The organism is Lysinibacillus sp. PWR01 (genome assembly GCF_043359455.1).
Lineage (GTDB): Bacteria > Bacillota > Bacilli > Bacillales_A > Planococcaceae > Lysinibacillus > Lysinibacillus fusiformis_F.
Genome location: NZ_JBHERJ010000053.1, coordinates 1 through 57,671, shown reverse-complemented (window position 1 = coordinate 57,671; position 57,671 = coordinate 1). Strand labels below are relative to the sequence as shown.

General features: G+C 38.5%; 55 protein-coding genes, 1 other RNA gene, 2 pseudogenes, 1 riboswitch and 2 other annotated features (1 of these 61 running past the window's edge). Of the genes and pseudogenes, 8 read left to right on the top strand and 50 right to left on the bottom strand.

Going from position 1 to position 57,671, the window contains the following annotated elements; translation table 11 throughout:
- From ACEVFT_RS10810 to ACEVFT_RS10755, 12 genes are all read right to left on the bottom strand, one after another.
- On the bottom strand, positions 1-1,799 hold the 5' portion of the coding sequence (locus ACEVFT_RS10810; RefSeq protein WP_393949682.1) for a DNA internalization-related competence protein ComEC/Rec2. Its footprint begins 457 nt before the window's first position; the window shows 1,799 of its 2,256 coding nt (coding positions 1-1,799); it begins with the start codon at positions 1,797-1,799; its stop codon lies beyond the left edge, outside the window.
- 14 nt (positions 1,800-1,813) lie between these two features.
- The gene (locus ACEVFT_RS10805; protein WP_205444527.1) at positions 1,814-2,383 is read right to left on the bottom strand and encodes a ComE operon protein 2; all 570 of its coding nucleotides are present in this window, start codon (positions 2,381-2,383) and stop codon (positions 1,814-1,816) included.
- Between the two features lie 106 nt (positions 2,384-2,489).
- The gene (locus ACEVFT_RS10800; RefSeq protein WP_393949680.1) at positions 2,490-3,140 is read right to left on the bottom strand and encodes a helix-hairpin-helix domain-containing protein; all 651 of its coding nucleotides are present in this window, start codon (positions 3,138-3,140) and stop codon (positions 2,490-2,492) included.
- A 252-nt stretch (positions 3,141-3,392) separates the two neighbouring features.
- Positions 3,393-4,130 (bottom strand): class I SAM-dependent DNA methyltransferase, encoded by a 738-nt coding sequence (locus ACEVFT_RS10795; RefSeq protein ID WP_393949679.1) that lies wholly within the window; start codon positions 4,128-4,130, stop codon positions 3,393-3,395.
- Complete coding sequence (rsfS, locus tag ACEVFT_RS10790; protein WP_393949677.1) at positions 4,131-4,475, bottom strand: ribosome silencing factor; 345 nt, start codon at positions 4,473-4,475, stop codon at positions 4,131-4,133.
- A complete protein-coding gene (gene yqeK / locus ACEVFT_RS10785) occupies positions 4,472-5,044 on the bottom strand; it encodes a bis(5'-nucleosyl)-tetraphosphatase (symmetrical) YqeK (RefSeq protein ID WP_393949675.1) in 573 nt (190 codons plus the stop codon). Before yqeK ends, rsfS begins: the two co-directional genes overlap by 4 nt.
- Complete coding sequence (locus ACEVFT_RS10780) at positions 5,013-5,603, bottom strand: nicotinate-nucleotide adenylyltransferase (protein ID WP_342441046.1); 591 nt, start codon at positions 5,601-5,603, stop codon at positions 5,013-5,015. Before ACEVFT_RS10780 ends, yqeK begins: the two co-directional genes overlap by 32 nt.
- A 9-nt stretch (positions 5,604-5,612) precedes the next feature.
- Positions 5,613-5,915: a ribosome assembly RNA-binding protein YhbY gene (yhbY, locus tag ACEVFT_RS10775; RefSeq protein WP_205444536.1), complete on the bottom strand. Its 303-nt coding sequence runs from the start codon at positions 5,913-5,915 to the stop codon at positions 5,613-5,615.
- A 5-nt stretch (positions 5,916-5,920) separates the two neighbouring features.
- On the bottom strand, positions 5,921-6,751 hold the full coding sequence (aroE, locus tag ACEVFT_RS10770; RefSeq protein WP_393949672.1) for a shikimate dehydrogenase: 831 nt from the start codon (positions 6,749-6,751) through the stop codon (positions 5,921-5,923).
- A gap of 33 nt (positions 6,752-6,784) precedes the next feature.
- Positions 6,785-7,888 (bottom strand): ribosome biogenesis GTPase YqeH, encoded by a 1,104-nt coding sequence (yqeH, locus tag ACEVFT_RS10765; RefSeq protein WP_342441048.1) that lies wholly within the window; start codon positions 7,886-7,888, stop codon positions 6,785-6,787.
- The gene (locus tag ACEVFT_RS10760; protein WP_058844216.1) at positions 7,885-8,406 is read right to left on the bottom strand and encodes a YqeG family HAD IIIA-type phosphatase; all 522 of its coding nucleotides are present in this window, start codon (positions 8,404-8,406) and stop codon (positions 7,885-7,887) included. The genes yqeH and ACEVFT_RS10760 overlap by 4 nt, the downstream gene beginning before the upstream one ends.
- 36 nt (positions 8,407-8,442) lie before the next feature.
- Positions 8,443-9,225: a phosphatidylserine decarboxylase gene (locus ACEVFT_RS10755; protein ID WP_342533029.1), complete on the bottom strand. Its 783-nt coding sequence runs from the start codon at positions 9,223-9,225 to the stop codon at positions 8,443-8,445.
- 136 nt (positions 9,226-9,361) lie between these two features.
- Between ACEVFT_RS10755 and pssA the strand changes: the two genes are divergently transcribed.
- On the top strand, positions 9,362-9,862 hold the full coding sequence (pssA, locus tag ACEVFT_RS10750) for a CDP-diacylglycerol--serine O-phosphatidyltransferase (RefSeq protein ID WP_205447010.1): 501 nt from the start codon (positions 9,362-9,364) through the stop codon (positions 9,860-9,862).
- Between the two features lie 86 nt (positions 9,863-9,948).
- Positions 9,949-10,656, top strand: coding sequence for an RNA polymerase sporulation sigma factor SigK (sigK, locus tag ACEVFT_RS10745; protein WP_004226867.1), 708 nt, complete (start codon positions 9,949-9,951; stop codon positions 10,654-10,656).
- Between the two features lie 329 nt (positions 10,657-10,985).
- Here the strand turns inward: sigK and mtnN are convergent, their stop codons facing one another.
- From mtnN to recD2, 22 genes are all read right to left on the bottom strand, one after another.
- Positions 10,986-11,678, bottom strand: coding sequence for a 5'-methylthioadenosine/S-adenosylhomocysteine nucleosidase (gene mtnN, locus ACEVFT_RS10740; RefSeq protein ID WP_342441050.1), 693 nt, complete (start codon positions 11,676-11,678; stop codon positions 10,986-10,988).
- A 59-nt stretch (positions 11,679-11,737) separates the two neighbouring features.
- Positions 11,738-12,397 carry a YrrS family protein gene (locus ACEVFT_RS10735; protein ID WP_342533031.1) on the bottom strand — a complete coding sequence of 220 codons (660 nt, stop codon included), beginning with the start codon at positions 12,395-12,397 and terminating at the stop codon, positions 11,738-11,740.
- A 143-nt stretch (positions 12,398-12,540) separates the two neighbouring features.
- A complete protein-coding gene (gene greA / locus ACEVFT_RS10730; protein WP_004226860.1) occupies positions 12,541-13,029 on the bottom strand; it encodes a transcription elongation factor GreA in 489 nt (162 codons plus the stop codon).
- Between the two features lie 175 nt (positions 13,030-13,204).
- Positions 13,205-13,843 (bottom strand): uridine kinase, encoded by a 639-nt coding sequence (gene udk / locus ACEVFT_RS10725; protein WP_004226858.1) that lies wholly within the window; start codon positions 13,841-13,843, stop codon positions 13,205-13,207.
- Positions 13,843-15,123 carry a peptidase U32 family protein gene (locus ACEVFT_RS10720; RefSeq protein ID WP_205444546.1) on the bottom strand — a complete coding sequence of 427 codons (1,281 nt, stop codon included), beginning with the start codon at positions 15,121-15,123 and terminating at the stop codon, positions 13,843-13,845. Before ACEVFT_RS10720 ends, udk begins: the two co-directional genes overlap by 1 nt.
- Before the next feature lie 13 nt (positions 15,124-15,136).
- Positions 15,137-16,069, bottom strand: coding sequence for a peptidase U32 family protein (locus ACEVFT_RS10715; protein ID WP_342533033.1), 933 nt, complete (start codon positions 16,067-16,069; stop codon positions 15,137-15,139).
- Positions 16,070-16,074: 5 nt separating this feature from the next.
- On the bottom strand, positions 16,075-16,707 hold the full coding sequence (locus tag ACEVFT_RS10710) for an O-methyltransferase (protein ID WP_342441054.1): 633 nt from the start codon (positions 16,705-16,707) through the stop codon (positions 16,075-16,077).
- Between the two features lie 286 nt (positions 16,708-16,993).
- Entirely contained in the window at positions 16,994-18,121 is a 1,128-nt protein-coding gene (gene mltG / locus ACEVFT_RS10705; RefSeq protein ID WP_205444550.1) for an endolytic transglycosylase MltG, read from the bottom strand.
- A gap of 160 nt (positions 18,122-18,281) precedes the next feature.
- Entirely contained in the window at positions 18,282-19,478 is a 1,197-nt protein-coding gene (locus tag ACEVFT_RS10700; protein ID WP_393949665.1) for an acyl-CoA dehydrogenase family protein, read from the bottom strand.
- On the bottom strand, positions 19,475-20,821 hold the full coding sequence (locus tag ACEVFT_RS10695) for an LLM class flavin-dependent oxidoreductase (RefSeq protein ID WP_393949662.1): 1,347 nt from the start codon (positions 20,819-20,821) through the stop codon (positions 19,475-19,477). Before ACEVFT_RS10695 ends, ACEVFT_RS10700 begins: the two co-directional genes overlap by 4 nt.
- A gap of 14 nt (positions 20,822-20,835) precedes the next feature.
- Positions 20,836-21,672: a MetQ/NlpA family ABC transporter substrate-binding protein gene (locus ACEVFT_RS10690; RefSeq protein ID WP_393949660.1), complete on the bottom strand. Its 837-nt coding sequence runs from the start codon at positions 21,670-21,672 to the stop codon at positions 20,836-20,838.
- Positions 21,673-21,686: 14 nt separating this feature from the next.
- A complete protein-coding gene (locus ACEVFT_RS10685) occupies positions 21,687-22,289 on the bottom strand; it encodes a methionine ABC transporter permease (RefSeq protein WP_243456395.1) in 603 nt (200 codons plus the stop codon).
- Complete coding sequence (locus ACEVFT_RS10680) at positions 22,282-23,361, bottom strand: methionine ABC transporter ATP-binding protein (RefSeq protein ID WP_205444559.1); 1,080 nt, start codon at positions 23,359-23,361, stop codon at positions 22,282-22,284. Before ACEVFT_RS10680 ends, ACEVFT_RS10685 begins: the two co-directional genes overlap by 8 nt.
- A 40-nt stretch (positions 23,362-23,401) precedes the next feature.
- The gene (locus ACEVFT_RS10675) at positions 23,402-24,211 is read right to left on the bottom strand and encodes a MetQ/NlpA family ABC transporter substrate-binding protein (RefSeq protein ID WP_393949658.1); all 810 of its coding nucleotides are present in this window, start codon (positions 24,209-24,211) and stop codon (positions 23,402-23,404) included.
- 270 nt (positions 24,212-24,481) lie between these two features.
- Positions 24,482-25,009: a DUF1292 domain-containing protein gene (locus tag ACEVFT_RS10670; protein WP_393949656.1), complete on the bottom strand. Its 528-nt coding sequence runs from the start codon at positions 25,007-25,009 to the stop codon at positions 24,482-24,484.
- Positions 25,010-25,466: 457 nt separating this feature from the next.
- Positions 25,467-25,775 (bottom strand): DUF1292 domain-containing protein, encoded by a 309-nt coding sequence (locus tag ACEVFT_RS10665; protein ID WP_036124332.1) that lies wholly within the window; start codon positions 25,773-25,775, stop codon positions 25,467-25,469.
- A 19-nt stretch (positions 25,776-25,794) separates the two neighbouring features.
- Complete coding sequence (ruvX, locus tag ACEVFT_RS10660) at positions 25,795-26,211, bottom strand: Holliday junction resolvase RuvX (protein WP_016994166.1); 417 nt, start codon at positions 26,209-26,211, stop codon at positions 25,795-25,797.
- Positions 26,212-26,213: 2 nt separating this feature from the next.
- The gene (locus ACEVFT_RS10655) at positions 26,214-26,480 is read right to left on the bottom strand and encodes an IreB family regulatory phosphoprotein (RefSeq protein ID WP_004226839.1); all 267 of its coding nucleotides are present in this window, start codon (positions 26,478-26,480) and stop codon (positions 26,214-26,216) included.
- Between the two features lie 88 nt (positions 26,481-26,568).
- Positions 26,569-29,229 carry an alanine--tRNA ligase gene (gene alaS, locus ACEVFT_RS10650; RefSeq protein WP_393949653.1) on the bottom strand — a complete coding sequence of 887 codons (2,661 nt, stop codon included), beginning with the start codon at positions 29,227-29,229 and terminating at the stop codon, positions 26,569-26,571.
- Positions 29,230-29,317: 88 nt separating this feature from the next.
- Positions 29,318-29,534, bottom strand: a binding site (T-box leader).
- A gap of 68 nt (positions 29,535-29,602) precedes the next feature.
- Positions 29,603-30,568, bottom strand: coding sequence for a magnesium transporter CorA family protein (locus ACEVFT_RS10645; protein WP_393949650.1), 966 nt, complete (start codon positions 30,566-30,568; stop codon positions 29,603-29,605).
- Between the two features lie 246 nt (positions 30,569-30,814).
- A riboswitch (M-box (ykoK) riboswitch) is annotated at positions 30,815-30,980 on the bottom strand.
- A gap of 48 nt (positions 30,981-31,028) precedes the next feature.
- Positions 31,029-32,462, bottom strand: coding sequence for a 4-hydroxyphenylacetate 3-monooxygenase, oxygenase component (gene hpaB, locus ACEVFT_RS10640; protein ID WP_205444568.1), 1,434 nt, complete (start codon positions 32,460-32,462; stop codon positions 31,029-31,031).
- A gap of 138 nt (positions 32,463-32,600) precedes the next feature.
- On the bottom strand, positions 32,601-35,033 hold the full coding sequence (gene recD2, locus ACEVFT_RS10635; RefSeq protein WP_393949647.1) for an SF1B family DNA helicase RecD2: 2,433 nt from the start codon (positions 35,031-35,033) through the stop codon (positions 32,601-32,603).
- Between the two features lie 188 nt (positions 35,034-35,221).
- Between recD2 and hisA the strand changes: the two genes are divergently transcribed.
- The 4 genes from hisA (at position 35,222) to ACEVFT_RS10615 (ending at position 38,019) form a co-directional block, all read left to right on the top strand.
- Complete coding sequence (hisA, locus tag ACEVFT_RS10630) at positions 35,222-35,989, top strand: phosphoribosylformimino-5-aminoimidazole carboxamide ribotide isomerase (protein ID WP_205444571.1); 768 nt, start codon at positions 35,222-35,224, stop codon at positions 35,987-35,989.
- 77 nt (positions 35,990-36,066) lie between these two features.
- On the top strand, positions 36,067-36,273 hold the full coding sequence (locus ACEVFT_RS10625; protein ID WP_393949644.1) for a hypothetical protein: 207 nt from the start codon (positions 36,067-36,069) through the stop codon (positions 36,271-36,273).
- A 455-nt stretch (positions 36,274-36,728) separates the two neighbouring features.
- Positions 36,729-37,280, top strand: coding sequence for a hypothetical protein (locus ACEVFT_RS10620; RefSeq protein ID WP_393949642.1), 552 nt, complete (start codon positions 36,729-36,731; stop codon positions 37,278-37,280).
- A complete protein-coding gene (locus ACEVFT_RS10615) occupies positions 37,270-38,019 on the top strand; it encodes a GTP pyrophosphokinase (RefSeq protein ID WP_393949640.1) in 750 nt (249 codons plus the stop codon). The genes ACEVFT_RS10620 and ACEVFT_RS10615 overlap by 11 nt, the downstream gene beginning before the upstream one ends.
- A gap of 89 nt (positions 38,020-38,108) precedes the next feature.
- On the opposite strand, the gene ACEVFT_RS10610 is transcribed toward ACEVFT_RS10615, so the two are convergent.
- The 5 genes from ACEVFT_RS10610 to cymR all read right to left on the bottom strand — a co-directional run bounded on the left by ACEVFT_RS10610 (position 38,109) and on the right by cymR (position 43,564).
- A complete protein-coding gene (locus ACEVFT_RS10610; RefSeq protein ID WP_342441067.1) occupies positions 38,109-39,548 on the bottom strand; it encodes an MDR family MFS transporter in 1,440 nt (479 codons plus the stop codon).
- A 165-nt stretch (positions 39,549-39,713) separates the two neighbouring features.
- On the bottom strand, positions 39,714-40,373 hold the full coding sequence (locus ACEVFT_RS10605) for a tetratricopeptide repeat protein (protein ID WP_393949638.1): 660 nt from the start codon (positions 40,371-40,373) through the stop codon (positions 39,714-39,716).
- 74 nt (positions 40,374-40,447) lie between these two features.
- Entirely contained in the window at positions 40,448-41,572 is a 1,125-nt protein-coding gene (mnmA, locus tag ACEVFT_RS10600; RefSeq protein ID WP_393949636.1) for a tRNA 2-thiouridine(34) synthase MnmA, read from the bottom strand.
- Between the two features lie 77 nt (positions 41,573-41,649).
- Positions 41,650-42,798 carry a cysteine desulfurase family protein gene (locus tag ACEVFT_RS10595; protein ID WP_205444580.1) on the bottom strand — a complete coding sequence of 383 codons (1,149 nt, stop codon included), beginning with the start codon at positions 42,796-42,798 and terminating at the stop codon, positions 41,650-41,652.
- A gap of 346 nt (positions 42,799-43,144) precedes the next feature.
- On the bottom strand, positions 43,145-43,564 hold the full coding sequence (gene cymR / locus ACEVFT_RS10590) for a cysteine metabolism transcriptional regulator CymR (protein ID WP_004226809.1): 420 nt from the start codon (positions 43,562-43,564) through the stop codon (positions 43,145-43,147).
- Between the two features lie 203 nt (positions 43,565-43,767).
- Between cymR and ACEVFT_RS10585 the strand changes: the two genes are divergently transcribed.
- A complete protein-coding gene (locus ACEVFT_RS10585; RefSeq protein WP_393949632.1) occupies positions 43,768-45,057 on the top strand; it encodes a replication-associated recombination protein A in 1,290 nt (429 codons plus the stop codon).
- Between the two features lie 85 nt (positions 45,058-45,142).
- Here ACEVFT_RS10585 and ACEVFT_RS10580 read toward each other — a convergent pair whose 3' ends face one another.
- The 11 genes and pseudogenes from ACEVFT_RS10580 to hisS all read right to left on the bottom strand — a co-directional run bounded on the left by ACEVFT_RS10580 (position 45,143) and on the right by hisS (position 55,387).
- Positions 45,143-45,859: a hypothetical protein gene (locus ACEVFT_RS10580; protein WP_205444583.1), complete on the bottom strand. Its 717-nt coding sequence runs from the start codon at positions 45,857-45,859 to the stop codon at positions 45,143-45,145.
- A 282-nt stretch (positions 45,860-46,141) separates the two neighbouring features.
- Positions 46,142-46,660, bottom strand: coding sequence for a hypothetical protein (locus tag ACEVFT_RS10575; RefSeq protein ID WP_393949630.1), 519 nt, complete (start codon positions 46,658-46,660; stop codon positions 46,142-46,144).
- A 209-nt stretch (positions 46,661-46,869) separates the two neighbouring features.
- Positions 46,870-47,256, bottom strand: coding sequence for a hypothetical protein (locus ACEVFT_RS10570; protein ID WP_342441071.1), 387 nt, complete (start codon positions 47,254-47,256; stop codon positions 46,870-46,872).
- Between the two features lie 140 nt (positions 47,257-47,396).
- Positions 47,397-48,158, bottom strand: a complete 762-nt coding sequence (locus ACEVFT_RS10565) for a tRNA threonylcarbamoyladenosine dehydratase (protein WP_066036487.1) — start codon at positions 48,156-48,158, stop codon at positions 47,397-47,399.
- Between the two features lie 312 nt (positions 48,159-48,470).
- A pseudogene (locus tag ACEVFT_RS10560) lies at positions 48,471-49,283 on the bottom strand (DUF871 domain-containing protein); the annotation flags it as partial.
- Positions 49,222-49,677 (bottom strand): annotated as a pseudogene (locus tag ACEVFT_RS10555) (PTS transporter subunit EIIC); the annotation flags it as partial. The pseudogenes ACEVFT_RS10560 and ACEVFT_RS10555, both read right to left, overlap by 62 nt.
- A 79-nt stretch (positions 49,678-49,756) precedes the next feature.
- Positions 49,757-50,476, bottom strand: a complete 720-nt coding sequence (locus ACEVFT_RS10550) for a sugar isomerase domain-containing protein (protein ID WP_393949628.1) — start codon at positions 50,474-50,476, stop codon at positions 49,757-49,759.
- A 4-nt stretch (positions 50,477-50,480) separates the two neighbouring features.
- On the bottom strand, positions 50,481-51,203 hold the full coding sequence (locus tag ACEVFT_RS10545) for a GntR family transcriptional regulator (RefSeq protein WP_205444596.1): 723 nt from the start codon (positions 51,201-51,203) through the stop codon (positions 50,481-50,483).
- Between the two features lie 740 nt (positions 51,204-51,943).
- Positions 51,944-52,143: non-coding RNA, 6S RNA (ssrS, locus tag ACEVFT_RS10540), on the bottom strand.
- Positions 52,144-52,282: 139 nt separating this feature from the next.
- The gene (gene aspS / locus ACEVFT_RS10535; RefSeq protein ID WP_393949626.1) at positions 52,283-54,052 is read right to left on the bottom strand and encodes an aspartate--tRNA ligase; all 1,770 of its coding nucleotides are present in this window, start codon (positions 54,050-54,052) and stop codon (positions 52,283-52,285) included.
- A gap of 66 nt (positions 54,053-54,118) precedes the next feature.
- Positions 54,119-55,387 carry a histidine--tRNA ligase gene (hisS, locus tag ACEVFT_RS10530; RefSeq protein ID WP_205444599.1) on the bottom strand — a complete coding sequence of 423 codons (1,269 nt, stop codon included), beginning with the start codon at positions 55,385-55,387 and terminating at the stop codon, positions 54,119-54,121.
- A 253-nt stretch (positions 55,388-55,640) separates the two neighbouring features.
- Positions 55,641-55,883: a binding site (T-box leader), on the bottom strand.
- A gap of 164 nt (positions 55,884-56,047) precedes the next feature.
- On the opposite strand from hisS, the gene ACEVFT_RS10525 reads away from it, so the two are divergent.
- Positions 56,048-57,634 carry an N-acetylmuramoyl-L-alanine amidase family protein gene (locus ACEVFT_RS10525; RefSeq protein WP_393949624.1) on the top strand — a complete coding sequence of 529 codons (1,587 nt, stop codon included), beginning with the start codon at positions 56,048-56,050 and terminating at the stop codon, positions 57,632-57,634.
- Positions 57,635-57,671: the final 37 nt, after the last annotated feature.

Below are 57,671 nucleotides of genomic sequence, written 5' to 3'. Positions count from 1 at the left end.
TTGTTTGCTTCTTGCAATAAATCATTCATTAAAGGCTCATTCAATGTACCAGGTGTAACGTGTATTTCCTTCATGTTAATCTCTTGTAATACTTCCTCTGCTCCTTCAATATGATCTGCGTCCGCATGCGAGGCTATAAAAATATCAATGGTTCGTATGCCCTTACCTTTTAAAAATGGCACGACAACTTGCTTTCCAACCTCATAAGGACGATCTGTTTTCTTCCATGACTCCTGCTCAAAGCGTAATACGCCTCCAGCATCTATAACATAGACTGCCCGCCTAAATGGCAATTCAATGACGATACTGTCTCCTTGTCCTACATTTAAAAAGGTGATCTTCGTTTCGTTATACAACATAGGTGACAGATGAACCCAAATAGCGGGGATGACAAGGACCATAATAGCTTTCCTGAAACGTCTTATTTCCAAGTAGTAGAAGCTTGCTAAAACACTTAACATCGCAACGCAGCTCAGCCAACTAGATGGTTTGCCTGGTGACCATAATTGCCAAGGAAGCGCCTGCATATAAAAGATCATTTCGGTCAGCCAATTACGCAGTGGTTCATAGCCAGCAAATAGCACGTTGGCAAGTGGTAAGGAAAGATAGGATAGCACAAAGGCTACAATGTTAAAGGGTAATATAACAAAGGAAAACAGTGGAACAAAAACAATATTGACAAAAAACGAGGAAATAGATAACTCATAAAAATGATGGAGTAGTAGTGGGTAAACGAGCAGTTGGCACACGAATGTGATAAAAAAAGAACGACTTAGCCAATTCCTCGTCTGCTTGAAAATGATACTGGAATAAATAAGACTAGCAGCTGCTAAATAGGACAGTTGGAAACCAATTTGAAAAATAACACCTGGCTCAAGCAAAACAAAGCCTATAAAGCTAATCGCTAGTGCATCATCCATCGATATAACCCACTTGAAAAAGCGCAATAACATCATCAATTCAACTACAGAAACTGCACGCCATACGGAAGGTGCGCCACCTGCGATCACTCCATAAACGGGTAAGAGGATCAATAGCACTACAGTAGCCATTTCTTTGCGAACGCTTATTCTAAGTAACCCTTCAAAAAATAGCCAAGACACCAGCGCGACATGTAACCCGGAAATCGCAAATAAATGGGTGATACCGAGCTTTTGATAGGCTCGCTGCAGTTCATCCTCCATCTGATCTTGTGCCCCTATTAGAAGTGCTTGCGCCTCTGCTACAAGGGATTCTGGAAAGGTCCTCTCTATATGCTTTTTCATACCGTGTCTTACTTCAGCAAGAAGGGTGAAAAAGGAGGCACGTTTTCCTACATAACGCCAATTTGCGATTTCAACAACGCCTGTTGCTCCTTTGCTCGTTAAATAATTGGACATGGAAAAGGCATAAGCATGCGCAGGAGAAGAGGGTGTCACAAGTTCACCTTTAGCAACATACGTCATTCCCGATAATGAGGTATGTTCATAAAAATTTTTCTCTTGTTCCGAAGAAAACGTATAAACCACGTAAAGCTTTTGGCCATTTGTTGTTGTAGCAAACCCACGGAGTTTTTGCCCGTTTATTTTATAGTCATTTGACCAAGTTAAAGGGAAATTTGACGGTAAAGGGGAAGGTTCCGTCAGTTGATTGATAGAAAGGAAAAAATAAGCTAGTAGACCACTAGTTAGCACAAAAATTGCAAGAAAACGTGACTCACCTTTTATGATGAGCCACAGGGCTAGTAGCAGTAAAAAAATGAGTAGCCATACTGATTTATGTGCCGCAATAGCAGCTACAAGTACAGCAAGTGCTACCATGATCCATCTATGCTTTAAAGCTCGATGCCAAATAATGCACTCACCTTCTGTTCATATGGGAGCAATTTTTCAGCCGATACCCCACTCTCGCGAAGCTCATGCAACATTTCTGTGTACAAGGCTAGCTTGTCATCTCGTAAAAAATCGATTTTACGTTCATCAAAGGGTACATGAACTACTTCCACTCCAGCTTTTGCAAATAGTTCCTGTGCATATGGATTATTTTTATAATCTGTAGCGTAATACACACGTTCTATGCCAGCTTGAATAATGGACTTTGTACATGGTAAGCATGGAAAATGTGTCACATACAAGTCAGCCCCTTTTGTCGGTGTTCCATATTTAGCACATTGCAGTAAGGCGTTCATTTCAGCATGTACGGTACGCACGCAATGGTTATCAACCACATAGCATCCTTTTTCGATACAATGCTCGTCCCCTGTAATGGAACCGTTATAGCCACCTGCAATAATGCGTTTATCACGCACAACCGTTGTTCCTACAGCTAGTCTTGTACATGTACTTCGTAATGCGAGTAAATGGCTTTGTGCCATAAAAAATTGATCCCAAGTAATTCGCTCCATATGACTACCTCCAAAAATTATCTAACAAATTATCTTTCTCTTGCTTTTCTACTATAGTGTAGCCCTTTTAGAAAAGGGGCGTCAATATCACATCCTGTAAAAGCGTTTACTTTACGGTAATCGCATCCTTTAGCTTCTCAAATGTTTTATCACCAATACCACTCACATTTTTTAAGTCATCTATCGTTTGAAAGTGTCCATTTTCCTCTCGATACGTAAGGATACTTTGCGCTTTCGAAGGACCGATGCCTGGCAATGTTGCCAAAGTTGCCACATCAGCTTTATTAATATTAATCTTTTGCTCTTTATTATTACTTTCCATAGGTATCGTTAAAAGAGAAGGGGCTCCTTCTTCTAGCTGTTCGCCCTTGATAGGAATATAGATCACCATCTCATCCTGTACTTTTTGGGCATGATTGATAAGCTGTGTGTCAGCATTCTCTGTATACCCACCAGCAAGCTGTACAACATCTTTTATACGTTGGTCTTGCTGAAGCTCATAAACGCCTGGATACATCACAGCACCCTTTATATCCACAAATATCTGCTGCATCACCGCTTCCTCAGCAGATTCACTCAAATTCTTTTCTTCAATAGGTTGGATTGTCTCGATGAGCTCTTCTTGGGGATGTGAAGAGTCAGAACTCGAAAAATAGAAGTAACAAAGTCCACTGACGACTAGTATGCTGGGGAATAACATACTTTTTTTGTACTTTTGCCATAAAGATTGGAGCACAGTACCATCCTTTCCTTGCAAAAGGTCATCATATGGAGTTACATATATCTTACACTATGATTAGTAGGTTGAAAATGATAAAAAAATTTCAGGCGTTTCTATTTACCTGTTGAAGAGAGCTATCCTCTTACTTTAGCCTTTCTATCCACCTGTTCAGGAGTTCTATCCGCTACTTTAGCTTTTTTATCCGCCTATATAGGAGTTCTATCCGCTACTTCACCCTTTCCATCAAAAAAGCCACACTGCCTCTTACACAGTGTAGCTTCTTTTTCTTTATTTCACCGCACGAATGAAAATGCGTTCACTTTCATCATCAGGTGCCTCATCCGTAAAGTCTGCTGTGATTTCCACATAACTAAAACCGATGGCACGTAACCAAGTCATATACTGCTCGATAGTGAAAGTACGTTGCACGTGCTCCTCATCAAAGCGTTCATATAATTCACTTGACTTCTCTCGCACATAGAAGGTCATTTGATGAATAACCGAATGCTCGAAGTCAGCAGGCTCCGTATGCCATATATAGCTAATATCACCGTCATCATACGTGAACGGACCATCTAAAAAAATCTCATTCATTTTAAATAATGAGTGAACATCAAAAAACAGCTGACCCCCATCACGCAAAGCCGTATAGATACGTTCTAATGTGGTATAGACAGACTGCTCCTCTACTACGTAATTCAAGGAGTCAATTGTGATCGTGACAATATCCATTTCCTCAAACCCGTCTAGTTCGACCATAGACATACAGTATAATGGGGCATGGTAGCCTGCACCAGCAAAGCGTTCTGCTGCAATGGACAGCATCTCTTCTGATAAATCGATTCCACTGACTTGATAGCCAGACTGTGCAAATAACAAGCTAAGTACACCAGTGCCACAACCAATATCTAAAAGTTTTGTGTATTGGTTGCTTGGTGCATGTTGTACAACCCAATCTACATAGAGATTGTAAGGAATATCCGTTTGAAGCTCATCATAGACATGGGCAAAGCGTTCGTAACTCACTTAGGCCTCTGGCATGTCTAGTTGCGGTGCATCGCCCCAAAGACGCTCTAAATTATAATAAGCACGCTCATCCTTATGGAATACATGTGCCACTACATCTCCTAAGTCGACAAGTACCCAACGAGCTCCATCGAAACCTTCGACACGGCGAATTTCATAGCCATCTTTTTCAGCTACATCCTGTAATTCACGCGCAATTGCTTGCACTTGGCGATCTGAGTTACCATGAGCAATGATAAAATAGTCCGCTAAAAGGGAAATTCCTTTCATATTTAAAACGACAATGTCCTCACCATGTTTGTCGTCAATTGCTTTGTACGCTGCTTGTAATAAAGTTGAAGTCATCCTTCACTTTCCTCTCTGTTCATCATATCGTTATAACATTCTATTGATAAAGGATAAATTGGCTGCTTTGTGTCAATTAAAAATGCCAAAGTATGGCGTACACATGCACTCATCGCCTTATCCAAATTTTTTTGCGCTTTTTTGCGTAGACGATCAACACCATCAAATCGACGGTTCGGTTCAATCATATCTGCGACAAAAATGATTTTTTCTAAACGGCTCATACCAGCGCGCCCAGTTGTATGGAAACGAATAGCATTCAACAGCTCTTTGTCTGTGATGGCAAACTCACTTTGTGCTATATATGCACCGACTGGACCATGTAGTAATTCACTGCCCCACCCAATGAGTCTTGCATCTAATTCTTCATCACGAACGATCTTCTCCATCCACTCAATGTCTGCATATTTAGCAATATCGTGGAGGATAGCTGCTGTTTCAGCTTTTTTCACGTCCTCTCCATACTTTTGAGCTAGGTCGATGGCCGTTTCCATCACACCGATTGTATGAATATAACGTTTTTCAGGCATTCTTGGCTTAATCGCCGCTAAATACTGTTCGCGTTCCATAAAGACCTTCCTCTCGTATGAACGTCTCTACCGCTTCTGGTAGTAAAAATGTCACCGTTCCTCCAGTCGCCAGGCGTTCACGAATCAGTGTGGACGATAAATCGATTTGAGGCACTTCCACCATACTTATAGGGTACTCGGTTGTCGCCGCTGTCCCTGGACGCTTTACTCCGACAAACTGAACTAGTTTCACTAAATCATCGATACAATGCCATGTATGTAGCGAATCAATCATATCGCCACCGATGATAAAGTAGAATTTTACATTCGGTTCTCTTCTACACAAGGCAGAAAGTGTCTCATAGGAATAGGATACGCCACCCTTCTCAAGCTCATACGACTCTACTGAAAAATAAGGAAATGGACGAATCGCACGCTTTACCATTTCAAGTCGTTCGACATTACTGGCATCAAAACGTGCATGCTTATGTGGTGGTATGGCATTAGGCATAAAGCGAATTTCATCAAGTTCTAGCGCATGAAATACTTCATTTGCCATCAAAAGATGCCCCATATGTGGTGGATTAAATGTACCTCCTAGTAAACCGACCCTTTTCATCGTCTCACCTTATTTCGTTGCTTTTGGTAATACAATCTTTTTATGATTGCGTGACTCTTTATATAAAACAACTGTTAGGCCGATTAATTGGACAAGCTCCGCATGAGCGCCTGTTGCTAATGCTTCAGCGACTTCATGTTTATCCTCCTCACAGTTATCTAAAATACGTACTTTAATTAACTCACGTACTTCTAATGCCTCACGAATTTGCTTTGTCATTTCATCATTAACGCCGCCTTTTCCTACTTGGAAAATAGGTGTTAAATGGTGTGCTTCTGCACGTAAAAAACGTTTCTGTTTACCTGTTAACATAAAAATTAGTTTCCTCCTAATTGCGCCTTCAGTTGCGCAATCATTGAATTTGTATTTGGATAGTTTCCTAACCAGTGTTCAAAAGCAATGGCTCCTTGATGGACAAACATCCCTAAGCCAGTGACGATCGTTGCCCCTTTTTCTTCAGCCGCTTGTAAAAAAGGCGTCATTAATGGATTATACACAATATCCGCAACAATTGCTCCTTTCATCAGCCGATCTAATGAAAATGGCATCGAAAAATTGCCCGTGGAAAGGCCAGCCGATGTCATTTGCACAATAATGCTGAAATCAGCTAGCGTCTCTTCCGCTTCTTGTAATGAAATGGCACGTCCCATACCCATTTCATCAATAATCGTTTGTGCATTCTCCACCGTACGATTGGCAATGGTTAAATGACAATAGCCTTGTTGCTGCATAGCAAAGGCAATGCCACGAGCAGCACCACCAGCACCAACAAGTAATACAGGCTTGTCTTTATGAGATACTCCAACGGCTTCTTCGAGTGATCGAACAAAACCTATACCATCTGTATTATAGCCTTTCAGCTTTCCTTCTGTTGTTCGTACAACTGTATTCACTGCGCCCATTTTTTGTGCCAGCTCATCTAGCTCATCTAGATATGGAATGATTGCTGTTTTATGAGGTATTGTCACGTTCCAGCCACTTGCACCTAATGTCTTCAAACCAGCAATAGCTGATTCTAATTGGGCCGGCGTGACATGTAAAGGAATATATGTTGCATCAATGGACATGTCCTCGAACCAAGCATTGTGCATGGCAGGTGATTTTGAATGTTCAATTGGATCACCCATAACTGCAAACCACTTCTTCATGTTCTAGTCCCTCTCTCTACTATGTCCTTCCATTTAAATCAGTGAAGGACGAATTGAAACTTGTACACCTTTTGGTGCGTAAGCTGCTACTACTACATTGGCATGCTGAACAGTAATCCAGCCTAGCCCAGAGAATACAATATCTGTTTTCTCTTCTTTGATGGAAAATTCATGACGAACCAATGGCGGCAGCTGGTCGATAAATTCCGCAGTTGGGGGTGCCAATAGTTCTCCTTTATGTTCTTCATATAACGCATCTGCCTTCTCAAGCTTTGTACGATGAATTGGTAAATCATTTGCCACATGGATTGTAAAGGCAGAACGGTCTCCCTGAATAAAATCAAATCTCGCCAATGCACCAATAAACAAGGTTTGCCCAGCATTTTGTTGGTAGACTTTCGGCTTAATTTCTTTTTTCGGCATAATATATTTTAATTCACTTGAATCAATATGATGAGCCATTTGATGGTGATTAATAATACCTGGTGTATCATATAATGCACTACCATCATCTAATGGAATGTCAATCATGTCTAAAGTAGTGCCTGGGAAGTGAGAGGTTGTGATAACTTCACCCTCACCTGTTGCCTGCTTAATAATTCGGTTAATGAACGTAGATTTCCCAACATTTGTACAGCCAACAACATATACATTTTGTCCTTTGCGATACGCATCGATGGCTTCCATTGCTTCTGCCATCCCTTTGCCTTTATGGGCGCTGACTAATAGGACATCGACAGGTTGTAGTCCAAGAGCCTTTGCTTCTCGTTTCAACCAGTTGATAACTTTTTTCGGTTTCACTGATTTTGGTAATAAATCTGCTTTGTTGGCAATCAATAGGACAGGATTCTTCCCTACAAATCGGTGAAGTCCTGGTAGCCAACTTCCATTAAAATCAAATATATCAACAATTTTTACGATTAAGCCTTGCTGTGTACCAAGACCATTTAAAATACGTAAAAAATCGTCATCTGTTAATGATACTGGTTGAATTTCATTGTAATTCTTCAAACGGAAGCAACGTTGGCAAATGACCACATCCTTTTCTAATGATGATGGGGGTGCATACCCAACTGCTGTTTTATCTTCTGTTTGAATTGTTGTACCACAGCCAATACAATTTGGCATTTCAATCATTCTTGTTCCTCCCAAGTTATAATTCCTTTTCGTTTCAAATCATTAAATACGCGACGTTCAATGAAACGATTCAATTTTGTTACAAGCCCATCTGATTGTGCAACAGGCTTCACAAGCACTGTGTGTAAGCCTAAGCGGTTTGCTCCCATTACATCTGTAAGGAGTTGATCTCCTACCATAACCACTTCATTTGGACGCAAGCCTAGTTGAATCAGCGCATTATAAAAAGCATTACGAAGTGGCTTTTTCGCCTTGTGAATATACGGGATACCTAATGGCTCAGCAAAATGCTTCACACGAGCTTCATTGTTATTCGACGCAATAATAACACGAATACCTGATTCTTTCATAATGCGTAACCAAATGATTAGCTCTTCTGTTGCATCTGGACGATCCCATTCAACAAGCGTATTATCTAAATCCGTAATGATTCCTCTAATCCCTAATTCCTGTAACTTTTCCGGCGTAATTTCAAAAATATTCGTCACAAATTCGTTCGGTAATAAAAAATTATACAAAATAGCGACCCCTAATCTTAACGTATTATTCGACCATTATAGCATATTTGCAAAGGCTTCACCCATTCGAATTGGGCTGCCTTTTACAACATTATCCGTAAATTTAATCGTATCCTTTTCAAACAGCATCACTACAGTGGAACCAAATGAGAAATAACCAACTTCCTGCCCCTTACGCCATTTCGTTGTTGTATTGGTAAGCACAATGGAATTCACAAAGGTCGCACCCACTTTGATAAAGGCAACATGCTGATTATTAGCTGTTTTTAGCTCTGTCACTAAACGATAATTATGAGAAATTGGTTTTTTACCGTATGTAAGACCTAGCTGATTCACAGGATAAGATTTCTGACCAAGTGTATATTGTCGCAATACTTCTCCATCTATCGGGCTATGGATACGATGATAATCAGCAGGACTTAAATAAAATACGATATAATGTCCGTCTGCATATTGTGCTGCTCGTTCTGTATTACCAAGTAAATCTTGTAATGCATAGGGTTTGCCCTTCACAAGAAATGTCATATCCCATTCAATACGTCCAAAGGATTCCACTTTGGCATCCACAGGGCTGGCATAAACGGTAGGATTTTGTTCAATAGGTCGAGCCTCTTCTATCAGTTCTCTTGTAAAAAAATCATGTAAACACGAAAATTGTTGTTGTTTTTTTGAAACTTCTTCAAGGTTAATATCGTATAACTTCATGTAGCTTGGAATTATACGTTTACTCCACTTCGCTTTCGCAATTGCCTGCAAAAGATGGGAAGATTGCTTACCATTCGTTAGTTCTATCAAGCGTTGATATAGTTTTTCTTTCATACAGTAAAACCCCTATCCATTAATTTAGACTGTCAATTTTTTCGCATTCGAAGTATAATGGTACAATATCTTAAGTGCAAAGGAGTGATCCCCCTTGTTTTTTTATCACAAGTTGGTGGATACCACGGTTAAGAAAATGAAATCGCACGCAGCTAACTTCATCACAATTAGTAATATGTCCTTTGGAGGCGCGGCTATTATGGCCACTTTACATGAATACTATAGCTATAGTGTCTTGTTTATCTTTTTAGCAGCTCTTCTTGATCGCTACGATGGTAAGGTAGCGAGAGCGCTCGGACAAGTGTCTGAATTAGGTAAACAATTAGATTCTATGAGTGATATTATATCATTTGGTGTGGCGCCTGCATTATTAATGTATGAAGTTGTTCTAGTTGATTTTGGTTTTGTCGGCATGATGATGGCCGTATTATTTATCGTCTGTGGCGCGATGCGTTTAGCTCGCTTCAATATTAGTGAAGCAAACGGTTATTTCACAGGTTTACCAATTACAGCCGCAGGTACGTTCTTAACTTTAACGTATTTCGCAGCTAATACGTTCCATCCGGCATTTTATCTTTTCCTTTTTCCCATTTTAGCTTTACTCATGATTAGTACATTTACGCTAAAAAAAGTGTAACAGCACATTTGCTGTTGCACTTTTTTCATTTCCCACAGTTTTTAAACATATACTGTCGAAAAATGGGGAAAGGATGAAATCATTCAATGAGCGGAATTTTTACATCAATGTTGCAGTTATGGCTTGAAATCCCTGCGTTGCTTGGCTATTTAAAGGGGCAAACATTCCATAAACCCTTTTCAAAAGAAGAGGAAGCTGCTTGTATTGAACGATTTTTAGGTGGCGATGAGCAAGCGCGTCTTGACCTAATAGAACGTAATATGAGGCTTGTCGCGCATGTCGTTAAAAAATTCCATCCAAAACATGAGCAACTCGATGATTATATTTCCATTGGAACAATTGGACTAATGAAAGCCGTTGAGAGCTATACCCCTGACAAAAAAACAAGACTTGCCACATATGCAGCTCGTTGCATTGAAAATGAAATTTTAATGCATTTGCGCACTCAAAAAAAAGTACAGAAAGACGTTTCACTATTTGAGCCGATTGGAACTGATAAAGATGGGAATGCACTGCAAATTCGTGATTTACTTCAGTGTGACGAAGAAAGTGCCACAGAGAAGCTAGAGCATAAAGAGCATGTAGCACAGTTATACCACTATTTGCATATGCTTGATGAACGTGAGCTCGAAATTGTGACACTACGTTATGGGTTAAATCAACAGGATGCACTTACACAAAAGGAAATTGCAGCACGCTTAAATATTTCACGCAGCTATGTATCTCGCATTGAAAAAAGAGCACTCATTAAACTCTATCAACTGTACAAACGAGACCAAAAAACTATCGAGTAATATATTGTAAAATGGCCATAAGAAAAATTCAATCCATCAATGGCGGAGAATGTGCCTATTTCATGGCATATAAAAAGCTCCCCTGCGACATGACTATGTCGCAAAGGAGCTTTCCCGTCATACTAATGTGCTGATTCCGAGAGTTCTGCTGAAATCAACGTACCTATTAAAGTTGTAATAATGACTACACCTACTGTTAAAAATAACATCATGAATGCCTCCCATTCTATTATGAAGAGATTTATTAATGTCAGTGTAGCATTTGTTTTTTGGATTAACTGTGATTTTTCTCACAGGATAAACCACACATTTTGACCATTTTGTGTAGTTTACAGTGAGGCAATTGCTTTTAATACCACTTGTGTTGAATGCTTTGCAGCAACTGGTAAAAACTCATCGAAGCTAATATTCGATTCTTTACCCGCAATATCTGATAATGCACGAATGACTACAAAAGGTGTAGCAAACTGATAACAAACTTGTGCAACTGCAGCCGCTTCCATCTCTACAGCTTTCATTTGAGGGAAATGACGACGAACAGCCTCTACACGTTCAGGATCATTCATAAAAGCATCCCCAGAGCAAATTAAGCCAACGCCATACTGATGCTCTCCAACTGCCTTCACAGCCTCCTCAGCTGCCTTCATCAATTGCTCATCTGATTTATATGCTGCTGGCATACCAGCCATTTGTCCAATTTCATAGCCAAAGATTGTGACATCTACATCATGGTGGCGAACTTCATCAGAAATGACAACAGCGCCTACCTCAAGTGCTTCATCATATCCACCTGCAGAGCCTGTATTAATCACAACATCAGGCTTAAACTCATGTAAAAGGATTGTCGTAGACATAGCAGCATTTACTTTACCGATACCGCTTTTTAATAAGACGACTTCCTTCCCCTCATAAGTTCCTGTTGTATACTCACTACCTGCAATTGTTGTGCTGTGTGCATCGTTTAATGCTGCTCTAAGAAGCTCTACTTCCTCTTCCATTGCGCCGATTACTGCAATTTTCATGTACTGTTACTTCCCTTCTTTATCAACTCTATTAAAAATAATCAAAAGAGTGATTTTCGTCAATAGGCGCCTTCTAATGTATTTAGTTGCTCTAGCTTCACAGGCATCCAACCTTCATTATCAACCCATTCCATGCTTACACGATACATTTGAGATTTATCATTGCTCGAAACAGTAGCAATGGATGAATTAGGACCACCATTGTTTTGCATACGCCAGATAATCATATTGCTTTGGTCGATACCTGTCACAGTTGCTACGGTTGCTACCTTTTCAGCCCAGTCTACTGATTTGTCATTATATGAAGACACATGCTGACCTGTTTGTGTTGTAGGTGTTGGCTGCCAATTTTTATTCGTGATGACCTTTTCAACAATTGGATTATCTGATGTTGATTCTTCTGGTGTGCCTTGTTCTTCCGGAGATGTCTCAGGTTCTGATTCTTGCTCTGAAGGTTTATCTTCTTCTACAGCAAGATCTTTCTCTTCTTCATTCGTCGGTTCTTTCTCTACGTCTTTTTCGGCATCGCCGCTCTGTTCCTCTTGAGCTGGTTCCTCTTTCACTGCTTGATCTGCATCATCTTGCCATTTAAACACATAGGTTGCTGTGATAATAATAAGTACAACCACGACACCAATTAAAACATTCAATAGTTTATCTAGCTTTTTATTACGAGATGGCTGCAAATGACGACCACTTCGAGTTTGTCGTTCACTCATAATGTCTCCCCCTCTCTAGCAAATATTCTATCAAGTTCGACAGCACTTGCAAAATAATTATACTCACTATTTTACTACATAGCTTTCACTCTAAAAATGGTACAAGCAGTCAGCCAAAGGCTAACTGCTTGTACATATACAAATTATTTAATTGAAAGAATTTTCACTTTCATTTCGCCACCAGGTGTTTGAACGACAACCTCTTCACCTTCAGCACGACCAAGTAGACCTTTTGCAATTGGGGATTCATTCGAAATACGGAATTCCATAGGATCTGCCTCAGCAGAACCAACAATTGTATAAGATTCTTCATCTGTTGATGGCTTACCATTAATGATTTCTACAAATGTAACCGTTTTCCCTAGTGATACTACACTGTTATCTGTCTCATCCTCAGAAATAATCACCGCGTTACGAATCATTGATTTTAATGTAGAAATACGACCTTCTAAAAAGGCTTGTTCTTCTTTTGCTGAATCGTACTCAGCGTTTTCAGAAAGATCTCCAAAATCACGTGCTATTTTAATACGTTCAACGATTTCTTTACGTGTTTCAGTTTCTAATTTTACTAATTCTTCTTCTAATTTACGTTTCCCCTCAGCTGTCATAGGGTACTGTTTTTCATTTGCCAAAGTCCTTCACTCCTTGTTTCTTCAATATAAAAACATAAAACTCGACTAAATGCGTAGAAGATGCATTTAATCGAATTTTATTATTTTTAAACGTTTTCAAATTACGCTTTGACCTAATAGTATGCATGCTTTTTCAAAATATGCATGTAAATATTGTCAATACCACTCTATCTTATTACAATACGTTGTCGGTTTCAAGAATAGTTTTAATTTTCGTTACCATTAAATCAATCGCCACCTCATTATCCCCACCTTCAGGAATAATGATATCAGCATAACGTTTGGTTGGTTCAATAAATAAATTATGCATTGGTCGAACTGCCGATAAATACTGCTCGATCACTGAATCCGTTGTACGTCCACGCTCTTTAATATCACGCATGATGCGACGAATAATGCGTAAATCTGAATCTGTATCCACGAATAATTTGATATCCATTAAATCACGTAAATCAGCATCCTCTAGCACTAGAATACCTTCTAGTATAATAACATCTACTGGTTCAACATGGATAACTTCTTCTGCTCGTGTATGCTGGACATAATCATAAACAGGTTTTTCAATTGGTTGACGCACTAACAATTTTTTTATGTGCTCAATTAATAAATCATTATCGAAAGCTAACGGATGATCGTAGTTTGTTCCTAAGCGTTCTTCAAATGTTAAATGACTTTGATCCTTGTAATAAAAATCTTGTTCAATTACCACAACAGAATGCTCACGGAAAACATCATAAATGGCGCGCGTCACACTCGTTTTTCCTGAGCATGAGCCACCTGCGATTCCGATGACAACAGGACGCTTCACTGCCATTAGTTATTCTCCTTTCGCATCATGTTATGCGGTTTCAATAGTGTGTCGCATTTAAATTTAACAATTTGTAGTGGGTGACGAGCTGCATCTAGGCTATTGCCATCCTCATCCCAAATTTCGCCCATTGTTAAACGGAAATTCTCAATTTCAGGACCAAAGAATTCTACTTCGTCACCAGGTTTAAAATAATTACGTTGTTGCATTGTCACTATTTTTGTTTCTGGATCATGATCTAAAATAAGACCAGCAAATTCATAGGTTGTTTTACGTCCATGCACACCAAACATTTGCTCCTCAACGCCAGGTGCATCATGGAAGAATGCTTCAGCCGTATCACGGTTAGCACATTTGTCTAATTCCTCTAGCCATTCCCGTTTAATGTTAAAGTTTTCTGGATCTGCACAATAGGCATCAATTACTTTACGGTACACAGAAACGACTGTCGCTACATAGTGAATGGATTTCATACGACCTTCGACTTTTAACGAGTCGATACCAAGCTCAATCATATGAGGAATCGCTTCAATTAATTTCAAGTCTTTCGGACTCATCGCAAATGGTGCATGACTATCATCGAAAAGTGCTTTTTCTTCACCATCTTCTAGTTCATATAGATCATAGTCCCAGCGGCATGATTGGCAGCATCCCCCTCGGTTTGAGTCACGAGCCGTCATATGATTAGATAGAACGCAACGACCAGAGTAGGCAATACACATTGCGCCATGAACGAAGGCCTCAATTTCAATATCCACCTTTTCCTTCATCAGCTTCATTTCTTCTCCGCCTACTTCACGTGCTAAAACTACACGATGTAAGCCTTCTTCTTTCCAGTACTGAACGGCCTTCCAGTTGGACAGCGATTGCTGTGTGGAAAGGTGAATTTCAAGCTTAGGTGCTGCTGTGCGACATGTTTCGATAATGAGTGGGTCTGCTACAATAATACCCGTTACCCCGACTGATTCAATGTCCTTTAAATAACGTTCTAAGCCATCCATATTTTCATTATGGGCAAAAATATTTGTCGTTACATATATTTTTGCTCCATATCGATTGGCAAATTCTACACCTTCACGCATCTCTTCAATGGAGAAGTTATCCGCATTCGAACGTAGACCAAACTCTCGCCCACCGATAAATACTGCATCTGCTCCGTAATGAACAGCTACTTTTAATTTCTCTAAGCTACCTGCTGGGGCAAGTAACTCTGGTTTTTTAGTAATGACACGTTTACCGTCGACAATCTCACGGATTTTGTCATTTTGCTCTAACGCTAATGCCATGGTATTGCCCCTCCTAGTAAACTGTTTCCTTGAAGATAAAGCCTGTATCTAATGGTCTAATGGCTGGTTGAATATCTTCAATTTTTGCTAATAAATCATCTTTGATCTCTTCATACGCTTCTTCTGACTCGTCAAAATACGTATCGATTGCTTTTCGATAAGCTTCTGTTACCGCTACCACATAGTCTGGAGCTTGAAGAACACCTTCAATTTTCAGAGCATGGATGCCACCTTCAAATAATTCACCAAGCTCATCAATAATACACATATCATTTGGACTGAAAATATGTGTACCGTTTACATCTTCATATATTGGATATTTATTATTTCGTTCATCATCATGTAGGAACATATTACGATTATCTTGGCGATTTTCAATAGCCATTACTTTATCTTGATATAAGAAATAATGGCCGAGTAATGGACGTTTAGATTGGAACATACATGTCATCCCATGTACTTGTACCTCAATCTCCATCTCGGTATTTTCTTTAATTTCTAATACTTCATCAAGAGAAAGCTCACGTGCTAACACGGCACGCGTTGCACCACGTTTCCCCCAGTAATTAGCCGTAAACCAGTTTGTAGCCGTCGTTTCTGGATTCCAATGTAATGGAATCGTAACATCTTGCTCTCGGCGAATAATGAGTACCGCTGGATCACCATAAATTAAACGATCCACCCCGATACGTTGCATTTCTTTTAAATAGTCAGCAAGTGCCTCTAGCTTCTCATTATGGAAAAGTGCATTGACTGCAACATACACCTTTTTACCTGCTGCGTGAATAAGCTTCGTTGCTTCTTCCACTTCTTCAACAGAAAACTCCCCTGCTAGACGTAGACCAAATTGTTGTTCACCTATAACAAAAGCATCTGCTCCAGCTTCTAAAAGTGCTTTTATATGTTCTAATGATTGTGGTGTCACAAGCAATTCTGGTTTTTTCATAGTAGTCACCTCTTCAAACATAGTAATAAACCGTCACCGACTGGTAAAAAAGCACTTGTATAATCTGGGTGCTGCATAATCCAATCCGTGAAGTTTTTTAAATTGCGAATCATTGTGCGCTTACGACGTGGAACATCCTTCAACTCTAAATCAGACAAGCCATGCATGTACATATTATCGATATATAATACCCCACCTGATTTTACTAAAGGAGCGTATTTTTCAAAAAAGCGTTGGTATTGTCCCTTCGCAGCATCAATAAAGACAGCATCAAAAGTCGTATCGATGGCCTTATCGTCCACCTCTAAAGCGTCCCCCTCAATGACCGTAATTCGATCTGATACAGTCGAACGTTTAATATAGGCTTTTGCCCTTGTTACACGATCTTGATCACGTTCAATTGTAACAATTTGGACATTGGGCAATGCCTCTGCCATACGAATAGCAGAGTAACCAATTGCCGTACCTATTTCTAAAATTTTTGTCGGATTTTGAATACGCAACAGTTGATTTAATGCATCTATACCTGCAAGTTGCATAATCGGTACATGATTCTCCTCCGCATAGGCTTCCATTTCTAAAAGCAATTCATTACGTGGCTGTATAAATGATTGTATATATGCATCTGATAATTCCATTGTTTCCACCCTCATTTAAAAGGCAACGAGCGTTTGTCGTTGTCTGTACTTCATCATTTATCAACAAAAAGAAAAGGACCAAACGTGATGTCTTGGTACTTTGCCATACAAAAATGAGCAATTGCTTAGATATGCTCAAACAATTGCCACCACGCATATTTGTCCCGCATAAATGAACGGATTGATCAAAAATCACACTTTATAATAGCATGAAAATAGAAGGAAAGCTATTTTTCTTTCCTTCTATTCCTCTGTTTGCTATATGATTTTTATTCTTCCTATACGTTTACTCTTCTTTTCGTAAATATTTTTCTACCTTCTGCAAATGTTCATCATATGTTTTCGAGAAGTGGTTGACACCCTCTTTATCTGCTAAGAAGTAGAAATAATCTGTTTGACTTGGATTTAATGATGCCTCAATCGAAGTCTTACCTGCGCCTGCAATTGGTCCAGGTGGTAAACCTTTATTTTTGTAAGTGTTATAGGCATTGTCCACTTCTAAATCTTCATATAGAACACGATCTTTATGATCACCCAGTGCATATAACACGGTTGGGTCTGTTTGTAGAGGCATACCTTCATTGATTCGATTATAGAAGACACTCGCGATAGTCTCTCGATCTGTTTGAGCAGTCGCTTCTTCTTCCAATAATGACGCAAACGTTAACAGCTGATGCACTGACATTTGTTTTTCGGCTAAAACATCACTATAGTTCTTCACCACATTATTCATGGCCGCTATCATCTCTTCTACAATGGCTTGTAAAGATGGTTTTTCTTCATAATAAGAATACGTAGCTGGATAGAAATAGCCCTCTAAATCATAGCGAATATTGTCAGCTAAAACGGCCTCTGTAACTAGCTCAGGGTAATTAGCCATCATTTGTTGAACAAATGTGTCACTCGTCACAAGATCCATAAATTCTTTTTGTGTGTACGGTGTTTTCTTTTCAATCACTTTCCCAATTTGTTCAAGTGTTAAGCCTTCTGGTACTGTCATCGTAAAGACAGGCTTACGATATACCTTCCCTGTTTTCAAGCTTTCAATGAGTTCATCAAATGTCATTGCCTGTGTTAAATCATAATTTCCCGCTTGAAATTGTGATTCATTTTTAAATTTTGCATAGTATTTAAAAACACGTGCATCTTTTATGACACCTTTTTTCTCTAGTAGTGTTGAAATGGAGGACAAACTAGAACCAATTGGTACTTCCACCGCAATTGTCTTCGTTGCATTAGGGTCTAGTGGTTTTAGTGCACCCTTCACATAATTGTACCCAAATAAACCAGCACCCCCAATTATAAGTACGAAAACAATGGCAATAATGGCGACGATTTTTCTCACGATTTTTACCTCAGATTTTCTTTCCTGCATTTTTGAAAACATTTCTTGTTTTTTAGAACCGTTATCCACGGGTTTCCCCCCTATCACTATTCAATATCATACTAGAAATCAACTTTCACGACAAACAGAAATCGACAATTCAGGAGAAATTGTATATGTAAAAAAATCTGCCAGCTATTTTTGCTGGCAGATTCCCTCTCTATAAACCTTTTACGGTTCAGAATCTTCATTATATATAATATAATTGAAAAGTTTCTTGCTTCTTATCGACAAGTAATCCCATCGCAAGTTGAGATATAACCACATCATCTGCTGGCGGATTAAAACGGCTACATTGAACATCTCTAAATAGACGCTGGATTTTGTTTTCTTTAGATAGACTTCGTCCCCCTACAACCTGCATAGCTTTTGTTACAATATCAATGGCGTAATTACAAATAACATACTTTGCAATACTAACAGACTCCGATAGTTGCTCCTTAAGAACTGGATTTTGTTCAACCTGTGTTGCAATACTATACAATGTTCTTCGTGCAGTTTGATAAAGTACTTCTATTTCACCAATTTTTTGCTGAACATGACCAGCATGAGCGATTGTATTTTCTAAGCTATGTGAATACGTATTTTTAGCAAAATCAATGGCATAATCTCTTGCTGCTCCTGCCACCCCTAAATAAACGGCTGGAATCTCTAACGAGTACACGCGACCATCAGCTAAAAAACGATTAACTTCATTTGGACGATGTCTGTAAAGTAACGCTGCTTCTGGTACAAACGTGTCATGAAAAATAATATCATGACTGCCCGTTGCCCTCATGCCCATCGCATCCCATGTTTCAACAATTTCCACTTGTTCATTTTTAGTAATGAGAAACTCAGCTGTTAGATTTTCTTCTTCCAGATAAGCAATAATGGTGAATTGTTTTAAAATCGGTGCTAATGAAGCAAATGCCTTTTCACCAGTAATGCAATATCCTCCCGGTACCTTTTTAGCGATTGTACCAGGTAAACTCCCTCGAGAAATATTCCCTTTTCCACGTTCACTATTAATAATATTCAAAAGTGAGCCTTCCTCAACTGCTTTTCGGCATAATTCTGCAAAGATAGGCTCTGGCCATGTTTTCGCCTCACGAACATTCAAAAACGTCAATAAGTGCCAGCCAACAGATAATGCAGTAGACGCATCACCTCTAGCTAATTGTTCTTGGACTAATAACATTTCGTATAGAGAAATTTCTTCTCCACCGTATTTTAAAGGCACTGTTAATCGAAAATAGCCTGCATCTTCTAAAATCTTAAAATGCTCAAATGGAAATTCTCCACTCTCATCATATCGATTAGCTGTCTTCTCAATTTGTTTGGCTAAATTCTGAGCATATTGAACAAGCCTTTGCTCTCGTTCATTTCGAATAAAAATATCAATCATTCCTGAGTCACCTTACTTTTAGCAAAACGATTCAGCGGCTTTTTCAAGCCTAAATGCTCTCTTAACGTTGTGCCTGTATAATCTTTACGATAAATACCTCGCTCCTGCAAAATCGGTACAACCTTGTCAACAAAATCCTCTAAATCGCGTGGTAATAGCGGAAACTGTAGCATAAAGCCATCTGCTGCTTGCTCTACTATCCAACGCTCCATTTCATCTGCTATTTGTGTTGGTGTTCCGACAAAAGCATCGCGCTTTGCAGGTCCAAAAAGGCGTGCATACAAATCGCCAACTTTTAAATTTTCCTTTTTAATAATCTCTAAGTGTTCATAAAAGTGACTTTGAATACTATTAACTTCTGGGAATTCCACTTCGATAGCAGGTGTCTCAAGTGAATACTTTGAAAAGTCAACATTTCCCATGTACCCAGAAACAAATTTTAAGCTTTCGTATGGATCAATCAATGCCTGTAACTCATTATATTTACGAACTGCCTCCTCCTCTGTATCACCCACTATTGGGGAAATTCCTTGTAAAACAAGAAGCTCCTCCTCCTTACGTCCAAATGGAATAAGCTGTGCCTTTAGTTGACGGTAGTGTTCTTTCGATTTTTCAATATCATCCCAATGGACAAATACAACTTCCGCTGTACGTGCAGCTAATTGTTGGCCTGGTTTAGATGCACCAGCCTCTACAATTACAGGCTGCCCCTGTACAGAACGAGCAATATTTAATGGACCTTTAACAGATAAATAGTTTCCCTTAAATGATGTTTCATGCACTTTATGACGATCATAAAATCGATTATTATCTCGGTCATAAAGAAAAGCGTCGTCTTCCCATGAATCCCATAATGATTGAACAACATCGATAAATTCCTCTGCACGTTCATAGCGATGGTCATGCTCCCAATGCTTATCGCGACTAAAATTTAAAGCCGTTTCCCCTGTGGCATCTGCTGTGGTTACTAAATTCCAAGCAACCCTCCCATTGCTTATATGATCGATAGACATTAACTGTCTTGCTAGCACATATGGCTCACTGTATGTCGTTGAAGCAGTTGCACCCAGTCCAATTTTAGTTGTTGCCGCCGCTAAAGCCGTAATTTGAATTAATGGATCAAAGCGATTTAAAATATGTGGGTGTGACTCATGATTAATGGCTAAACTGTCAGCAACAAAAGCTATATCAAATTTTCCTTTTTCCGCAATCTGCGCTACTTTTTGTAATGCTTGAATATCGATGCTTGCATTGGCTTGGGCAGATGGGTGCCTCCATGCAGCCACATGCATACCTGCTCCAATTAAATATAAGGCCAGTTTTATTTCTTTTTTCTTAGTCATTATGATTCTCCTCCCTAATATGAATAGAAATCCTTCCATGTTGCTAATTCATCCAGAGGCATCTCCACTGGAATATAATTGCCATTCGATACTTCTTTAATAAATTTCCCCGTTTCATCGCGCTGATAAATTTCCACTATTTTCTTCAATGTGTCATTATTTTTATCTTCTGCCTTTGCCACGATAACATTAATAAATGGTTTAGCTGTTTTACTCTCATGAATGATGGCATCTTTCAATAAAAGACCAGCTTCTACAGCAACACCATTATTAATAATGGCAAAATCAGCATCCTCCATCACACGTGGCGTTGTTGCACCATCAACAGGCAAAATTGTTAAGTTTTTGGGATTACCTTTAATTCGATCTTCTCCACCGTTACCATCAAAATTGTCCGTTACGGTTAGTAGTCCATGCTCCTGAAGCAGCAGCAAAGCTCTACCCCAGTTGGAAGGATCATTTGGCACAGCGATTTTTGCGCCTTCTTTTACATCATCTAGCGATTTATATTTGTTTGAATATAAGCCAATTGGTGCCATTATCGTTGTGCCAATTGCCTGTAAATCCGAGTTATTGTTCGTATTAAATAAATTTAAATACGCAACATGTTGAAAAGCATTAATATCGACTTCTCCCTCCGCCAATGCCTGATTCGGGTCATATTGCGCAGAGAATGTTACTAATTCTAGGTTAATGCCTTCCTTACTAGCCTGTTCCTTTACATACTCCCATGTTTTCAATTCTGAGCTACGGATACCGACCTTCACAGTATCTTTTTCATCTGCTTCTGCACATGCTGCTAGTAAAAATAATAATGTAAAAAGTCCTATTACATATTTCAGCTTTTTCATGTTTACATTCTCCCTTAAGACACCCTACGTATTTTTCGTTCAAGACTATTACCAATGCTTTGAATAATCTGTACAAGTACAACTAAAATGACCACTGTAACTAATATCGTCGTATTATCAAAACGTTGATATCCGTAAGTAATAGCAACATCACCTAAACCACCGCCTCCAACAGCTCCTGCCATAGCCGTCGCACCAATAAGTCCAATCGTTGCAGTCGTGACACTTAAAATTAAGGATGGAAAAGCTTCAGGCAACAAAAACTTTCGAATAATTTGAAATGGAGAAGCTCCCATTGCTTTGGCTGCTTCAATAATGCCCTCATCCACCTCTAATAATGAATTTTCTATTAATCTTGAAATATATGGTCCAATATGCAAGACTAACGGCACAATGGCAGCAGTTGTACCAATAGCGGTGCCAACGAGTAATCTTGTGAATGGAATGATTGCAACAAGTAAAATAATGAATGGAATGGAACGCAATGTATTGACGATCGGATTGACAATCGAGAAGATTAATTTATTTTCAAGAATATGTCCTTTTCTCGTCACAACTAAGATGATCCCTAAAATAAAGCCTAAAATGGCACCAAAAAATAAAGAAAGGCTAACCATGTACAGCGTATCTAGAACCGCGTTGATAATAATTTGTGTGCTCACTTTCACGTGCAACAACCTCCTCTATTTGAATATTTTTAGCCTGAATAAATAGAAATGCTTTTTGTATATCTTTTTCAGAACCAACGAGCTCCACGATTAAATGGCCGAATGGGATTCCTTGTAACTCAGTGATATTGCCAAATAAAACATTGACATCTACAGCAAATTTCTTAGCTACCTGTGAGACAATCGGCTGTCCGACGTCTACTCCTATGAATTTTAAATTGTAAATTTTTTTAGAGGCATCTATACTTTTTAACTGTTCATAAACAGAAGATGGGATTTCGTCCCGAACAACTGATTGGACAAAATTTTTAGTTGTCTCTTCTCTTGGTGTAGAAAAAATTTCAAGTACATTACCTGTTTCAATGATTCTTCCATTTTCCATGACAGCTACACGATTACAAATATCCCGGATAACTTCCATTTCATGCGTAATCATCAAAATCGTAATACCATACTCTATATTGACCTTCTTTAGTAAAGCTAAAATCGATTTGGTCGTTTGTGGGTCGAGAGCCGAAGTTGCTTCATCACATAAAAGGATAGTTGGTTTTGTCACTAGTGCTCTAGCAATGCCGACTCTTTGTTTCTGCCCGCCTGATAGCTCGTCAATATAACGATCAGTTTTATCCGCTAAGCCAACAAATGCTAAAGCCTCTTTTACTTGACCTTCCAAATTCGATTTTTTTACGCCACTTATGATTAAAGGCATTGCCACATTTTCAAATACAGTTTTAGAATGAAGGAGATTAAAGTGTTGAAAAATCATACCGATTTTTTTCTTCTCCTCTCGAAGCTGCTTTTTAGTGAGCGTAGTTAATTCTTTGCCATTCACAAGTACTCGTCCAGAAGTTGGCTCTTCCAGTAAATTTACTGTGCGAATCAGTGTACTCTTACCAGCACCACTAAAGCCGATAACACCAAAAATATCCCCCTTCTGAATCGTTAAATTGATATGATTTAGGGCCGTTACAGTCGAAGTACCGACCTGGAATTCTTTTGTCGTTTCAATAAACTCAATCATGCACGTCTACCTCCTTAGCATTTATGTTGATTGCAAAGCTTTAAAATGCTGGGACAACAGCACCCTTATACTGATCTTCAAAGAAAGAACGCGCCTTTTCACTTGTTAACCACTTAACAACTGTCTGTATAGCTGGATCATCTTTTTTTTCATTTGTCGATGCTATTATATTGACATAGGGTGATTCAGAATCTTCTATAATGAGGGCATCCTTCACAGGATTATAGCCCCCTTCTAATGCATAATTTGTATTAATAGCAGATGCTTCTACATCATCTAATGAACGAACAAGTAATGGAGAATCAACACCTATAAATTGAATACTCTTCTCATTTTTCGTAATATCTTCGACTGTATAATCACTTTTTTTGGTTTTATCTAATTCAATCAAGCCATTATTTTGAAAAAGTAATAACGCTCGTGAAAAATTGACAACATCATTAGGTACAGCAACCTTTGCATTTTGTGGCAAATCATTAATTTTTTTTATTTTCTTCGAATACACACCAAATGGTTCAATATGAACTCCTTTTACACTGACTAAATCTAAATGACTTTCTTTATTCGTCTGTTCTAAAAACGGAACATGTTGAAAATAGTTAAAATCCAGCTCGCCATCTGCCGTTTGTTGGTTCGTTTGAACAGCATCTTTTATTATGGTAATGTCTAGTTTCACTCCATCCGTTTCAAGATCTTTTGCTAAATACTCCAATACTTCCGCATGAGGAACACTGGCAGCTCCTACTTTTAATGTTACAATGTCCTCTTTACTAGCCTCTCCTTTGTTTGTGCAACCAGCCAACAAGCCTATTGCCAATGCACCGATAAGCAATTTCCAACCTAATCTCATCATATTTCCTCCTTAGTAAATAAATTTACTTGGTTTAATTTAAAACAAATCTTATCTATTTACTCAGAATTGGTCAATGCCTCTTTTATTCTATTTATTAAAAAATTCAGAAAATAAAGAGGTTGAAATACATGTTTTTTCTCGAAAATCCCTTAAATTCATTTAAAAATACAAAAATTTCATTTACAGATAGAATATTTTTAGACCATTGATAGAAAATTTCTATTAATAAACAAAAAACTCTGAGTGGTTGTTAGCCACTCAGAGTTTTTACAATTCGTTTAATACATCTTCAACAAATGCCCATTCTTCATCAGTTTCAATTGGTAATAATTCTTCTATAGAACCGTCATTTCCAGACAGATATTGAGCCGCAAAAATATCTCGTTCCCCCATAGGTTCATCCGTCGCTGGTACATACAAAACATACGATTTACCGAATTGCTCAGATGAAAACGTATGAATGACTTCACAAACTTGATCTTTCCCTTCTTCGTCCGTCACCGTAATTAGCTGTGGCTCTTCCTCAAATTCATCAAGTAGTGTTAACACCACTTCATTAATCATTTCCCATTCTGTATCTGTTTCAACAGGCTGTAAATTGGTCATCTCACCTGTATTATCATCGTAATCAAAAGTCATCGCTGAAATGTCCCCTGGGATTTCTTGACCTTTTTCATCTACAAGAGAAAATAACACATAAGACTTGTCCTCTGCATCAAATGTAAAGACCACACGACACTGCTGTTCCTTTCCATCTTCTCCGATAATCATAAATTCTTGCGTTTCTTCATTCATACGGTTTCCTCCTTTTTGACAATTTGATGTCAATTAATAAAAAGTTTTTTTATCTAGTGGGGTTAAGGCACTTTTTGATTAGGTTCTTCTATTTTCGAGCGGAGCTTCTCTACTTTTGAGCGGGTTCTCACATTTTAGGAGCACTTCTTCTCTTCTTTTGAGCGGATTCTCACATTTTAAGAGCACTTCTTCCCTACTTCTGAGCGGGTCGCCCCACCTTAGGAGCGCTTCTCACCTAATTTTGAGCGGGTCTCCCCATCTTAGGAGCACTTCTTCTCTACTTCTGAGCGGGTCGCCTCATTTTAAGAGCAATCCTCATCATTTGTGGATCAAAATTCACATATCTATCGAGCATTCACTCCTTAATTTAACAATCCTTGTACAAAGAAGAGTGTCAATAAAAAAGGAACAAGGACTGCAAGCTGCGATCCTTGTTCCTAGCTTTGAAGTTAGAAGATTATTCTTCGTTTTCATCCTCTAATGCATTTAAAACGTCCTCTACCATATCCCACTCTGCTTCAGTTTCGATTGGTGTTAATTCACCATCTTCACCATTTTCAGATGGTACGAATGAAGATACAAAGATTTCAACTGAACCATCTTCATCTTCCTCTGCACCTACCATTGAGTAAAACACATATGATTTGCCAAACTCTGGAGATTCATGAACGTGAATCACTTCACAAAGCTGCTCGTTTCCGTTTTCGTCAATCACTGTAATGTGTTGAACATGTAGTTCTTCTTCATGGTTATGCTCGTGTGTCATGCCTAAGTCACCTCATCAATTAATTTTTGCTATCTAAGTAGCCTTGTAAAATCATCACAGCTGCCATTTTATCAATGACCTGCTTGCGCTTTTTGCGACTCACGTCCGCTTCAATCAGCATGCGTTCTGCAGCCATCGTCGTTAAACGTTCATCCCATAACTTAACCGGTAGTGAAAATGTTTCTTCCAACAACTTTTTATAGTTCTCGGATGCTTCACCACGCGGTCCTACCGTATTATTCATGTTTTTTGGGTATCCTACAACAAATTCTGTTATAGTATATTCCTTTACTAGCTCGGCGATGCGGTCAATGCCGAACTCTCCGTTAGCCTCATCAATTTTTACGGTTTCAATACCTTGAGCAGTCCACCCCAGTGCATCACTTACTGCCACACCAACAGTTTTCGACCCAACGTCTAATCCCATAATTCTCATTTCTAGTCCTCGTTATTCTTTTTGATATAAAATTTAACAAGCTCCTCTAGAATTTCGTCACGCTCAAGCTTGCGAATTAAATTACGAGCATCCTGATGGCGAGGAATATACGCCGGATCACCAGAAAGTAAGTAACCAACAATCTGATTGATAGGATTATATCCCTTTTCCTCTAATGAAGAATGTACTTTCAACATTACCTGCTTGACTTCCTGTTCCATTGATTCTTCTGGAAAATTAAATTTCATCGTTTGATCAAATGAACTCATGACCAGCACCTCGCTTTCAGAAATAAGGAGATGTGCAAACACGCTCATCTCCAATTTCTCTTTATTATAACATGTTTTGGTGAATTAATTAAATGGATTTAATATAATCATACACAGAAAGTAGTGCGTCATCAAGTTTTGATGCATCTTTTGCACCTGCCATCGCCATATCTGGACGGCCGCCACCTTTACCACCGCATGCTTCTGCAACCATTTTCACAATATTCCCCGCATGGTAATTGCCACCAACTAATTCTTTTGAAACACCAGCACATAACATGACTTTTTCGCCATCAACTGCTCCAAGAACAATGACTGCTTTTGGCATTTTCACTTTCAAATCATCCATCATTTGACGAAGTTGATTGTTATCCTTCGCTTCCACTTTTGTAGAAAGAACTGTCACATCTCCAATTATTTGAGCGGCATCTACAATTGCTCCTGCTTGTGCATTGGCGATTTTTTGAGATAATGCTTCGTTTTCACGTTGCAATTCTTTATAGTCGGCTTGTAATGCCTGTACTTTTGTGACGATATCTTTAGCATTTGCTTTTAATAATGCTGCTGCATCATTTAGTAATGCTTCTTCTTCTTTTACTGCTTCATAAGCAACTCTACCTGTAACAGCTTCAATACGACGAGTACCTGCACCGATACCACCTTCTGAAACAATTTTGAAGAAGCCAATTTCAGAAGAGCGTTTAACATGGATACCACCACATAGCTCAATAGAATAATCTCCAATTGATACTACACGTACAACATCTCCATATTTTTCACCGAACAAGGCCATGGCACCCATTGCTTTTGCTTCATCAATGCCTTTTTCTTCAATAACGACCTCTATATCATCCCACACTTTTTCATTTACAATACGTTCAATTTGTTGTAATTCTTCTTTTGTAACTTGACCAAAGTGAGAGAAGTCAAAGCGTAAACGGTCAGGGCCAACATATGATCCAGCTTGGTTCACATGATCGCCTAGCACATCTTTTAATGCACGTTGCATAATATGTGTCGCTGTATGGTTTTTAATGATTAAATTACGATCATCACGATTGACCACTGCTTGCACTGCATCTTCCACATGCATTTCACCAGATTCAACTACTACTGTATGAAGCGGTTGACCATTCGGTGCTTTTTGAACATCTTTTACAATAGCCGTAAAGCTATCATTCGAAATCGTACCACTATCGGCAATTTGGCCACCCATTTCAGTGTAGAATGGTGTCTTCGCTAGAATAACCAATGCTTCTTGACCTTCTGAAGCGACTTTTGCTACTTGACCATTGACGATCATTGCAGCGATTTCAGTACTAGCTGTTAACGTATCATAGCCAACAAATTCACTTGCAACCGTTAAGTTTGCTAATACTTCATTCTGTACTTGCATCGAGTCAACATCTTGACGAGCAGCACGCGCACGTTCACGTTGTTCTTCCATCGCTGCTTCAAAACCTTCATGATCTACTTTCATGCCGACTTCTTCTGCATATTCTTCCGTTAACTCGATTGGGAATCCATAAGTATCATATAAACGGAAAGCATCTGCTCCTGGAATATAATCATGACCAGCTGCTTTTTGAGATTCCACTACTTCATTAAAGATAGCCAAACCACCGTCTAATGTTTCATGGAAACGAATTTCTTCATTTTTAATGACACGTTGAATAAATTCGCATTTCCCCGTAACTTCTGGATAGAAGTCTTCCATAATTTTACCCACAGTTGGTACAAGTTCAAACATAAATGGTTTTTCAATACCAATTTGCTTAGCATAACGAACAGCACGACGTAGTAAGCGACGTAATACATAGCCACGGCCTTCGTTTGATGGCAGGGCACCATCGCCTATAGCAAATGCTACTGTACGGATATGGTCTGCAATCACTTTAAATGGTGTATTAATATCTTCTTCTGAGCCAAAGATTTCATTTAAATCTACTTCACCAGGACGCTTATATTTACGGTTGGCAAATTCCTCGATTTTTTCAATGATTGGCATAAATAAATCTGTATCAAAGTTCGTTGGTACATTTTGAACGACTGATACAATACGCTCTAAGCCCATACCTGTATCAATATTTTGCTTTGGTAGTGGCGTGTAAGTGCCATCAGGATTATGGTTGAATTGAGAGAACACAAGGTTCCAAATTTCAAGATAACGCTCGTTTTCCCCACCTGGATACATTTCAGGATCATTATCATCTGAGCCGTATTCTACACCACGATCATAAAAAATCTCTGAGTTAGGACCAGATGGACCTTCTCCGATATCCCAGAAATTCCCTTCTAAACGAATTAAACGTTCTTCTGGAATGCCAATTTCCTGATGCCAAACATCATATGCTTCCTGATCTTCTGGGTGAATCGTAATGGATAATAACGCTGGATCAAAGCCCATCCATTTTTTATCCGTTAAAAACTCCCAAGCGTAATGAATCGCTTCTTTTTTGAAGTAGTCACCAATAGAGAAGTTTCCTAACATTTCAAAGAACGTATGGTGACGAGCTGTTTTCCCAACATTCTCAATATCGTTGGTACGGATTGATTTTTGTGCATTTGTAATACGTGGATTATCAGGAATGATACGCCCATCGAAATATGGTTTCAATGTTGCAACACCTGAGTTGATCCAAAGGAGTGATGGGTCATTTATCGGCACAAGTGGTGCTGATGGCTCATGATGGTGCCCCTTTTCTTTAAAAAATTCCAAATACATACGGCGAATATCTACTGCTTTCATTGGATAAATTCCTCCTATTTAATATTGTAAAATCACGATACGAATCCTGCGATTTACCGAAGAAAATAAAAAAAGCCCTCATCCCCAAAAAAGGGACGAGGACTTGTCATTAGTCTCGCGGTACCACCCTAGTTGTAAGTAAAAATTCTTACTTACCTCTTTAGCACTTGTAACGTCAGTGAACGGCAGGGATTAGCTGCACTCTGGAGTAGCTTTCGGCATTTGCTGCTGTGAGGATTTTTTCAGCCTAGAAATCCCTTTCTTGTACACAGACAAATACGTACTTTTTCCATCATCGTTTTTACTTTTTCTATCAAAAATTATAAAAAAAATCTATTGCGCTGTCAATTAGTACTAGTATGACTATCACGAACTAAGCAATCATTTTTTTGAAATATACCCACATACCCCACGTAAAAATAACTAAAAAGGCACTGATCGCAATAGTTGTATAGGGCGAATCTTGATAAGGTAAAGGTACATTCATACCAAAAAAGCTAGTAATTACAGATAGCGGCAACATAATTGTCGAAATGACCGTTAATAAATTCAGCTTTTCAATAGATTTACCACTGATTATTGAAAAATACGTATCAAGCGTGCTGTTAACTAAATCACGATAAGTCTCTGTGGAGTCGACAATTCGTTCTAGATGGTCATTCAAATCTTTATAGAATGGAATATTTTCTTCTTGAATATCAAATTTCCACTGGCCATTGATTGTTGAAAAAATTCTTCTTTGTGGCATAATGGCCTGACGAATTAAAATAATTGTCCGCTTCAGTGCAAGAAATTCCTCTGTCACCACTTTTGGTTGATAATCATAAATTTCTTCTTCCAGTTCATCTATACGTGCTCGAATTCGTTCTAATACCGGGAAGTATTCGTCTGTAATCCCGTCAATAATGGTATGCAATAAAAAATCAGTACCCTTTTCCAAAAATTTTGGACTATTGATACAAACATTCTCCATGTTGCCTAGCCATTGCAACTTTTGTTTATGCACAGTTACAATATAGTTTGGTCCCATAAAAATATTTAACTCCACTGTTGTAATTTCATTATTACTTTTCTCATTATAGATTGGTGCATGGAGCACAAAAAATTTATAATCACCATAACTATCCATTTTCGGACGTGAGCCCTCATGTAAGCAATCTTCCACTGCTAGTGGATGAAAGCCAAATATATCTGCAATATTATTCAATTCATAATAACTATACGCATATAAATCTACCCATAATAAGTCTTCGTTAGGGATAGGAAGTTGTAAATCAATCATATTGAAATCATGTTGGACTGTCTTGCTGCTGTTATTATAATAGTGGATTTTAATCATTGCATTTCACCTCGTGTTTTGTTATTGAGGGAAACAAAAGGTCATCCTTTATCACCTTTTGTCTGCATCGGTGATCAGAAATCGATGACTTTTTAATTGTTTCCATTTGCCTAAATGATACTTATTCGGTTCAGGACTACTATCCATTTCTCATCACCTTCCTTTCATAACAAAAACACGCCTTCTACGAATGAAGGCGTGTTGAATACACATATCAAAAAATAGCAATTAAAAACATTGCATGCTTGTTACCTTCAAACGTTGAGTTTTAGCACTATGCGGCATAGGAATATGTCCAGCTACGTTAAAAAACACCTTATTTCGATGATTTCTGTTGACCCATTGGCGTCTCTCGACATTTTTGGGTAGTAGCGTATCTCCAGCATAGGAGCCTCACCTAACGAAGGGATATTATTTTTTTGTTCCTCCACATCATAGCGGATTGCCTCATGACTGTCAATCAATCATTTTTCAAAAAGTCTTCCACTCTTTGCACTAAATGCTCCCGTTGATAAGATTGATAGAGCAGGCTAGATAAACGCACAGGATCACCAAAGAAAAAGCGTTCGTACAATGTTTGCCTTGTGCCAAAACTACTCATCGTTAAATCCCATGCTAAACGGAATTTCTTTACTCGCTCCTCGCCTTTATCTTGGAATGATTGTAAATAATGTTCTAGGTCACCCTCATCTGCTGCAAAAGCTTTTTCAGTTGGTATGGACATCAATCCACTTGCCCCAAGTTGCTGGATAATTTCCGTAAAAGTTGGATAAACTTTCGGGAAAATTTGAATAGCTACTTGCAATGTTGAGAGATCTGGTCGAAGAAAGCCAAACATATCTCTGTGTGCATCTATTTCTGATTTTACTAGCATTGCCTTCATCGTTTCTAATGTCACAATCACATCCACCACTTTTTGTTGTACATGTTGGTAGTCACCGATATTAATGGTGTCCACAATCGACTGCACAACGCCTAGTACAAATTCGGTCTTCGCAATTTGACGAGAAAGCACTTGATGTAAACTGTAAGCTTGGAAGCCGCTGACATTCATAAATTGATTGGCCACTTCCACATTTTCGTAGTAAAAAACGCGTTCCCATGGGACAACTACATCATCAAACACAACGATTGCATCCATTTCTTCAAAACGCGCACTTAACGGATAATCAAAGGTAGAATCTCCTCCTACAAATGATTGCCGACATAAAAACTTTAGTCCTTTGGTGTTACTCGGTATAGAAAAGCCAAAACCTTTTCCCTCATCATAGCCATTTGTTGATAAAACAAGGAGCTCATCTGTTATGCCACCCTGTGTTGCGAGTAATCTTGCTCCTTTGATGACTAAGCCTTCACTTGTCTTTCCAATAATTTTAGCAGCAATGGTCACTTCTTCATCCTCATAGTAATAGCGCTTGCGATTTACCTGTGGTTCGATAAAGGTATGTGTCATCGTAATATCATTTTCACGAGCATACTCATAAAACTTCAGCAAATGCTCTGGAAAACAATTTGGCTTATCTTTTAAAAAGTCTGACGCCGATGCCAAGGCCATTAATGTTGTATTCATATAATCAGGGCTTCTCCCCATAAAACCATGAGAAGATAATGCCCACTCCCTTGCCGCATGGCGCCTTTTCACAAGATCTTCTGGCGTCAATACTTGAAGAAAGGACATGCCAACTCTCTGTTTGCTAGTTGGCGATTCATAGGTCATTTTTTCAAGAAATGCCGCTTGATGTTGTAAATCAAAAAGTTTCGCTTGACTTTGCATAATTCCTTTAAAGGCAGGATGTTCTGACACCTTTCCTGTCACGACTTCCCCATCTATCGAAATATACGTTTTTAAAGCATCAATTCGTTCAATATACTGCTGCCCTGTCATTATTGGCATGCTGTCACCCCTATACATTTCCTATGTTTTTGTACTCATCTAGTATATGAAATGTCCAAATATTAGGTGACGATACGATCAATTAGAAAAACCCGATTAGACAGTCTAATCGGGTACATATAGCTGATGGTATTTATTTTAATCATCCAAAAAATCATATGGAGAGACATCATTCATACCAATCATTGGATGGATATAAGGGGCTGTTTCTAGTGTTAGCTTTTGTTCAATGGAAACAGGCTCCTTCAATCCTTCATCTTCTACTGGCACTGCCTCTACTTTCACAAGCTCTTCATCGATTTCCATTGGATTAAGTCTTGCACGTAACGAGGTGAAACGTTGTAGGTCATCTGTACGTTGTAAGCCATCTGCAAGCACATCAGGTTCACCACATAAAATCAAAAAGTTTTTAGCTCGTGTAATCCCTGTGTATAAAAGATTACGCCGCAGCATTTTGGAATACCCTCTAACAACAGGCATAATAACCGTTTGAAACTCAGAGCCTTGCGATTTATGGATAGAACAACAATAAGCTAGTGTCAATTGATTGAGATCACTTCGTTGATAGGTCACTTCAATGCCATCAAAGGATACGATCAGTAAATCTTGTTTTTCTACCGTCTCTTTTGCCTTAATAATACTAATGACCTCTCCCATATCTCCATTAAAGACATTGCTTTCAGGTTGATTGACTAACTGAAGGACTTTATCTTTTATTCGATAGGTGACATCTCCAAAGACTAGCTCTTTTCGTGTTCCAGTATCATTTGGATTAATAAGCTCTTGAATCATTTTATTTAAATTATCTATGCCAGCTGGTCCTTTATACATGGGCGCTAGCACTTGAATATTGCGGATTTCCTGACCCTTTGTGACAGCACTTTTGACAACCTGTGTGACCACATTGGCAACTTGATCGGCTGAAGCTTTAATAAACGAACGATCAGACGTTTTAGCTGTTAACTCTTTTGGAATCGTTCCTTTTTTTATTTGATGGGCAAGTTCAATAATCGTTGAGCCTTCTGCTTGTCGGTAAACATCTGTTAGCTCAACGGTTGGCAGCTGTTTGGATGCTAATAAATCCTTTAACACCTGTCCTGGACCCACTGGTGGGAGCTGATCCTGATCTCCTACAAAGACAACCTGTACATCCTCATGTAAAGCTTTTAATAATTGATGGGCAAGCCATGTATCCACCATGGACATTTCATCCACGATAATCAGCTTCCCTGTCACTTCCCGCTCTGTTTCTTCATCTTTTTCTTGCCCTGTAAAGCCAAGCAGTCGATGAATGGTCATCGCAGGAAGCTCTGTTGATTCGGCTAATCGTTTAGCAGCACGTCCAGTTGGCGCACAAAGGATGATCGGAAAAGGCTCTTCTTTTTGAGCATACTCTTTTGGATTTAAGGATAAGCCATGAAGCTTTGCATAAACTTCCACGACTCCACGTACCACAGTCGTTTTCCCCGTACCAGGGCCACCCGTTAAAATCATCACAGCTGAATTTAAAGCCTGTTCAATGGCATTTGCTTGTGTTTCTGCATAGGTAACATGGAGTAGCTCCTCTGTTTCCCCAATGGCTTTTCGAATTTCATCTTTACTAAAATGTTCAGCCTTGTTATTTCGCTCAATTAGCGATACGATTTTCGATGCAATTCCAACCTCTGAAAAATAAAGTGATGGTAAATATAACCTCGTCTCTTCACCACAAATTTTGCCTTCTTCACGCAGTTCGATACAGGCTTGAGAAATGTCCTCGAATGGTATCTCCTGTCGTTGGCTTTGTTCAAGCATTTCCTTGACGAGGGGTAAAACATGTTCGGCATCTAGATAGACATGTCCATCCGATAAAGCAGCTGTATTTAAAATATGGAAAATCGCTGCTTTGACACGATCAGGATGTTTGCCGGTTATACCTAATTTTGCACCTAGCTCGTCAGCTCGAAAGAAACCAACCCCTTCCACATCTTCAATCAAGCGGTATGGATTTTCTGTCAGTAATTCAATGGCTTCTGTTCGATAGGTTTGATAGATTTTCATGCCAAGCTGTGGACCAAATCCCCACTCATTCAGTTGAATCATGACCCGTTCTAAGCCTAAGTTTTGCTCAATGGTGCGATGAATGACTTCTTTTTTTTCAGCGGATAGACGTGGAACAGAATCGAGTGCACTAGGATCTTCTAAAATAACACGGAGTGCATTAGCACCTAGTTTTTCAACAATCGTTTCAGCCGTTTTTTTCCCAATCCCTACGAATAAGTCACTAGATAAATAATGAATAATCCCTTGCTCAGTTGCAGGAACCTCTTTCGTAAATGTTTCAATTTGAAATTGAGCACCATATTTAGGATGCTGTTTTAATATCCCAGTAAAACGATATTGTTCATCCATTTGTAATGGTGGAAAATAACCTACAACGATAATTTCTTTATCTTCATATTGCAAATTCGTCTCTTGAATTTTCACACGTACAATCGAATACATGTTTTGTGCATTATGAAAGATAGAGACGATCGGACGTCCGAGTATAAAAAATTTATTAAGTTCAAATAAATCTAGATGATCTGTCATGTTCGGTCCGTCCTTTCTTATAGTTTTCAATCTTTTTATTTTACCATAGCCTCATGATAATATAGCAGCCAAAAATATAATCGCTTCAATATTTTACATTATTTTGACAAATGACAATTCTCTGCCTTTATTCTCCGTTCCATGCTATGATAAATAAGAATTAGTTGCACGGAAGGATTGTGAAATTATTGGAATTTAGACCTTGCATCGATTTACACGATGGCAAAGTAAAACAAATTGTAGGGAGCACTTTGGGGTATACGAATCAAGCAGTTGTAGAAAATTTTATTTCTCATCATGACGCTAGCTACTATGCACAAATGTTTGCCCAAGATCGTTTAACAGGTGGACACGTTATCATGCTCGGTTCAGGTAATGAAGATGCTGCCTTATCCGCTTTAACAGCTTATCCTCAAGGCTTACAAATTGGTGGTGGCATCACGGCTGACAATGCTCAAAAGTATATTGATGCAGGTGCTTCACATGTCATTGTCACATCCTATATTTTCCATGATGGTCAGCTAGATTTAGCACGTTTAAAGCATTTAAATCAATTAATTGGTAAAGAACACCTTGTCATCGATCTCAGTTGTAAGATGCGTGACGGGAAGTGGTTTGTCATGACAGATAAATGGACTACATTTAGTCATTTCGAAGTCAATGCAGCATCCATTGCTTATATTGAAGGTTTTTGTGATGAACTGTTAATTCATGCTGTCGATGTTGAAGGAAAAAAGGGTGGTATGCAGGAAAGCTTGGTACGGGATTTAGCTGCTTGGACATCTATCCCTACTACCTATGCAGGCGGCGTCCGATCAATTGAAGACTTAGAAAGATTTAACCAATTAGCCAATGGAAAACTTCATGTAACCATTGGGAGTGCACTCTCTATTTTTGGTGGCGATTTACCTTATACAGATGTAGTAGAATATTGTAAAAAAGGCGGGATCTTGTGAAGCTTATTTATAAAGATTATGTTTTTCCATTTCAAGAAACAAATTTAGAGAGAATCATAGATGGTAAATATTTTAAAGTGAATAAAAAAGATGATTCTCTTGCGATTCAAGTGCAACTTGACAACGAGCAAATGTTACTGGAATTTTCAAAATCATTAAAGGCAACATGTGGCTTTTTACGCGATCAAGAAACAGAGCCTTATATCGGAACCTATATTGATTTACAAGTTTTCGTTGATGAGTTTAATAAGCGTTATAACTTAAATGCTGAAATTATTAGTTAAAACAAGGGGTAACTAGCTTCCCTTTGTTTTAACTCCACACCTCTTCTGCATTATTCCTTTCTCGTATTTCTGAAACCTTTTCATTGTCATGTGAGTTATATATTGTATAGCATGAACTATAGGGGGTTCACATGGCTAAACTTCATACTCAAAATTTCCTACCTTACTTTTTTATGCTTCCCGCCCTTCTCATAGGGATGATCACCATGATCTCTTACGGCGTAGGCTTCTCTATTTGGATACAAAACCTATTCATCTGGATTGTAGGCGTTCGTTTTTGCTATGTTGTTTTAACTAAAACTAGCCTTAAACTTTTAGATAGAAGCCCTCTTTCTATCACATCTGTATTAATTATACTACTCATTATGCCCTTTTGTTTTAATGGTATAGAGGGTGTCCATCGATGGATAACTTTTGGTCCATTTCATTTTTATATGGCTAGTATTATTTTACCTATGTTAATTATTTATTTATGGAAGCTTTCAAAAAATAAAAATTTATTACTTTCTATAGGATTCATAATCCTCATAGAAGGTATATTAATTATGCAACCAGATGCAGGGCAACTCACTTCGTTTGCTTGTGCATCCACCATTATTTTATGGCGAGCTATAGAAAATTCGAAAGGGAAGTATATTACCCTAATTATATTAGCCATATTTGTCCTAGCATCATGGATGTTTCTTGATCATTTAGCTCCAGTCCCATATGTAGAGCAAATTATTTTTTTAGTGGCTGATATGGGAAGTATTTTCCTTTTATTGGGTGTGGTAGCACTCCTAATGTTAGTATATCCATTTTTTATCCCATGGAAAAAAGATACATTGGCAATGGCTTTAGGCCTATATTTTCTAATGACAATCCTTGTTACTTTCCTTGGTAATTTTCCAATGCCTATTATGGGCTATGGAATTTCACCAATTATCGGCTATCTCATTGCAATCACTGCCCTACAAAAAATAAAAATCGAACAAAGAAAGAAAGGATTTACAAACGATGAAAACTGAACTAGAAGTAAACACTTTAAAATCATTCCAAACTGAATTAACACGCTTCTTTTTAGCCTACAAATTTGCTCTCCAAGAAGTGGAAACGAAAATTAATATCTTACAAGAAGAATTTAAGTTGATACATGAATATAATCCAATTGAGCATATTTCTACACGTGTCAAATCACCGAAAAGTATTTTAACAAAGATGATGAAAAAGGAGCTTCCTCCATCAATGGAGGCTGTTCGTGAAAATATTCGTGATATAGCAGGTGCTCGCATCACCTGTTCCTTCGTGGAGGATATTTACAAGGTAAGCGCCATGTTACAAGCACAGCATGACATAGAAGTTGTTGAGGTGAAAGATTATATAGCCAATCCAAAAGAAAATGGCTACCAAAGCTTACATCTCATCATTAAAATCCCTATCTTTATGTCAGACCATATGGAAAAGGTCTATACAGAGATCCAAATTCGTACAATTGCAATGGATTTCTGGGCAAGCTTAGAGCACAAAATTTATTATAAGTATAACAAAGAAGTACCCGAGCATATTCGACTTGAATTAAAGGAAGCCGCTCTACAAGCAGCTGAGTTAGATCGAAAAATGGAGCAACTGAATAAAGAAATCAATATTTTAAAGGAAAATGAAGCAGAGCCTTCATTGCTAGACAGTACCCCGATCGCCCATCTAGCTAAATACTTAACGGATCTTCCTAGCAGTAAGATAATCGATAATGCTCTATTCAAAAAATAAATTCATTCTTAAATATGTTCATCAAATGAAAAATCCACCTCACACTCTGCATGATCACAGAATATGAGGTGGATTTTACTGTTTATTCACTATTGCGCCTTGGATTTCGTTGCTACAAAGAAGGAGAAAATAAGAGCACAAATGGCAAAAATAAAGGTAGCGACATATACGAAACTGACGCCATTCGCAATGGTGTCCTTTAAAAAGCTTACTTCTTCTATATTAAAGCCACCTTTTGCAAATTCACCATTTAATTGAATTTCACCTTTTCCTAATGAAGCCATTTTTTCACTCGTTGCTAGGTTGAAAATCATACCAAATAGTGCTGCCCCAATCGCTTGGCTAAATGTATTCGTAAAGGAGTTCAAACCAATTGATATACCAAGCTGCTTCGGATCTGCCACCTTTTGTATGGAAATCATCAACATCGGCATAATAAAGCCCATCCCTAGTCCAATTAATGATGAAGCGAAATAAACGCTGAAATCACTAGAGCCTGAAGATAATCTTGCCAGCAATAGCGTACCCGTAACAAGTAAAATCGTACCCATTTGGATAATGCGTTTATTTGTTAAACGTCCGATTAAATAACCTGCCATAATCGAGTTCACCGTCCAAAAAATAGACATCGGTGTTAATAATAAACCAGCTTGTGTTGCATTTTTACCTAAAACACTTTGGGCAAATATCGGAATATAGACCGTCACACCAATGACAATAGACATGCCGCTTAAAGTTAAAGCATTAATGACCATTAGTCGTCCATTTTTAAACAGAGTTAACGGAATAATTGGCTCCTCTGCTCGCAACTCCACCCAGATAAAAATACTTAAGAATACAAGAGCAACCCCATACATTAGCAGCGATTGACCTGATAACCAAGTCTGTGTTTTACTGTTTTCGATAATAACAAATAGCAGTGCCACCATGCCAATTGTAAAAAATGCTGCACCTAAATAGTCAATTTTGCGCTTCACTGCTTCTAGTTGTTCTTTATAATGTTTAGCAATTAAATAGATTGAAGCTAAACCAAATGGTACATTAATAAAGAAAATGAAATGCCAAGATACTTGGTCAACAATAAAGCCTCCAAATAATGGACCTACTACGCCAGACACGCCCCATACCATACTTAAATAACTTTGTCCTTTGGCACGTTCTTTTTCAGTCTTAAACAATTCACCAACCATTGTTAATGTGATGGGTAAAATTGAACCTGCGCCAATACCTTGAATTGCTCGGAAGACTATTAATTGCTCCATGGATTGCGCTAAACCACATAACATAGAACCTACTAAAAAAATAATAATACCTGTAATAATCATCCGTTTGCGCCCAAATAAATCAGCTAGCTTACCAAAAATAATTGCCGCAATGGCTGAAGCTAGTAAATAAGCAGAATAAATCCAGCTTATTAAGTCTACGCCTAATAAATCAGCCGTAATACTTGGAATAGCTGTACTAACAATTGTTCCTTCAATTGCAGCGAGTGCTGTTACAAGTAATAGTGCAATAAATACTTTATTCATCCTGTCACCTTTTCCTTTCCTGCATGACATACATTACCAAGTTTGAACTAAAAATAAAAGAGAAACGAGTTCATTCTATGAAAAAACAAACGATTGATTTGCAGTTTTACTAGACAATTTCAATAAAAAAAGCAGCAAGTAGATTAACTCGCTGCTTATTATCTATCAGTTAAATCGTTGGGCAATCATATCGTAAAGATAACGTGCTTGGTCGTATTCCGGTTGTAAGGTAAAGGCTTGTTTCAAATGATACATCGCATCTTCCGTTTGTTCAGTGGATACAGCATATAGTACACCTAAATTATAATGTGCATCTGCATTATTCCAATCCTGTTCAATCAAGAGATCCAGTTCCTTCTTCCCTTCATCAAACATTTCTAACGCACATAGTACGATCGCATAGGCTAAACGAATTTGTGTATCATCTGGAGCAAGTTCTACCGCACGTTGTAAATAAGGTAAGGCCAATTTTGAGTTATCCATACGCTCAAAGCATTTCCCCATCATATAATAGACATCTGCACCTTCAATATGATGCTTTAGCGCTTGTTCATACAGCTTCACAGCCTCGGCATAGCGTTCAGCATTGTAATATAAATTGGCTAGACCATAATAGGCTGTAGCTGCTGTTTCATCCACAGTAATGCCCTTTTGGAAGAAACGTTCTGCACGTTCGGTATCCTCTAACACGGCTAATAAATTGCCGAAATTTACATAACCAATAGCATTTTCAGGCTCTGCTTCGATTGCTTTTGTAAATAGTTGAGCAGCATCCTCATAACGTTTTTCTTGAAACGCTTGGATGCCCTGTTCATTATAATTCATTCGTTTTTCACCTCTATGTAGCGAAAAACTGCCTTTAGGGAGCCAAGAGGCCATAAAAGCAGTCTTAACGCAATTTATCCAACATATGTTAGTTTTTCATTACTTTTAAAGACTTCATCAATCGTTCCGCCACCAATACATTCTTCTCCATTGTATAGTACTACAGCTTGTCCTGGTGTAATTGCACGTACAGGTTCTGCGAATGTAATGTGTGTACGGCCGTCTGGTAAAATTTCAACTTCCACTGGTGTATCGGTTTGACGATAACGGAATTTTGCTGTACAAGAAAATTTCCCAGGCAATTTTTTTGTCGAAGTATAGTTCATTTTCACAGCTGTTAATGATGTAGAATACGAATATTCATTGTCAAAGCCTTGTCCGACAAGCAGAACATTACGTTCTAAATCTTTTCCTAGCACAAACCAAGGCTCGCCGTCTCCACCAATACCAAGACCATGTCGTTGCCCAAGTGTATAGTACATTAAGCCATCGTGTTGACCCATTACAACGCCATCCATTGTTTCCATCTTGCCCGGTTGAGCTGGTAAATATTGACTCAAAAACTCTTTGAAATTACGTTCTCCAATAAAGCAAATGCCCGTTGAATCTTTTTTCTTGGCCGTAGCAAGTCCAGCTTCCTCTGCAATTTTACGTACTTCTTTTTTCTCAATATCGCCAATCGGGAACATCACATGCGCCAATTGCTCTTGTGATAATTGGTTTAAAAAGTATGTTTGATCTTTGTTATCATCAACACCACGTAACATTTTTACCTCGCCATCACCACTACGATCAATTCGTGCATAGTGACCCGTCGCTAAGTAATCAGCACCAAGGTTCATGGCATGCTCTAAAAATGCTTTAAATTTAATTTCTTTATTGCACATCACATCAGGGTTTGGTGTACGCCCTGCCTTATATTCTTCTAAAAAGTATGTGAAAACTTTATCCCAATATTGTTTCTCGAAATTGACAGCATAATATGGGATACCAATTTGATTACATACTTTAATCACATCGTCATAATCTTCTGTTGCTGTACAAACACCGTTTTCGTCCGTATCATCCCAGTTTTTCATAAAGATCCCGATTACTTCATATCCTTGTTGTTTTAACAAGTATGCTGCCACCGACGAATCTACCCCACCTGACATGCCGACAACAACTCGAATTTGTGAGGGGTCACGTGTTTCTTTCATTGTGGTCACCTTTTCTTTTATCTAATTACAGTGCATGCTTCAATATTTATAGAAACATAACATTGGTATTGCGCAAATTATTTTTTAGCTAGTTTTTTCACAATTTGAGCCGTTTTTTCCGCTGCATTTCGGATATCCTTTTCCGTTAAATCCTGCCCAAAGCTGAATCGGATGGAGTTTCGTAGCTCTTCTGCACTTTGTCCAAACATTGCTACTAACACATGCGATGGATCAATCGACCCAGCAGTACATGCCGAACCACTCGATGCATAAATTCCTGCCATATCAAGGTTCACTAAAAATGATTCTACTTCCATGCCCTCAAAGCTAATATTTAGAACATGTGGCAATGAATGCACCTCATCACCATTTACATGGAATGCTAGCTTTTCCTGCGAAAAAACATCAAGCATAATTTGCTTAAAGTGATTGTATAGTGAACGCTTTTCTTCACGCAACTCATTTGCAACTTGCACTGCAGTTGCAAAACCAATAATGGCAGGTATATTTTCAGTACCTGCACGACGTTTTTTCTCTTGTGCACCACCAAGAGCATAGCTCGCTAACGGTGTGCCCGACTTTTGATAAAGGAATCCAACACCTTTTGGACCATTGATTTTATGAGCAGATACACTCAATAAATCCACCTGTAATTGCTTTACATCAATGCGCTCTAAGCCATAAGCCTGAACCGCATCTGTATGGAATATGGCACGATGCTCACGTAATAGCTCACCAATTTCAGCAATTGGTTGAATCGTACCAACTTCATTATTTCCGTACATGATTGTCACTAAAATGGTATCTTCACGCAGAGCTTTTTGGACATCCTCAACCGCTACTCGCCCCATTTGATCTACTGGTAAATAAGTCACCTCAAAGCCATCGCGTTCAAGTTTTTCACAAGTATGTAATACTGCATGATGCTCTACTTGCGTTGTAATGATGTGTTTTCCTTCGTTTGCATGGGCATAGACAGTTCCTAAAATCGCCATATTGTCCGCTTCTGTGCCACCACTTGTGAAAATAATTTCCCCAGCTTGGGCACCAATAGAATTGGCTAATAGCTCACGTGCATCATCTAGATATTTTCTTGCTTCTCGACCTGCTCTATGGATACTGGATGCATTGCCAAATACCTGTTGCATAGCAGTCGTCATCGCTTCTATTACTTGGCCATTCATCGGAGATGTGGCCGCATGATCGAGATAGATATATGAATTCATGTTGAAAACTCCTTTTTTTCATCAATTACGCCTCGGCCTAATTGAGTCAGGATTTTTTCGAGCTCGCTCGAAAAGCTCCTTTTAAAACTTTGTAACATCCGCCAGAGGCTTTAGCTTGATTCAGTTAATGCTTGCAAAATCAATACAAGCATTCTTCGCTCCTCTATGAGAAGGGAATTTTCCGTACTTGGTGCTTCATTTTCGGTACAAAAAACATTCGCTGAATCGAGACAAAAGCGCAAAACCCACATCACTCATCGTAAAAATAGCCATTGAGATGTGAATAGCTCACAACCGCCCTAAAGAATGAGGTGAATGTAGGAGTAGCGCTTTAGCTTGAACATTTTTAAATATAGAACATGTAGCCTTCTACTACATTCTCTTCTGTATATTGTGCTAAATCTTCAATTGTTGTTGTATCTAACACATTTTTTACTGCATCGCGAATACGTAGCCATAACTCTCGTTGAGGTGCTTCTTCATTTTCAATACCCTCTACTGGTTGAATAGGTCCTTCTAGCACACTAATAACATGGGCTGCTGAAATTTCGCTAGGTGGATTGGCTAGCATATAACCACCATAAGCACCACGTACACTTTTTACTAAGCCTGAATTACGAAGCGGAGATACTAATTGCTCTAAATATGCTTCAGAAAGCTCCTTTTCCGCAGCAATTTTACGCAAAGGAATGGGTCCTTCCCCATAATGCTTTGCTAATTCAATCATAATCGTAAGCCCGTATCGGCCCTTTGTTGAAATTTTCATTTTATCACCCTCAATTAGTCTAGTCAAAATACTACCAACAGTATATCATAATCTCCTCTTGATGAACTCGGAAATACACCTAGAAGGATATGATATACTAATTAAAGCGATTCAAAATCGTTCAAAAGCTATATCAGCGCTTTATTTTAGCGTAAAAACATGTACGAAGCAAAAAATGACAACGACTGAAAGGGGGAATTATGTTGCATAATGAACCACTCGCTTTTCGAATGCGCCCTTTAACCCTTGATGAGATTGTTGGTCATCAGGATTTCATTGGTCCCAACACAGCCCTTTATAAAATGATTCAAAATGAACATGTACCCTCCATGTTGCTATATGGAGAACCTGGAATCGGTAAAACATCCATTGCCAATGCCATTGCAGGAAGTTCCAAGCTCCCTTTCTTTGCACTTAATGCCACACGAGCTGGTAAAAAAGATGTTGAAGATATTGTACAAGAAGCCAGAATTTCTGGAAAAGTACTACTTTTTTTGGATGAAATTCATCGTTTCAATAAATTACAGCAGGATACATTGTTACCACATGTAGAAAATGGCTCGATTGTATTAATTGGTGCCACAACAGAAAATCCTTATCATGATGTAAATCCAGCGATTCGTTCACGCTGTGGTGAAATTTATCAGCTAAAACGGTTAACTAAGGAAAATTTAATCGAACTAGTTGAAAAAGCACTAGCTGATGAAAGACGAGGACTAGGTAAATATCATTTTGCATTAACACCATCACAAATTGAACAAATTGCAGCCGCAGCGAACGGAGACGCGCGAAAGGCATTAACTTTGCTAGAATCCATTTATTATGCCAGTGACGAGGTGGATGGACAAACGATTGCTGCCGATCATGTCATTGAGCATCTCATTAGCCGAATTGGTGTGTATGGCGATAAAAAAGGTTCACATTTTTATAATCTACTTTCTGCCCTGCAAAAATCTGTGCGTGGCAGTGATACCAATGCCGCTCTGTATTATTTAGCACATTTATTGGAAACAGGCGATTTAGTGGCTGTCAGCAGACGCCTACTTGTTATGGCCTATGAGGATGTTGGTCTAGCAAATCCCGAAGTTGGCCCTCATATGTTAGCCGCCATACAAGCTGCGGAACGACTGGGATTACCAGAGGCACGTATCCCACTTGCAAGTGCTGTCATTGAAATGTGCCTTGCCTCAAAATCCAATTCTGCCATTGTGGCAATCGACGCTGCCATTACGGCTATACATGAAGGTAAAACAGGCGATATCCCCCATCATCTGCGAGATGCTCATTACGAGGGTGCTAAAGATTTAGGACATGTTGGCTATCAATACCCACATAACACGCCGATCGGTACTTTTGGTGGTTGGGTAGACCAGCAATACTTACCAGATGAACTTGTAGGAACAGAATTCTATAAACCTGTAATTGCTGGTGAGGAAAAACGTATGGCAGGCATTTACGAAAAACTCAAATCATTCCATAAAGATAAGAAATAATCATATAAAAGCAAAGTCACTATCTCAAGTAATTGACATGACTTTGCTTTTTTTTATAAAACAACAGGATAGACTGCTCTAGCAATCATCCTGTAAAGCTCGGGTTATTTGTTGTGTATCGTTCTTGGTAAAACAAATTTAAAGGTTCTGCTACATGTCGAAGTGATGGCAAAATGGATTCTTTCACATCTCCTTCATTTACCTTACTATGCAAAAAAACAATCAAATTATAAGACTGATACAATAAGCTCGCAAACTCTTGATTGTTTTCTCTTACCTCAAAGCGAATTGCTTTTACAGCAATTGCTTGTGCAATTTTTTGTTCTCTCGTCTCACAGGAAGGTTCCTTACTTAATTCATCATCCGACACTCTATATAACCGTTTTAATGCACCATACACCTCTTGATTTCCACTAAATCGATCTTTTAACCACTGCAAGACAAATTGTAAAAGAATGACTGCATAGATAAGGGAAAGACATTCGTCGCCACGTGACTTTTTTGCTAAGCGTTGGAAATATTCTGCTTGTGTGACTAATTCAAAAAGAAGTAAACGAATTGGGTAAAGCATGGCATGGCCGCTATTGATGTATAGCTTTTCTCGATCTCTATACATAGCTAACCAAATATCTTTGATCAATGAAATGGATTTCCTCGTTGAGAGCGCTAATTGACATTGAATAAGCTCCTGTTCAATCGTAGGTTGGATAAGCTGTTGAAATAAAAGTTCATCTTCCTCACTAACTAGTAAAAGTGGTTTTTCCAAATTTGCCAAATCTATTTCTATTCCATTTACAATCATTGCCTAGCCCCCTTCCAATAAGTTCTTACAGCGTTAAGCAGAGTGAGCACATCTATTACCAATTTTTTAACTATAATTCGACAAAAAAACATAAATACCTTTCTAGATAATATGTCTTTTTACTTTCCCTACAATAAAAAAAGAATCCACGATACTAAATTAGGCAAGTGAATCAGTCTTTTTCAACATCGAACATTGTAGAAAAAGCTGATTTAATTACAATTAGTTGCGTAGATTCTTGTCGTATTGGCTATTTTCTGAAAATAGATAGTCTACTATTGTCTAAACCGAAAGTTCTTGATCAACAAATAATTTAAACTGTTGAAGACACTGCTTCACATCACCCTTTTGTGACAGCACTTCGTTGCGTATGATGGTTGCTTTTTCTTCATCATCTAGCGCTTCAGTTAAAAGAGCAAAGATATCTGTTAATAATAGCTCATTCTCTTCCTGCTCAATACTCGGTAAGGAATAGGCTGCTATTTTTAATAAACGCTCTACTTTTTCAGGTGTCTCTTGTAAAGCATTCGAAGAATAATAGGTTGATGCAGCTAAAAAGTAGCATAATTTTGCACAACAATCGATAAATAAATGCCAATACGTATTTGCTTTTGGTAATTCCCCTGCTCGCTGATTAACGTATTCCTTATAATAGGTTGTGACTTGTATATATAAAGGATTTAATTCTCTCATGGCTTTTGGATAATTGTTGGATGTATCCAAATAGTCAAATACAATGGCATTCATTTTCTCTTGAAGTTTAACAATATCTAAATGATCACGAATTACTTGAATTTCCATTTTCCCACTCTCCCATATGTCATTTGCTGTTTAACTTCTTGGCTATTCACTGCGTAGCACCAAGCATCCCAAACAAACTGATCGATTATCTAATGGATGATTCAAATTATAGCAATAAACCATATGAAGTAGTGTGGACATGAAAAAAATAAGACAATTTCGTGAATTAATAGCATTTTATGTACATAAGAGGAACTATTTTGGTAAAATTATAACCTTTGTACATAATCATCAAATAACCATGGTTCCTTTGCTCGATCAACAATTTCGATAATACTTCCATTTACATATTTTTTAATGCGCTTTTGAGGTATATAAAAATAAGCATTGTTCATAATTAACCATTCACTTAATGTTAAATCACTACCTGTTTGTTGCTTCGTTAAGATTTTTTTATGTCGCAGAACATCAGCCATTTTATAAAAACCATCTGACAATTCGTAGGCTGATACATCAAAATTAAAAATGGGGCTGACAACTTGTCCAACATCAAAAATATGTATAGTTTGCTTTTCTTCATCTATAGCTAACTCTACTGTGCTAATTTCATCCAAAAGATTTAAACCTCTATACTCCATTTGATAAATTTTTTCCATTTGTATACGCCTCCTTTTTTACAACGGTCTAATTGTAACATAGAAAAAGTAGCTACCTCTAAATACAATTAAGGCAGCTACTTCTACGAAAATGAACATTTATGCTGTTTATTGAAAATTACCCAAACCTGTATATGGTACTAACCTTGTACGCGCGTAATTTTTACATCTTTTAGGATGGTATTGACTACCCAGCTGGCAGCAATTAAACCCGCTACGGACGGTACAAAGGCATTGGATGAAGGCGGCATCTTTGCTTTGCGAATTGCTGCATCAGGCTTACCTACATGTTCGACAACATCTGGACGAACGACAATTGGACTTTCATCTGAAAATACAACCGTAACACCCTTATGAATGCCCTCTTTACGTAGCTTTGTACGAATGATTTTCGCCAATGGGTCTGTATGTGTTTTTGAAATATCTGCAATTTGGAAGCGAGTAGGGTCCATTTTATTTGCTGCACCCATACTTGAAATAATAGGAATATTACGTTTTAAACATTCCTTCATTATATGAATTTTATACATCACTGTATCGCTTGCATCAATCACATAATCAATGCCTTGCGCGAAAAATTCTTCATAGGTTTCTTCCGTGTAAAACATATGCATGTCAATCACTTCACATGCTGGATTAATATCTGCAATACGCTCTTTCATAATTGCTGATTTTGATTGACCAACTGTCGATAGGTATGCGACAAGTTGTCTGTTGACATTTGTAATATCTACATTATCCTTATCGACTAAAATAATACGACCGATTCCGCTTCTTGCACATGCCTCAGCCGCAAATGACCCAACGCCCCCTACACCAAGTATAGCGACCGTTGTATTTTTTAATTTCTCGAGACCCTCTGTTCCTATAGCGAGCTCGTTACGTGAAAATTGATGTAACATCCTGACACTCTCCATCTATGAAATTTTATTAGTAAACCTAGTTATATACTAAGATAAAATCAAAACCTATCTTACATTTTATCACGTTATTGTTCAAGAGAAAAATATAAAGAAAAAATCAAAATTGTCTACATCAATATGTAGAATTAATCAATTTCTACCTCGTTAGCCAACGTCAATTAGCAGCTCTTTGGACGCCCCAACGGAAATCAAGCCCTCATCTTGCAAAGTTGCTTTTTCTGCCGTTGACATCATCTTTTTTCAACAACATGGAAAAAGAGATTGATGACTCAATCTCTTTCTCACTCTTCTTTACTTAGTAAAACCAAATGATGACCATGGTTGAATATGTGCTAATAAAAATTGTTCTTCCTCCACAACGCTTGCGACAACATTACTCGATCCAGCATTCGGTATGTCCTTTAGCACAATCTGTAGCTCTCCCTTATAACGAACATCTAAATTATTATCAATCGTGATATCCCCTCTTTTTAATGGCCGTATATCATGCACAGGAAAATCTCCATTTTTATATTTAACACGGGATTGTGTGCTACGGATCACGTATTCAGAAACATCACCACGATTAAAGTGGGGCTCTTTCAAAAGAATCGTTTCCTCTAAAATGCTCGTGTCTTCAGACTGGACAACCTTTAATTCAAGCTTATTGCGATTTAAGAGACCTAACGCACGTATTTCTTCCTCAGAAGCAAACATATTGCCAATGATACAATCGTCAATTAGCCCTGTATGCCATAAATCTTTCGCCTGTACAGTAATTGGGAGATGACGGTGCTCCTCTAAGGTAGGTAAACCGTGCTCTGTTTGTTCCCAAGGTCCAAATTGACCATGCTGTGAGGAAATCATCGCTGCTGTTCTCACATTGTGTGCTTTAAAGTGTTGAGACGTTTGTAAAAAATGCTGACGAGATAGCCCAGTAAAGCGTCTTGGATAAAAATTATGACAGCCGATAATGTTCTCCTTATTGGGCTGATAAGAGAGAATATTATCTACATACTTCGTACCATTACTAATGTTTAATTCTATTTTTAGATTACTTGCATCAAGTGACATCAACGCTTCTTCCTGGCCTGAAAATCCCATATCTAAACGTAAGGCTGCCAAATAATAATGTTCTTTTAAATAGCCAATTACGGTTCGCCATCGAGATAAATGGAAGATAAATACAAACAGCGATGACAATTAAGGCCATACTCAAAATAGCACCACGCCAAGATTGAGTTGCTAAGAATCCATTAATAATCGGTGGTGTTGTCCATGGCGGTGCAACGGTAGCAGCTGGCACCCAGCCCCATTTCGTTGCAAAGAATGCAATGGTTACATTGAGCATTGGTGTCAAAATGAACGGTACGAATAAAACCGGATTTAATACAATTGGTAACCCAAAAAGTAATGGCTCATTAATATTGAAAATCCCAGGTGCTGCTGATAATTTTCCAACTGTATTATATTGTTTATTCTTCCTAGCAAATATGAAAAATGCAATGATAAGTGCTATGTAATGCAGCAGGTCTGGCATGAATACCTTCAGGAGATGAAATTTTATACATTTTTTTATCCACAATCCCTCCATTCTTTCACGTAAAATCAATCCGATGTTGATATTTGGCAATCATTTTCTCATTATGCGACCAATCTGAATCCACATTATTGCTGACAAAAATCAGTAACTCTATTGAGGACTTTGCTAGTGTTTCAATGATTTCACTGAACAAAGCATTTAATAGTAATGAACCAATAACAGTGGACGCTGGTGCATACTGCATTTCATGTATATTCAGTACACCATCACCAATAGGGATATGTGTATTGATCACAAAATCTACCACATCTTCTAGCCGTTTCCCACTGTGATGACGTGTAGCCTGTTCCTGATAGAGGAGCGATTGGAGGGATACCACAAATACATCTGAATCCTTTGCTAGCAAAGCAGCATCAATAGGTGCTGCATTTCTCCCTGAGGTTGAAATAACGATGCAAACATCATTCTCACGAAAGTCAAACTGTTCTTTATGCTGTTCAATAATGTTCGGATCTTTCTCATTGATTGAAGAAGCTAATGCGCCAGCATGTAAGGCTAAAGGTTCAATAAATATTGGACGTACGGGTACTAATCCACCCGCTCGATAAAATGCCTCCTGTGCCAGCAGCTGAGAATGACCACAACCAAATAATTGAATAATCCCACCTTTTTGGAGGCGTTGGACAATGATTTGTGCCGCTTCACTTATATGTGCTGTCTCCTTTTCCTTTACAACCTGGATGAGCTTTTCGATTTCAGAAAAATATGCATGCATAAAATCACCTTTTAATTTCACTTATAAATTTATAACGATCAGCTCGATACGTACTACGTACAAGCTCAAATGGTTTACCATCTGATAAGTAACTTGTACGTTTGATAATTAAAACAGGTGCTGTTTGATTAATCTGTAGAAATTTACTATCCTCTTTTGATACGATGGCTGCCTCCATTTGCTGTACGGCATTCCCAATCTTTTGATGGAACTTTGCTTCGATTAGGGCATAAAGTGAGCCCATTATTTGCTTCTCATCCAACTCCGGATAAATCTTAACTGGGATGTACGTTCTTTCAATTGCCATTGGCTGAGCATCAGCATTTCGAATACGCACTACAAAAAATACTTCTTCACCAGGCTCTATCATTAAATCCCTTGCAATATCCACGGGTGGTATGATTTTCTCAAATCGTAACACTTTACTGCTTGGTTCCATCCCTCTTGCTCGCATATCTTCCGTAAAACTCGTTAATCCCTGTAACGGTTGCTCTAATTTGGGATTCGCAACGTACGTACCTCTCCCTTTTTCTCGATATAATAGACCACTATTTACTAGATTGGTAATGGATTGACGTACAGTCATTCTACTTACATCAAATTGTGCAGAAAGCTCTCGTTCTGATGGGATGGTCTCACCAATTCTGTATTCTTCTAAATAAATTCGTTGTTTAATAATCTCTTCTATTTGTATATAAATAGGTATATGAGAATTTTTCTCTAACAATTCTTGCACCTTCCTTATCGCCTTTATGATTTCTCAATACAACTTTACCTCGTCAGATTGTTTTTTGTATGTCGCATTGATTAAGCAAAGCTAAATTATGTCCACTATTGACATGTGTATCATAGTGATGAAAAGGACGCATTTGATTATATAAATGGTCCCTTGATTTATGCCTAATGGACTTTCCTCTATTATTGTAGCATCTGAGTGACCAATAGACGAAAAATGCTTCGAGTAACGTAAACTCATCTTCATTTTCTGAAGCAACGCCTTTTGTTAGATAGCATGAATAGTCATCTTTTGCTAATTAGCAAATTGTTTAATCGATGGACTCATTCTGTTCTCTATTGGCTAAGCATTAGCTCACATTTTCTAAACAATTGGATATTCTACATTAAATACCCAGTCATTATATTGCTCTGTTTAAATTTAGCCTCATGGACTTAAGCGCTTTCAATTTTGGTTATGGATTGTGTAATCGTCGTCTCCCTTTATATAACATTGCCTCTTCCAAAGAAGGTATAGTTGTCTATACCAATTATATGCTTCTCTAACAGAAATAAAAAGTAATCTTTCGTATTTTCTAAATTTTTATTTATTTAAAATGCTATACTAGCTCTTTTTTAAAATAGCTATGCCCTGAACTGTATTTACTTTCCTAATCCATCATTCTGCTCCTGTTTAATTTAACGCATAAAAAAAGGAGCTATTGTTAAGCTCCTTTCAATCCTATGTATAGGACGAATCCCAATTGTGCCGTAATGCCAAGAAACATTCGTTTTGAACCCGCAATTTGCAGGTGGGTGCCCGCTTTGCAGCTTTAAACGTCCCGCTTCGCATGGGGCATGTTTGCAACTACAAAATGAAGGCTCCCGATTCTATAGTGTTCGGTCAAAACTGTGAAGTAGAGTTAGCAGTTAGACAAACACATCAGGATTCGTATTACAGTTATCATAACACCACTTTTCTGATAATTCAAACGATTTTCTCTAATAATCTATAATTTTTTAAGAAAACGCAAAAAATACCTAGATTCCCAACAGTATTTGCTAGAAAATCCAGGTATTTTGTATTATCTATTATTTTCTAAAAGGTTTGATGGCCAGGCTTAATTCACTTAGTTGTTCAGGAGATACTTCGCTTGGTGCCTCTGTCATCAAGCAACTAGCACTAGCTGTTTTCGGGAATGCGATTGTATCACGTAAATTCGTACGACCTGCTAATAGCATCACGAAGCGATCAAGACCAAAGGCAAGACCAGCATGTGGTGGTACGCCATATTCAAACGCTTCTAATAAGAAGCCAAATTGTGCTTGTGCTTCTTCTTCTGAGAAGCCAAGTAATTCAAACATTTTTTCTTGTAGCTCACGTTCATAAATACGTAATGAACCACCACCAAGTTCGTAGCCGTTTAAAACGATATCATATGCTTGTGCCCGTACTGCTGCAGGGTCTGTGTCCATTAACGCTATATCTTCATCAAACGGACGTGTGAATGGATGGTGTGCAGCATAGTAACGTCCATCTTCCTCAGAGTATTCGAATAATGGCCAGTCAGTAATCCAAAGGAAAGCAAATTGTGATTCATCGATTAGGTTTAACTCTTGTCCTAATTTCGTACGTAGAGCACCTAAAGAAGCTGCTACAATAGCTGCTTTATCAGCGACAAATACTAGAATATCGCCAACTTCTGCCCCCATACGCTCGATTAATGCAGCTGCTAACGCTTCGTCAAAGAATTTCGCGATTGGACCGTTTAGGCCTTCTTCTGTAACCTTTAACCAAGCAAGACCTTTTGCTCCGTAAATACCAACGAATTTCGTTAACTCGTCCATGTCTTTACGAGAATAGTTGTCAGCTGCACCTTTAATATTGATACTTTTTACTTGTTTACCTTGTGCAACAGTATCGGCAAATACTTTGAAATTACAGCCTTCAAAAATATCATTTAACGCTACTAGCTCTAATCCAAAACGTACATCTGGCTTATCTGAACCATAGCGATCCATTGCTTCTTGGTATTTCATGCGTTGGAATGGTGCAGGAATGTCGATTCCTTTTACTTCTTTCATTACCGCTTGGATTAAGCGTTCATTCATTTCTAATACTTCTTCTTGTGTTAAGAAGCTCGTTTCAATGTCCACCTGTGTAAACTCTGGTTGACGGTCAGCACGTAAGTCTTCATCGCGGAAGCAACGCGCAATTTGGAAATACTTTTCAAAGCCAGCAACCATTAATAATTGTTTAAATAATTGAGGTGATTGTGGTAATGCGTAAAATTCACCTTCATGAACACGTGAAGGTACTAAATAGTCACGAGCACCCTCTGGCGTTGATTTTGTTAAAATTGGTGTTTCTACTTCTAAGAAACCTTCGTTTTGTAGGAAGTTACGAATTGTACGTGTCACATCAGAACGCATTTTGAATGTATCGAACATTACCGGACGACGTAAGTCAAGATAGCGATATTTCAAACGTAAATCTTCTGATACGTCTGTGCGATCTTCAATCTGGAATGGCGTAGTTTTTGCCGTATTAATCACGACTAATTTTGTTGCTTCCACTTCGATTTTACCGTTTGGCACATTTGGATTGATTTGATCCTCTGTACGAAGAATGACTGTTCCTTCCACCTCGATCACATATTCACTACGCACTTTATCCGCTAATGCATGTGCTTCTGCCACATCTGGACTAAAAACGACTTGCGTAATACCAGTACGATCACGTAAATCAATGAAAATTAAACCACCAAGGTCACGACGGCGCTGTACCCAACCTTTTAATACGACTTTTTCGCCTTGTAACACTTCTGAAAGCTCGTTACTAGCATGTGTTCTTGTAGCCATTGTTAAATTCCTCCAAAATATCTTCAATTTATGTAGCATTTCACTACAAATGCCCTCTGTCTGTTTTTATGCTTGTTGTGTTAAATAGTTCACTAGCTCTGAGAATGTCACTTTGTGCTGTTCACCAGATTCCATATGTTTCACAGCAGCTGCCTGCTCTTCAAGTTCTGTTTCACCTAGAACAAGGGTATATTTTGCACCTAGACGATCCGCTGATTTCATTTGGGCTTTCATTTTACGGTCTAAATAATCCATCTCTGTCGCAAGGCCCTTCGCGCGGAAAGTACTTGTCAGCTCAACGGCCTTTTGCTTCGCTTCATCGCCCATTGCAATAATGTAAACATCTAACCCTGAAGCTGTATCTAATTCAACGCCCTCTGCTTCAAGTGCCAGCAACAAACGCTCAATACTTAGTGCGAAACCAATACCTGGTACATCTGGACCGCCAATTTCTTGCACTAATCCATTGTAGCGTCCACCACCACACAATGTTGTAATGGCCCCAAAGCCAGATGCTGTGGACATAATTTCAAATGTTGTGTGGTTGTAATAATCAAGTCCTCGCACAAGATTTGGGTCAACCTCGTAAGAAATACCCAATGTATCTAAGTATGTTTTCACTTGAGCGAAATAAGCAGCTGATTCTTCTGTTAAGAAATCAGTTAACGCAGGAGCCGTTTGCATTAATGGGTGCTCACGATCTACCTTACAATCTAAAATTCGTAATGGATTTTTTTGTAAACGGCTTTGACAATCTGAGCAAAACTCATGAATATGTGGCTCAAAATGCTGTAATAACGCTGTACGATGTGTATCACGCGTTTCTTTGTCACCAAGTGAATTAATTACTAATTTTAAATCCTTTAAACCCGCTGATTCGTAGACGTCCATTGCAAGAGCAATGACTTCTGCATCAATCGCAGGATCTGCTGAACCAATTGCTTCTACTCCAAACTGTACAAATTGACGATAACGACCAGCTTGTTGACGCTCATAGCGGAACATTGGTCCTAAGTAAGAAAGCTTAACTGGCTGATCTGGAGCACCAAACATTTTATGCTCCACATAGGCACGTACGACACCAGCCGTATTTTCTGGACGTAGTGTTAATGAACGCCCCCCACGATCTTCAAATGTATACATTTCCTTTTGCACAACATCTGTTGTTTCCCCAACACCACGTGCAAATAGATCTGTTTGCTCGAAAATTGGTGTGCGAATTTCGTTATAGCGATAAACACGACAAATATCACGAATAATCGCTTCAACCTTTTGCCATTTCTCAGATTGACCCGGCAAAATATCTTGTGTCCCTCGTGGCACTTTAAAACTCATGTAATTCCCTCCTATATCGATTGCTTATGATAGAGCAGCTGTCGTCCCACTTTGAGCGAAGCCATGCTTCGATTGAGCGGTTTTCTGTCCGGTTGGAGCGGGTAGCAACCTTTGATGAGCACTTTTCACTCTAGTTGGAGCACTTTCTCTCTTTTTAGGAGCGCCTTCCCCTCTTCTCTGAGCAAAAACAACCATCCTCGAATGAACGCATTACTTTTTGGACAACAAAAAAAGCCCCCGTCACCTTGCTATTGCAAGGGACGAGAGCTGTATAAGCTTCCGCGGTTCCACCCTAGTTGACACAAATCATTACATGTGTCCTCCTCGTAATCGGATAACGGCCGATTCCGTTTTTTCCTACTAGGCACTGCTTTTCAGAAAAAAGCCTCTCAAGTGTTATTCGCGTGATACATTTTTGTAGGAAAGATTGCAGCCTAAGTCTTTCCCTCTCTTTTCCAATAGTGGTATACGCTACTTGCTTGGTCATAAGCGATTAATCATTTTTCGATTACCCTTTATGTTAGTCACTAGCTAAGGCAATGTCAACTATTTTTGTATTTTTCATCAGTCTATATTGAAAATAACCAATTCTGTTACCATTTTACCACGAATTTTATGATAAAAGCATGGTAAAATAGCACAAGGAATAGGAGGAATCTGATGAGGACAAAAATTTTACATAGTATAATCATCTTCGTACTAATGGTAACGATGGCGATTCCCAATAAGAACTTTGTTCAAAGAGCTTCCGCTGATACCAGTGATCTAAAAGTCGCGGGAACGATTCTTCATTTGCGTGAGGGTCCTGGATTGTCTTATCCCATTATTACGACTTTAGAAGAAGGTGACCCTTTAACCTCAATCGATCGAGAAGGTGATTGGTATCAAGTCAAAGCAGGTAACTACGAAGGATGGGTTGCCTCTTGGCTGACCGCACCTACAAATGCTAAACAAGCCATCGATAAAACCGTCATTTCACAAGTTGACCGTTTAAATATTCGAACAGAACCAGACATCTCTTCAGCAGTTCTTGGTCAACTTTCTACGGGTAACCAAGCAAACCTCATTGAAGAAAATGGAGAATGGGCAAAAATTGATTGGAATGGATTAACAGGATGGGTTTCGAAGGATTATGTCACGATCAACGATAATCCTAAAAAAGAAACAGAACCCAAAGAAGATGCTGTTGAAGTAACTACTACAACCACGACACCTGCCAACAAGGATACAACCTTTACCATTTTAGTGGACGTCCTAAATATCCGAAAAAAACCAGACTTGAACGCTAAAAAAATCGGCACAGCAACAAAAGGTCAAGCCTTTAAAGTACTGGCGCATGAGCATAATTGGGTACAAATTCAGTACAATGATAAAAAAACGGGTTGGGTCTATAGTTTTTACGGTACATTTTCCAATAAAGTAAAGAGCACCTCAAAAACGTCAACTTCCAAAGAGTTGGAGTCTGTTACCATTATCTATAATGGGACAAATCTACGAACGGATGCCTCAACGGCAGCTGAAGTGGTCGAACGTGTAGATGCTGGTGTAAATTACCCGATTGTAGGCGTTAAAAATGATTTTTATGAAATACAATTAGACGACGAAAAAACAGCTTTTGTCGCGAACTGGGTAGTCACAACAAGTTCCAATAAAGCGACAAATTCACAGAAAGAAAAAGAAGAGCCCCGTAAAAAAGGGACATTAAGCGGGTTAACGATAGTTGTTGATGCTGGTCATGGTGGGAATGACCATGGTACAACTGGTCAACGTGGTACAGAGGAAAAGGGCATTACTTTGAAAACGGCCACGCTGCTTGCTTCCAAGCTAAGTGCTGCTGGCGCAAACGTGGTCATGACGAGAGAATCAGATGAATATGTGGCATTGCGTAAACGCGTATCAATTGCCCATCAATATGAGGCAGATGCCTTTATTAGCCTTCATTACGATGCAACAGACGATAGCTCCATTAACGGCTTCACGTCTTACTATATGAATAGCAATCAAAAAGGGCTTGCTGAGGCGATTCATGATGGACTATCAAGTAAAATAGATTTGAGAGATCGTGGTGCACAACAAGGGAATTATTTAGTCCTACGAGAAAATCGTCAAAAGGCAGTCCTCATTGAGTTAGGCTTCCTGAGCAATTCAAGTGAGGAGCGCGTCATCACAACGGCGAAATTCCGTGAACAAGCGACTCTTGGTATTTATCAAGGGATTCTCAACTACTTTAATGAACAAGATGAATAAAGCAAAAAGCTGTGGATGAGCATCCACAGCTTTTTTC

Bases quoted from the DNA above. Each gene is read 5' to 3' on its own strand.
- ACEVFT_RS10620 (WP_393949642.1), top strand. From the start codon at position 36,729: ATGTTAATTATTTATTTATGGAAGCTTTCAAAAAATAAAAATTTATTA.
- mnmA (WP_393949636.1), bottom strand. From the start codon at position 41,572: ATGAAAGAAACACGTGACCCCTCACAAATTCGAGTTGTTGTCGGCATG.
- ACEVFT_RS10655 (WP_004226839.1), bottom strand. From the start codon at position 26,480: ATGAGTTCATTTGATCAAACGATGAAATTTAATTTTCCAGAAGAATCA.
- ACEVFT_RS10780 (WP_342441046.1), bottom strand. From the start codon at position 5,603: ATGAAAAGGGTCGGTTTACTAGGAGGTACATTTAATCCACCACATATG.
- ACEVFT_RS10715 (WP_342533033.1), bottom strand. From the start codon at position 16,069: ATGAAAAAACCAGAATTGCTTGTGACACCACAATCATTAGAACATATA.
- sigK (WP_004226867.1), top strand. From the start codon at position 9,949: ATGAGCGGAATTTTTACATCAATGTTGCAGTTATGGCTTGAAATCCCT.
- ACEVFT_RS10690 (WP_393949660.1), bottom strand. From the start codon at position 21,672: ATGAAAAAGCTGAAATATGTAATAGGACTTTTTACATTATTATTTTTA.
- ruvX (WP_016994166.1), bottom strand. From the start codon at position 26,211: ATGAGAATTATGGGATTAGACGTTGGGTCGAAAACTGTTGGTGTGGCA.
- yqeH (WP_342441048.1), bottom strand. From the start codon at position 7,888: ATGATTGAAATGCCAAATTGTATTGGCTGTGGTACAACAATTCAAACA.
- ACEVFT_RS10665 (WP_036124332.1), bottom strand. From the start codon at position 25,775: ATGACACACGAGCATAACCATGAAGAAGAACTACATGTTCAACACATT.
- hpaB (WP_205444568.1), bottom strand. From the start codon at position 32,462: ATGCCAATAATGACAGGGCAGCAGTATATTGAACGAATTGATGCTTTA.
- ACEVFT_RS10720 (WP_205444546.1), bottom strand. From the start codon at position 15,123: ATGGCATTAGCGTTAGAGCAAAATGACAAAATCCGTGAGATTGTCGAC.
- ACEVFT_RS10610 (WP_342441067.1), bottom strand. From the start codon at position 39,548: ATGAATAAAGTATTTATTGCACTATTACTTGTAACAGCACTCGCTGCA.
- ACEVFT_RS10680 (WP_205444559.1), bottom strand. From the start codon at position 23,361: ATGATTGAGTTTATTGAAACGACAAAAGAATTCCAGGTCGGTACTTCG.
- aroE (WP_393949672.1), bottom strand. From the start codon at position 6,751: ATGAAGAAGTGGTTTGCAGTTATGGGTGATCCAATTGAACATTCAAAA.
- ACEVFT_RS10695 (WP_393949662.1), bottom strand. From the start codon at position 20,821: ATGACTAAGAAAAAAGAAATAAAACTGGCCTTATATTTAATTGGAGCA.
- ACEVFT_RS10805 (WP_205444527.1), bottom strand. From the start codon at position 2,383: ATGGAGCGAATTACTTGGGATCAATTTTTTATGGCACAAAGCCATTTA.
- hisS (WP_205444599.1), bottom strand. From the start codon at position 55,387: ATGAGTTTTAAAGTGCCACGAGGGACACAAGATATTTTGCCGGGTCAA.
- yqeK (WP_393949675.1), bottom strand. From the start codon at position 5,044: ATGGAACGCGAACAGTATTTAGCGGCGATTAAGCCAAGAATGCCTGAA.
- pssA (WP_205447010.1), top strand. From the start codon at position 9,362: ATGAAATCGCACGCAGCTAACTTCATCACAATTAGTAATATGTCCTTT.
- ACEVFT_RS10615 (WP_393949640.1), top strand. From the start codon at position 37,270: ATGAAAACTGAACTAGAAGTAAACACTTTAAAATCATTCCAAACTGAA.
- ACEVFT_RS10685 (WP_243456395.1), bottom strand. From the start codon at position 22,289: ATGGTTAGCCTTTCTTTATTTTTTGGTGCCATTTTAGGCTTTATTTTA.
- ACEVFT_RS10525 (WP_393949624.1), top strand. From the start codon at position 56,048: ATGAGGACAAAAATTTTACATAGTATAATCATCTTCGTACTAATGGTA.
- ACEVFT_RS10595 (WP_205444580.1), bottom strand. From the start codon at position 42,798: ATGAATTCATATATCTATCTCGATCATGCGGCCACATCTCCGATGAAT.
- udk (WP_004226858.1), bottom strand. From the start codon at position 13,843: ATGGCAGTGAAGCGTCCTGTTGTCATCGGAATCGCAGGTGGCTCATGC.
- aspS (WP_393949626.1), bottom strand. From the start codon at position 54,052: ATGGCTACAAGAACACATGCTAGTAACGAGCTTTCAGAAGTGTTACAA.
- ACEVFT_RS10675 (WP_393949658.1), bottom strand. From the start codon at position 24,211: ATGAGATTAGGTTGGAAATTGCTTATCGGTGCATTGGCAATAGGCTTG.
- ACEVFT_RS10570 (WP_342441071.1), bottom strand. From the start codon at position 47,256: ATGGAAAAAATTTATCAAATGGAGTATAGAGGTTTAAATCTTTTGGAT.
- ACEVFT_RS10605 (WP_393949638.1), bottom strand. From the start codon at position 40,373: ATGAATTATAATGAACAGGGCATCCAAGCGTTTCAAGAAAAACGTTAT.
- cymR (WP_004226809.1), bottom strand. From the start codon at position 43,564: ATGAAAATTTCAACAAAGGGCCGATACGGGCTTACGATTATGATTGAA.
- ACEVFT_RS10550 (WP_393949628.1), bottom strand. From the start codon at position 50,476: ATGCATGCATATTTTTCTGAAATCGAAAAGCTCATCCAGGTTGTAAAG.
- alaS (WP_393949653.1), bottom strand. From the start codon at position 29,229: ATGAAAGCAGTAGATATTCGCCGTATGTATTTGGAATTTTTTAAAGAA.
- ACEVFT_RS10575 (WP_393949630.1), bottom strand. From the start codon at position 46,660: ATGGAAATTCAAGTAATTCGTGATCATTTAGATATTGTTAAACTTCAA.
- ACEVFT_RS10670 (WP_393949656.1), bottom strand. From the start codon at position 25,009: ATGAATGAAGAAACGCAAGAATTTATGATTATCGGAGAAGATGGAAAG.
- recD2 (WP_393949647.1), bottom strand. From the start codon at position 35,033: ATGACAGATCATCTAGATTTATTTGAACTTAATAAATTTTTTATACTC.
- ACEVFT_RS10755 (WP_342533029.1), bottom strand. From the start codon at position 9,225: ATGAAAGAAAAACTATATCAACGCTTGATAGAACTAACGAATGGTAAG.
- ACEVFT_RS10735 (WP_342533031.1), bottom strand. From the start codon at position 12,397: ATGAGTGAACGACAAACTCGAAGTGGTCGTCATTTGCAGCCATCTCGT.
- mtnN (WP_342441050.1), bottom strand. From the start codon at position 11,678: ATGAAAATTGCAGTAATCGGCGCAATGGAAGAGGAAGTAGAGCTTCTT.
- ACEVFT_RS10565 (WP_066036487.1), bottom strand. From the start codon at position 48,158: ATGTTACATCAATTTTCACGTAACGAGCTCGCTATAGGAACAGAGGGT.
- ACEVFT_RS10700 (WP_393949665.1), bottom strand. From the start codon at position 19,478: ATGATTGATATTTTTATTCGAAATGAACGAGAGCAAAGGCTTGTTCAA.
- yhbY (WP_205444536.1), bottom strand. From the start codon at position 5,915: ATGTTAACAGGTAAACAGAAACGTTTTTTACGTGCAGAAGCACACCAT.
- rsfS (WP_393949677.1), bottom strand. From the start codon at position 4,475: ATGACTTCAACTTTATTACAAGCAGCGTACAAAGCAATTGACGACAAA.
- ACEVFT_RS10645 (WP_393949650.1), bottom strand. From the start codon at position 30,568: ATGATTAAAATCCACTATTATAATAACAGCAGCAAGACAGTCCAACAT.
- ACEVFT_RS10710 (WP_342441054.1), bottom strand. From the start codon at position 16,707: ATGGAATTATCAGATGCATATATACAATCATTTATACAGCCACGTAAT.
- ACEVFT_RS10580 (WP_205444583.1), bottom strand. From the start codon at position 45,859: ATGATTGTAAATGGAATAGAAATAGATTTGGCAAATTTGGAAAAACCA.